This is a genomic window from Neoluteolibacter marinus (assembly GCF_014904755.1).
GTDB lineage: Bacteria > Verrucomicrobiota > Verrucomicrobiia > Verrucomicrobiales > Akkermansiaceae > Haloferula > Haloferula marina.
Genome location: NZ_JACZFQ010000076.1, coordinates 1 through 57671, shown reverse-complemented (window position 1 = coordinate 57671; position 57671 = coordinate 1). Strand labels below are relative to the sequence as shown.

Annotated in this window: 46 protein-coding genes (1 of these 46 running past the window's edge); 16 read left to right on the top strand and 30 right to left on the bottom strand. The window is 66.0% G+C overall.

Annotated features, from left to right (window positions below; all coding sequences use genetic code 11):
- On the top strand, positions 1-140 hold the 3' portion of the coding sequence (locus IG178_RS15075; RefSeq protein ID WP_343225987.1) for a peptidase U32 family protein. 2326 nt of this gene lie to the left of the window's left edge; 140 of the gene's 2466 nt are visible here — the last part of the coding sequence; its start codon lies beyond the left edge, outside the window; it ends in the stop codon at positions 138-140.
- Between the two features lie 32 nt (positions 141-172).
- On the opposite strand, the gene IG178_RS15070 is transcribed toward IG178_RS15075, so the two are convergent.
- Entirely contained in the window at positions 173-541 is a 369-nt protein-coding gene (locus IG178_RS15070; RefSeq protein WP_193213395.1) for a VOC family protein, read from the bottom strand.
- A 144-nt stretch (positions 542-685) separates the two neighbouring features.
- On the opposite strand from IG178_RS15070, the gene IG178_RS15065 reads away from it, so the two are divergent.
- Together IG178_RS15065 and IG178_RS15060 are read left to right on the top strand one after the other, a co-directional pair.
- Positions 686-1450 (top strand): trypsin-like peptidase domain-containing protein, encoded by a 765-nt coding sequence (locus tag IG178_RS15065; protein WP_193213394.1) that lies wholly within the window; start codon positions 686-688, stop codon positions 1448-1450.
- A gap of 308 nt (positions 1451-1758) precedes the next feature.
- Positions 1759-2112 carry an MmcQ/YjbR family DNA-binding protein gene (locus IG178_RS15060; RefSeq protein WP_193213393.1) on the top strand — a complete coding sequence of 118 codons (354 nt, stop codon included), beginning with the start codon at positions 1759-1761 and terminating at the stop codon, positions 2110-2112.
- Positions 2113-2122: 10 nt separating this feature from the next.
- Here IG178_RS15060 and IG178_RS15055 read toward each other — a convergent pair whose 3' ends face one another.
- Positions 2123-3529 (bottom strand): aspartyl protease family protein, encoded by a 1407-nt coding sequence (locus tag IG178_RS15055; protein ID WP_193213392.1) that lies wholly within the window; start codon positions 3527-3529, stop codon positions 2123-2125.
- A 19-nt stretch (positions 3530-3548) separates the two neighbouring features.
- On the bottom strand, positions 3549-4796 hold the full coding sequence (locus IG178_RS15050) for a hypothetical protein (protein ID WP_193213391.1): 1248 nt from the start codon (positions 4794-4796) through the stop codon (positions 3549-3551).
- A gap of 160 nt (positions 4797-4956) precedes the next feature.
- On the opposite strand from IG178_RS15050, the gene IG178_RS15045 reads away from it, so the two are divergent.
- Entirely contained in the window at positions 4957-6234 is a 1278-nt protein-coding gene (locus IG178_RS15045; RefSeq protein WP_193213390.1) for an O-acetylhomoserine aminocarboxypropyltransferase/cysteine synthase family protein, read from the top strand.
- 209 nt (positions 6235-6443) lie between these two features.
- Here IG178_RS15045 and IG178_RS15040 read toward each other — a convergent pair whose 3' ends face one another.
- The 4 genes from IG178_RS15040 to IG178_RS15025 form a co-directional block, all read right to left on the bottom strand.
- Positions 6444-7235 (bottom strand): ATP-binding cassette domain-containing protein, encoded by a 792-nt coding sequence (locus tag IG178_RS15040; protein WP_193213389.1) that lies wholly within the window; start codon positions 7233-7235, stop codon positions 6444-6446.
- A gap of 54 nt (positions 7236-7289) precedes the next feature.
- Positions 7290-7652, bottom strand: coding sequence for an RNA recognition motif domain-containing protein (locus IG178_RS15035; RefSeq protein ID WP_226895467.1), 363 nt, complete (start codon positions 7650-7652; stop codon positions 7290-7292).
- A gap of 175 nt (positions 7653-7827) precedes the next feature.
- Positions 7828-8415 carry a hypothetical protein gene (locus tag IG178_RS15030; RefSeq protein WP_193213387.1) on the bottom strand — a complete coding sequence of 196 codons (588 nt, stop codon included), beginning with the start codon at positions 8413-8415 and terminating at the stop codon, positions 7828-7830.
- An 89-nt stretch (positions 8416-8504) separates the two neighbouring features.
- Positions 8505-9071 carry a TFIIB-type zinc ribbon-containing protein gene (locus tag IG178_RS15025; RefSeq protein WP_193213386.1) on the bottom strand — a complete coding sequence of 189 codons (567 nt, stop codon included), beginning with the start codon at positions 9069-9071 and terminating at the stop codon, positions 8505-8507.
- Between the two features lie 152 nt (positions 9072-9223).
- On the opposite strand from IG178_RS15025, the gene IG178_RS15020 reads away from it, so the two are divergent.
- Positions 9224-10600: a Gfo/Idh/MocA family protein gene (locus tag IG178_RS15020; protein ID WP_226895466.1), complete on the top strand. Its 1377-nt coding sequence runs from the start codon at positions 9224-9226 to the stop codon at positions 10598-10600.
- A gap of 94 nt (positions 10601-10694) precedes the next feature.
- On the opposite strand, the gene cobA is transcribed toward IG178_RS15020, so the two are convergent.
- From cobA to IG178_RS14995, 5 genes are all read right to left on the bottom strand, one after another.
- Positions 10695-12203 (bottom strand): uroporphyrinogen-III C-methyltransferase, encoded by a 1509-nt coding sequence (gene cobA, locus IG178_RS15015; protein WP_193213384.1) that lies wholly within the window; start codon positions 12201-12203, stop codon positions 10695-10697.
- On the bottom strand, positions 12200-13132 hold the full coding sequence (gene hemC / locus IG178_RS15010) for a hydroxymethylbilane synthase (protein ID WP_343225986.1): 933 nt from the start codon (positions 13130-13132) through the stop codon (positions 12200-12202). Before hemC ends, cobA begins: the two co-directional genes overlap by 4 nt.
- Positions 13129-14133: a glutamyl-tRNA reductase gene (gene hemA / locus IG178_RS15005; RefSeq protein ID WP_193213382.1), complete on the bottom strand. Its 1005-nt coding sequence runs from the start codon at positions 14131-14133 to the stop codon at positions 13129-13131. Before hemA ends, hemC begins: the two co-directional genes overlap by 4 nt.
- Complete coding sequence (locus IG178_RS15000) at positions 14133-14897, bottom strand: cytochrome c biogenesis protein CcsA (protein WP_193213381.1); 765 nt, start codon at positions 14895-14897, stop codon at positions 14133-14135. Before IG178_RS15000 ends, hemA begins: the two co-directional genes overlap by 1 nt.
- Positions 14898-14979: 82 nt before the next feature.
- Positions 14980-16278, bottom strand: a complete 1299-nt coding sequence (locus IG178_RS14995) for an ammonium transporter (RefSeq protein ID WP_193213380.1) — start codon at positions 16276-16278, stop codon at positions 14980-14982.
- 111 nt (positions 16279-16389) lie between these two features.
- Between IG178_RS14995 and IG178_RS14990 the strand changes: the two genes are divergently transcribed.
- Both IG178_RS14990 and IG178_RS14985 read left to right on the top strand, forming a co-directional pair.
- Positions 16390-16917, top strand: coding sequence for an adenine phosphoribosyltransferase (locus IG178_RS14990; RefSeq protein ID WP_193213379.1), 528 nt, complete (start codon positions 16390-16392; stop codon positions 16915-16917).
- Positions 16918-17049: 132 nt separating this feature from the next.
- Positions 17050-18600, top strand: coding sequence for a glucose-6-phosphate isomerase (locus tag IG178_RS14985; protein ID WP_193213378.1), 1551 nt, complete (start codon positions 17050-17052; stop codon positions 18598-18600).
- A gap of 75 nt (positions 18601-18675) precedes the next feature.
- On the opposite strand, the gene IG178_RS14980 is transcribed toward IG178_RS14985, so the two are convergent.
- The 3 genes from IG178_RS14980 to IG178_RS14970 form a co-directional block, all read right to left on the bottom strand.
- On the bottom strand, positions 18676-20154 hold the full coding sequence (locus tag IG178_RS14980) for a twin-arginine translocation signal domain-containing protein (RefSeq protein ID WP_193213377.1): 1479 nt from the start codon (positions 20152-20154) through the stop codon (positions 18676-18678).
- A 57-nt stretch (positions 20155-20211) separates the two neighbouring features.
- Positions 20212-22251 (bottom strand): vanadium-dependent haloperoxidase, encoded by a 2040-nt coding sequence (locus tag IG178_RS14975; protein ID WP_193213376.1) that lies wholly within the window; start codon positions 22249-22251, stop codon positions 20212-20214.
- 117 nt (positions 22252-22368) lie between these two features.
- Positions 22369-22725 carry an arsenate reductase family protein gene (locus IG178_RS14970; RefSeq protein ID WP_193213375.1) on the bottom strand — a complete coding sequence of 119 codons (357 nt, stop codon included), beginning with the start codon at positions 22723-22725 and terminating at the stop codon, positions 22369-22371.
- Between the two features lie 51 nt (positions 22726-22776).
- Here IG178_RS14970 and IG178_RS14965 point away from each other — a divergent pair, with 51 nt between their 5' ends.
- Complete coding sequence (locus IG178_RS14965) at positions 22777-23235, top strand: transcription elongation factor GreAB (RefSeq protein WP_193213374.1); 459 nt, start codon at positions 22777-22779, stop codon at positions 23233-23235.
- Positions 23236-23239: 4 nt separating this feature from the next.
- On the opposite strand, the gene IG178_RS14960 is transcribed toward IG178_RS14965, so the two are convergent.
- The 6 genes from IG178_RS14960 to IG178_RS14935 form a co-directional block, all read right to left on the bottom strand.
- Complete coding sequence (locus IG178_RS14960; protein ID WP_193213373.1) at positions 23240-24526, bottom strand: Gfo/Idh/MocA family protein; 1287 nt, start codon at positions 24524-24526, stop codon at positions 23240-23242.
- Between the two features lie 51 nt (positions 24527-24577).
- Positions 24578-25243, bottom strand: a complete 666-nt coding sequence (locus tag IG178_RS14955; RefSeq protein ID WP_193213372.1) for a hypothetical protein — start codon at positions 25241-25243, stop codon at positions 24578-24580.
- Between the two features lie 7 nt (positions 25244-25250).
- A complete protein-coding gene (locus tag IG178_RS14950) occupies positions 25251-28736 on the bottom strand; it encodes a hypothetical protein (RefSeq protein ID WP_193213371.1) in 3486 nt (1161 codons plus the stop codon).
- Positions 28737-28828: 92 nt separating this feature from the next.
- Complete coding sequence (gene asnS / locus IG178_RS14945; RefSeq protein WP_193213370.1) at positions 28829-30196, bottom strand: asparagine--tRNA ligase; 1368 nt, start codon at positions 30194-30196, stop codon at positions 28829-28831.
- A gap of 48 nt (positions 30197-30244) precedes the next feature.
- Complete coding sequence (locus tag IG178_RS14940; RefSeq protein WP_193213369.1) at positions 30245-33316, bottom strand: hypothetical protein; 3072 nt, start codon at positions 33314-33316, stop codon at positions 30245-30247.
- Positions 33317-33364: 48 nt separating this feature from the next.
- Positions 33365-33682 (bottom strand): winged helix-turn-helix transcriptional regulator, encoded by a 318-nt coding sequence (locus tag IG178_RS14935; RefSeq protein WP_343225985.1) that lies wholly within the window; start codon positions 33680-33682, stop codon positions 33365-33367.
- Between the two features lie 114 nt (positions 33683-33796).
- Here IG178_RS14935 and IG178_RS14930 point away from each other — a divergent pair, with 114 nt between their 5' ends.
- From IG178_RS14930 to mutM, 3 genes are all read left to right on the top strand, one after another.
- Positions 33797-34384, top strand: coding sequence for a DinB family protein (locus tag IG178_RS14930; protein WP_193213367.1), 588 nt, complete (start codon positions 33797-33799; stop codon positions 34382-34384).
- Between the two features lie 69 nt (positions 34385-34453).
- Positions 34454-35113, top strand: coding sequence for a PAQR family membrane homeostasis protein TrhA (gene trhA, locus IG178_RS14925; RefSeq protein ID WP_193213366.1), 660 nt, complete (start codon positions 34454-34456; stop codon positions 35111-35113).
- 25 nt (positions 35114-35138) lie between these two features.
- Positions 35139-35957: a bifunctional DNA-formamidopyrimidine glycosylase/DNA-(apurinic or apyrimidinic site) lyase gene (gene mutM, locus IG178_RS14920; protein WP_193213365.1), complete on the top strand. Its 819-nt coding sequence runs from the start codon at positions 35139-35141 to the stop codon at positions 35955-35957.
- A gap of 10 nt (positions 35958-35967) precedes the next feature.
- Here the strand turns inward: mutM and IG178_RS14915 are convergent, their stop codons facing one another.
- From IG178_RS14915 to IG178_RS14885, 7 genes are all read right to left on the bottom strand, one after another.
- Complete coding sequence (locus tag IG178_RS14915) at positions 35968-38979, bottom strand: hypothetical protein (RefSeq protein ID WP_193213364.1); 3012 nt, start codon at positions 38977-38979, stop codon at positions 35968-35970.
- Between the two features lie 75 nt (positions 38980-39054).
- The gene (locus tag IG178_RS14910; protein ID WP_193213363.1) at positions 39055-39777 is read right to left on the bottom strand and encodes a 16S rRNA (uracil(1498)-N(3))-methyltransferase; all 723 of its coding nucleotides are present in this window, start codon (positions 39775-39777) and stop codon (positions 39055-39057) included.
- Between the two features lie 11 nt (positions 39778-39788).
- Positions 39789-40919 carry a molecular chaperone DnaJ gene (gene dnaJ, locus IG178_RS14905; protein WP_193213362.1) on the bottom strand — a complete coding sequence of 377 codons (1131 nt, stop codon included), beginning with the start codon at positions 40917-40919 and terminating at the stop codon, positions 39789-39791.
- Between the two features lie 2 nt (positions 40920-40921).
- Entirely contained in the window at positions 40922-41479 is a 558-nt protein-coding gene (grpE, locus tag IG178_RS14900; protein WP_193213361.1) for a nucleotide exchange factor GrpE, read from the bottom strand.
- Positions 41480-41535: 56 nt separating this feature from the next.
- Positions 41536-42972: a PP2C family protein-serine/threonine phosphatase gene (locus IG178_RS14895; RefSeq protein WP_193213360.1), complete on the bottom strand. Its 1437-nt coding sequence runs from the start codon at positions 42970-42972 to the stop codon at positions 41536-41538.
- 16 nt (positions 42973-42988) lie between these two features.
- Positions 42989-43525: an STAS domain-containing protein gene (locus tag IG178_RS14890; protein ID WP_343225983.1), complete on the bottom strand. Its 537-nt coding sequence runs from the start codon at positions 43523-43525 to the stop codon at positions 42989-42991.
- A gap of 86 nt (positions 43526-43611) precedes the next feature.
- Positions 43612-44076 carry a hypothetical protein gene (locus tag IG178_RS14885; RefSeq protein ID WP_193213358.1) on the bottom strand — a complete coding sequence of 155 codons (465 nt, stop codon included), beginning with the start codon at positions 44074-44076 and terminating at the stop codon, positions 43612-43614.
- 101 nt (positions 44077-44177) lie between these two features.
- Here IG178_RS14885 and IG178_RS14880 point away from each other — a divergent pair, with 101 nt between their 5' ends.
- From IG178_RS14880 to IG178_RS14865, 4 genes are all read left to right on the top strand, one after another.
- Complete coding sequence (locus tag IG178_RS14880; RefSeq protein WP_193213357.1) at positions 44178-44678, top strand: transcriptional repressor; 501 nt, start codon at positions 44178-44180, stop codon at positions 44676-44678.
- A gap of 4 nt (positions 44679-44682) precedes the next feature.
- The gene (locus IG178_RS14875; protein ID WP_193213356.1) at positions 44683-44937 is read left to right on the top strand and encodes a hypothetical protein; all 255 of its coding nucleotides are present in this window, start codon (positions 44683-44685) and stop codon (positions 44935-44937) included.
- A gap of 56 nt (positions 44938-44993) precedes the next feature.
- Entirely contained in the window at positions 44994-46343 is a 1350-nt protein-coding gene (gene argH, locus IG178_RS14870) for an argininosuccinate lyase (RefSeq protein WP_193213355.1), read from the top strand.
- 72 nt (positions 46344-46415) lie between these two features.
- The gene (locus tag IG178_RS14865; RefSeq protein ID WP_193213354.1) at positions 46416-47147 is read left to right on the top strand and encodes a hypothetical protein; all 732 of its coding nucleotides are present in this window, start codon (positions 46416-46418) and stop codon (positions 47145-47147) included.
- A 73-nt stretch (positions 47148-47220) separates the two neighbouring features.
- Here the strand turns inward: IG178_RS14865 and IG178_RS14860 are convergent, their stop codons facing one another.
- Entirely contained in the window at positions 47221-53952 is a 6732-nt protein-coding gene (locus tag IG178_RS14860) for a PIN domain-containing protein (protein ID WP_193213353.1), read from the bottom strand.
- 218 nt (positions 53953-54170) lie between these two features.
- Positions 54171-57260, bottom strand: coding sequence for a YfbK domain-containing protein (locus tag IG178_RS14855; RefSeq protein ID WP_193213352.1), 3090 nt, complete (start codon positions 57258-57260; stop codon positions 54171-54173).
- A gap of 4 nt (positions 57261-57264) precedes the next feature.
- Between IG178_RS14855 and IG178_RS14850 the strand changes: the two genes are divergently transcribed.
- Complete coding sequence (locus IG178_RS14850) at positions 57265-57477, top strand: hypothetical protein (RefSeq protein ID WP_193213351.1); 213 nt, start codon at positions 57265-57267, stop codon at positions 57475-57477.
- Positions 57478-57671 lie beyond the last annotated feature (194 nt).

The window sequence follows — 57671 nt, the reverse complement described above, 5'->3', positions numbered from 1 at the left end:
TCGACGAGGACGACCTCGGCGCGCTGCGCACCATCACCGCCTACCAGGATTTCATCGCCGGCAAGACCGACGCGGTCACCTTGCTCGACAACGTCAAGGCGCTCGAAAAACTCGGCGTCACCGAGGGCACCCTGGCCTGACCGGCTTCAGGCCGTCGTCAAACGCCACCCGCTCAATGCCCCGGCTTGCGCCGGTGGATGCCCACGGAATTGCCGTCCGGGTCGCGGACAAAGGCCATGTGGCACACGGGCGTCTCGATCGGGCCGAAGTTGAACTCCACCCCCGCGGCTTTCAGCTCGGCGATGGCGCCGTCGAAGTCCTCCACTTCCAAGGCGACGCTGCACCCGTCGCGGCTCGGGTTCATGCCCGGCGCCACGCCGATCGCGAGCGTCCCGGCGCCGATGTCGTACTCCACCCAATGGCCGCCCTCCATTTCGTGATCCATGGTCGCGGTCAGCCCGAGCACCCCCTCGTAGAACAGGCGGGCGCGCGCCATGTCGGTGACCGGATAGCAGGAGAAGGAGATTTCTTGGATGTTCATCGTTCGACGGGGTTCAACAAGTTGATGGCCCCGGGACTCCGGGAATCCAAGAAAGATATCTTCCCGCCCGGGCGCCCGTCATGCTGCGGGAACAGGCGGATCATTGGGCTTCCCGGGAAGGGGGCCGGATTCCATGGTTCCCGGGTGAAGAATCTCCTCCTGGCCACCGCCGCCTTCCTGACCCTTGCCCTGCCCGCGGCCCGCGCCGCCGCCTACGCCGAGGCGATGATGCACGCGACCTTCAAGCTCTTCAACAAGGACTCGACCGCCACCTGTTTCCTGCTGCGCGACCAGGACCAGGTCTTCCTCGTCACCGCGGCCCACACCCTCGAGAAGGCCAGCGGGGAAACGTCGATCATCGTGCTGCGGGAACCGGGGGAGAATGGAACCACGGTGCGCAAGGACGTCACGATCCCGATCCGCGAGGGCGAGCGGGCGCTGTGGACGAAGCATCCTGCCCGCGACCTCGCGGTTCTCGCGGTGAACCTGAAACTCGCTGCCGACGCCACCCTGCCGCTTGCCGCGGTCCAGGCCGGGGCAATGCCCGGATTGGGCGATCCGGTGATGGTCCTGACCTACCCGGCCCGGGTGGAAGCCAATGGCGCCGGCTTTCCGATCGCCCGCCACGGGGTCGTCGCCAGCTTCCCGGCAGCCCCGGTCGCCGACGACCCGGTCTTCGTCCTCGACATCAACTCATGGGACGGCGACAGCGGGGGGCCCGTCTTCCGCGACGATGGCACGGGCAAGCCGCGGATCGTCGGCCTCGTGATCGAGCGGATCAATCACGTCGAAACCATCAAGAGCGAACGCGAGTCGCGGAAGATCGAAACCCCGATGGGCCTGAGCAAGGCGCTGCACGCCCCCCTGATCCTGGAAACGATCGAAAAAGCACGCGCCGCCGAACGTTGAGCCTCCGGGCGTTGCATTGAGGCTTCCGGACCGGGCATTTTGCACCGAACAGGGGACCTAACAGCCCGCGGATGCGATAAAACCGTTTGGCACCGGGACTGCGAGAACGTGTTCCGTCCGGCGAGGCGATCCTGCCGACCCGGGCGAAAATCCCTAACACGTTCCATGAATCACTCCATCTTCTACATCATCGGTGTCATTGTCGTCATTGTCGTCGTGCTCAAGGTCCTTGGACTCTTCTGACCGACACCCTGCCAGCGCCGCGACAACGCTTGGCGAGGCAGCCGGCATCGGGAAGACTCCGCGACATGGACCTCCCCGATGCCATCGCCCGCTGCCTCGCCAAGCCCGGCGTTCAAGAGACCACGCCTTTCGGCCCGGACGTCCTCGTCTACAAGGTCGGAGGCAAGATGTTCGCACTGACATCGCCGGACGACTTCCCGCCGAAGATGAACCTCAAGTGCGAACCCGGGCGCGCGGTGGAGCTGCGCGAGGAGCACGCCGCGATCAACCCCGGCTACCACATGAACAAGCGGCACTGGAACACCGTCACGCTCGACGGAACCTTGCCTCCGCCGCTTGTTCGCGAGCTGATCGACCACTCCTACGACCTCGTGTACGCAAAACTGCCGACCGCAGTGAAAACCGCGATCGGCAGCTGAAGGGGTCAGATCACTTCTTCTCGTCGGGAGCTGCCACCGGCATCTTCCGCTGGATCAGGAAGATCCGGTTTTCGCGGTAGGTGATGACCGCGTCGAGCTCGCGCATGAAGTCGGCACCGAACAAGCCGACGTGGTCGAGATCGCCCTCACGGCCGCGATTGAGATCCGTGGAAAGGATCTTGCGGTTGGTGAGGACGGCGTCGCCCATGGTCAGCTTCGGGATGATGGTCACCGCCGCGGGGGCCTTGCCACCGATGCCGTAGACCCACACGTCAAGATTGCCGACCTGGCAGCCGTATTTCTTGGCCGCCGGCAGGTGCAGGCAGGTGCCGTCCGCTCCAGTGTCGATCATGTAGGTCACGTCATTGTCATTGAGCGTGCCGTCGACGAAAATGTGGGTGCCACGCCGCTCGTATTCGAACGACTGGTATTTCCGCAGCTCGAGCAGCTCCTGGATCGTCAGGCTCTGGCAGTGTTTGAGGAAGAAAGCACCGGCTTCGCTCCAGTCGGAAACGTAGCGTGCATCCGCCTCGATGAGCCTTGAAACCGGCAGCTTGAGCTCCTTGCCGTTGACCAGCTTGAGGGTCACCACCGTCGGGGTCTTCGACGCCACCTCGCCGCGGTAGGTCTTGTTGTCCTTCGTCTTGAAGACGCGGTAGGACATTTCCTTGTCGCCCTCGACGGCATCGGCACCGCCCTCCACCACCTCTTCGTCGGACTTGTCGGGACGCATGAAGATGCGCCGCTCGGGGTACGAGATGACAGCATCGAGCTGGCCCATGATGTCCGCGCCGAGGATCGCGTCCTTGCCCACCTTGACGCCTTCCGGCAAGCCGTTGGCAAGGTCGGTGGCGAGGATCTTGCGGCCCTTGAAGATCGAAGACCCGAAGGAAATGGTCGGGACATCGCACCAGCCGGCCGGGGCGTCACCGGCCACCCCGTGAATGACCTCGTCGAGCGGACCGACCTCGCAGTTCGCGTCATTGGCGAAAGGGATGTGCAGCAGGCTGGTGCCGGCACCCGTGTCGATGAGGAACTTGCCCTGCTTGCCGTTGAGCTTGCCGTCGATGAAGATCGAGTTGTTCTCGAAGCGGAAGACGAAGGACTCGTAACCGCGCAGCTCAAGCAGCTGGCGGATGGTCAGGCGGCTGCAATTTTGCAGGAAAACGGCCTTCTCCTTGTTCCAGGACTTAACGTACGCGGTGTCGTCCTCGTTCAAGCGATCGAGCGGCACGGTGATGCGCTTGCCGGTGCTCAACAGCAGCTTGACCTCCTTGTCGTCCTTGTCGACGAGGACGGCGGGGATCGCCTTGCCGTCGGGACCGGTGAAGTCGCGGTATTCGATGTCGCCGGATTCCAGGCCCGGGCTGAGAGAGGCCAAGGCCAGAAAGGCGGCGGCAAATAGGGATGGTTTCATGATGAGGTGGTGGATTCGGTTACTTGAAGTCGCCTTCCTTGATAAAGTTCGTCCAGTCGGCCTCGAGGGCCTCCACCGATTCGAAACCGAAGAGCCGGGCGATCTCGATCGTGGCGGGAATCTGGTTGGACGACTCGATCCGGCGGACCATGGCGGCAAAGCTGTTGAGACGCTGCGGGTTGCTCTGCATGTAGCAGGCGAAGGAATAGATCAGCACGAGGCGCTCGGGCGTGAGGTCCTCGGTCTTCCATTGGAACATCGGCTCGAGCTCGGTCTTGACCTTGCCCTTCCGGACCAGTCCCTTGAGCGTGCGGCTCCACGAGGTACCGTCCTCGAAGCCCTTCTTCTCCGAGAACTCCTTGGAGGTTTCGGTGACCGCAATCAGTTGGGTCTCGCTCTTGCCCGCCAGCGACATTTCCTTGAAGTAGCCGTGTCCGGTCAGGACCGCGAAATAGCCCTGGGCGCCGAAGCTGCTCACCCCGCCGAGCTGTTTCGAAAGCAGCGACTTCGCGAAGGTGTGGATCACGAACGGTGCCATCGCCTTCTTGAAGAGCTGGGGCTGCGTGATGTTGTAGTACATTGCCGTCGGAAAAACATTGTACTCCTCCGTCATTTCCTCGGAAAGGTTGATCGAGGTTCCCGCCCCCTTGTCCCAGGTCATCCCCACATCGACCGCAATCGCATCCTTGCCCAGCGATTTCAGGTGCTCCTGGTACCAGGATCCCACCGCCGCGTGGGCGGTGCGGTCTTCGGCGAGGATCACCAGCATCTTCTTGTCACCCCAGTCGCGGCGGAAGTTCATGTGCTGGAAGGCCATGCCGTGCCACAAGCGCTCGGCGGTCTCGGCGACCGCCTGGGCGCGTACCTTGCCCGCGCTCGCCAGCAGGAAGTGCTCGCTCTCCATCAGCTCGAACTTCCCTTCCTTGGCGGTGCCGAAATCGAGGGTCTTGTCCTTGATCGACTTGAAGGTCTTCGAGTCGATGCGCACCTGCTTCTCGGGCTCGCCGAGTTCGCCGGTGATCAGGATCTTCGGGTCGGCGCCGCCGACCTCGACCAGGTACTGCCGGTCGGCCAGGCTGAGGTCGTTGACCTTGAGGACGAGTTGCTTCGACTCCGGACCGAGGAGCGTCGCGCTCTCGCCGTCCAAGCTGAGAAACTCCGCCTCGATGGTACTCCCCTTGCGGGAAGTCCAGATTCGGGTGTCACCGGCCTCGGCCGACGAAAGGAGGATGGCGGCCAAACCGCACAGTACTGGGATCGTTTTCACAGCTGACTTGCTAAACGACGGAACCCGAGTCTCCAGTCTAAAAACCGATTGATTTCCCGGGATTCCTGCAGGTTTTGCCGATTCCCTTTCGCGTAGTTTGCGGGGCAATGAACTTTGGAATTCCCATCACCGCATCCCCGGCCTTGATTCATGACCCATCATGAAACTTGAGACCCTTTGCCTCCACGGCGGGCACACGCCCGATTCCGCCACGCACTCGCGGGCCGTCCCGATCTATCGCACTTCCGCCTACGTCTTCGACAGCACCGAACACGCCGCGAATCTTTTCGCCCTCAAGGAACTCGGCAACATCTACACCCGTCTCCAGAACCCGACCACCGATGTGCTGGAGAAGCGCGTGGCCCTTCTCGAGGGCGCACCCGAAATGGGCGGCCTCGGCCACGCTTCCGGCACCGCGGCGATCTTCAATTCCATCGTCAACCTCGCTGCCGCCGGCGACAACATCGTCTCGGCGCGCAACCTCTACGGCGGCACCTACACCCAGTTCAACGACATCCTCCCCGCCCTCGGCATCGAGGTCCGCCTGATCGACTCGAACGACCCGGAAAACTTCGCCAAGGCCACCGACGACAAGACCCGCGCCTACTTCTGCGAAACCGTTTCCAATCCGGCCCTCGAGATCACCGACCTCAAGGCGGTCGCCGACATCGCCCACGGCAAGGGCTTGCCGCTGATCGTCGATGCCACCTGCTCGACGCCCTACCTCACCCGCCCGATCGACCACGGCGCGGACATCGTCGTCCACTCGCTGACCAAGTGGTTCGGCGGCCACGGCGCCGGCATCGGCGGGATCGTCGTCGACTCCGGGAAATTCAACTGGGCCGGCGGCCGCCACCCGCTCTTCGACAACCCCGACCACTCCTACCACGGGCTGCGCTGGGGCCATGACCTGCCCGCGCCGCTCGCCCCGCTCGCCTACATCCTGCGCATGCGCACGGTGCCGCTGCGCAACCTCGGCGCCTGCATCGCCCCGGACAACTCGTGGTTCCTGCTGCAAGGGATCGAAACGCTGCCGCTGCGGATGGACCGCCACTGCGGGAATTCCCTCGCCGTCGCCCGGCACCTCAAGCAACACCCGAAGGTCGACTGGGTGCGCTTCCCCGGGCTCGAGGACGACCCGGAATACGACAAGAATCGTACCTACCTCGCGGGCAAGGGCGGTTCGGTCGTCGTCTTCGGGATCAAGGGTGGCGCCGCGGCCGGCGCGAAGTTCATCGATTCGCTGAAGCTCGTCTCCCACCTCGCCAACCTCGGCGACGCGAAGTCGCTGGCCATCCACCCCGCCAGCACCACCCACAGCCAGCTCACCGAGGAACAACAACGGGCCGGCGGCATCACCCCGGAGCTGGTCCGGCTGTCGATCGGCATCGAGCACATCGACGACATCCTCGCCGATCTCGACCAGGCGCTCGGCTGAACGCGGGAGCAATACCCGCGGGAACATCCCAAGGGAGCGCCGACTTCAGTCGGCTTGGACAGACATGGGGAGCGCCGGCATCCTGAGGAACTGTTCTGCAACGCCTTGGAGAAAATCCCTTGCGGATCGTCTTCCGTCGCCCTGGAAGGGCCGGGGCTTTTTCCTCCGGTCCGTCCAAGCCGGCTGAAGTCGGCGCTCCGTCCTCCACACTACCCCGCGGGCCTCACCTCGCACCATCCGCGGCTCCAGGCCACCCGCAGCGGCAGGCCGAACAGGTCAGAGAGGACGGCGGGCGCAAGCACCTTCCGCTTGTGCCCGTCGGCGCGGATCCGCCCCCGCTCCAGCAGGATCACCCGGCCGATCTCCGGCGGGATCTCGCCGGGGTGGTGGGTCACCAGCACCAGGGTGTGCCCATGGTCCGCGAGTTCACGCATCACCGCGGTGAGCCCCATCCCGGCGGAGAAATCGAGCGCGGTGGAAGGTTCGTCCAGCACCAGCACCGGCGGATCGTGGACCAGCGCGCGGGCGATCAGGAAGCGCCGCCGCTCACCCGAAGACAGCGTGCCGAAATCCCGGCCCGCCAGGCCCAGCACGCCCAGCCGCGCCATCGCCCGGTCCGCCGCGTCCTTTTCCGCCTTGCTGAAGCGCATGTCGCGGGTGCGGCCGAAGGCGCCCCGTAGCGACGACAACACCACGTCGCGGGCAAGCTCCTCCGGATGGAATCTCGCGACGTCCTCCGGCATCACGACCCCGATCCGGTGCCGCAGTTCCTCCAGCGACCACAGGGCTTCGCCGAACAAGCGGCACACGGTCCCCGGGCTGGCCTCGGGCCGGACCTCCCCGGTCAACAGTTTCAGCAGGGTACTCTTGCCCGCACCGTTCGGCCCCAGGATGGCCACGCTCTCGCCATGACGGAGCTGCAGCGAAAAGTCTCGCAGGGCCGGGGTCTCGCCGCGCCACACCGTCGCGCCGCGGATCTCAAGGAAGCAATCCTCTTGCACGCCCCGATGGCGGCGGGAAGGGACGGGAAAGGCCAGCTTTTTCCCTTTCTCCGCTCAGATCGACTTGTAGCGGATCTTCTTGCCGTCGGGCCCCACCGGGCGATCGTCGACCGGACGCATCTTCTCCACCTTCATCGACACCCACTTCGGACGATCCGCGGGATGGCCGCCGCGGCGCTCCTCGGCCTCGTTCACCTTGAGTTCACGGCCGTCGATTTTTTTCCGGTTCAGCGCCTCCATCGCCGCTTCAGCCTCCTCACGTGTTTCGAAGGTCACAAAGGCAAATCCGCGCGGCTTGCCGGTTTGGAAATCTACCGGACGCTGATAGTCGAGGATCGTTCCGAGTCCCTCCAGGGCCTCGCGGATTTGTTCTTCAGTGGTGTCGTAGGAGAGGTTGCCGATAAACAGTTTCATCATGGTGTTTCATTCCGCCCGGGACTCCACCGCGACACAGCGCTTCAACTCGCAACGACCAAAATTTCCTTCAACCGCCAAAGCAAACGACCCATGCCCGGAACGGGCAGCATTTCCGGAGCCTCTCACGGATCGTCCGCCGACCCAAGCATCTTGTGCCGGCCCCGGCCATCCGGAATCAGAACGGCCCCCGAAAGACCGGCAGGGTCTCGAGGAATTCCGGGGAGCAGCCCTTGATCTTGAACCATCCATTGCGATGTCCGGTCACTTTCACCGGATTGGCGACCACCAGGGCGATCAGCCCGAAGATCAATGCCAGAATCCCGCCCAGGATCGCGGCACCCGCTCCCTCAATGCGGTCCGAGTAGGCAATCCCTGCCGACATGAGGACCACCGACGGGACCATGAGCCCGAATCCAAGCAGGCGTTTCTTCACGATTTTCCCCCGCGTCTCCTTGCTCAAGCTGTAGGTGACCTTGGCCTTCTTCTGGAAAATCAACATCAGGACAAGTGCAAGCAACAGGTGCACGATGATCGTGATGAGAATCCAGGTCGGGTACCACGAGATCTTGACCTGCTTTCGCCAGTCTTCCTGTCCGGTGCTCCGGTTGGTCACCAGGCAACACTCGGGAAGCAGCGCCCCGTCGCTCACCATCAGGAACTTCCCGTCGCGGAACGCCGACACCCCCGCGGTCAAGGACGGGAGACTACCGGCCGCGGACGGCGGCGCGTAGGGATTCGGATCGGATGGCGGCAAGGAGGTCATGGAAAATCGGACGGACCACCACTGGCGGCCGTCTCGAAAGCCGTCAACCGCCCAGTCACTCCCCGGGCATTTCGCCCGGGCTCCGCTCTTCACCACCTCGGCCGGTTTCCGCCGGGTGAAGAAATGGCATTGAGATACGCCAGCGCGATCGCCCGGTTGGGATGGTTCTCCAGTTCGTCGCGCAGGGATTGCACCCTCGAGAACAGGTCCTCCCCGAGCCGCCGGACCAACTGCCGGTGGTAGCTCGCGTCCCGTTCCTCGTGGCGGATCGCCCGCTGCCACGGCGAGGTGAAGATCCGATGGATCGAGCGATGGAGGTTCCCGGACCTCAGTGTCTCCCACTCCCCACCGTCCAGCCAGATCCCGCCGGTGTTCGAGCGGTCGACGCGGAAACTCAGGCCATGCCCGACCCGGAACCGGGACATCAAGGTGCCCGACTCGGGGCAGAGTTTCACCGCATCGTCATACTCGCTCACCGGGTATTCAAGCGGCTCCGGCGCGTCCCCGAGCGCCTCCGGCGGGAGCGATCCGCGCCACTTCCAGTAGTTTTCCGCGGGGATCCACAGCCCTCCCGACTCGGGACAGCGCCAGGCGACCAGCCCCTCGTCGAGTTCCACCGCTTCGAGCGGCCGGTGATTCCCCACGGGACTTTGCATGGAACCATCTAGCCGCCTTCACGGGGATCGTCGATGATTTCAGGAAAGTGCATCCAACGAAAGAGCCATCCCCCCGCCCCGGTATGCAGCACTTGCGCGGAGCCCCGGACGAAGGGGCCCGCCGGCATCCGCAACCCAACCGAAAGCACTCCATGTCCACTCTCAAGCGTCGTCACTTCCTCCAGCGAACCGGTCTCGGGGCCGGCGGCATCCTGATGGGCTTCCCCGCCATCGTTCGCGGCCAGAACCTCAACAGCCGGATCAACGTCGCCTGCATCGGCGTCGGCGGCAAGGGCGACAGCGACGTCAACGACGCGGCCAAGTGCGGCGGCAACATTGTCGGCCTGTGCGACGTCGATTCCCGCTTCCTCAACCGCAAGGCGGAGAAATTCCCGGAAGCGAAGAAGTTCGCCGACTACCGCAAGATGCTCTCCGAGCTCGGCTCGTCGATCGACGCCGTGACCATCTCCGGACCCGACCACATGCACGGCCCGGCCGCCGAGATGGCGCTGAAAATGGGCAAGCACATCTACTGCCAGAAGCCGCTCACCCAGACGGTCTTCGAGGCCCGCGAGCTGCGCCGGCTGGCCGCCGAGAAGAAGCTCGCCACCCAGATGGGCAACCAGGGCAGCGCCGCCGACGGCCTGCGGCGGGCGGTCGAGGTGGTTGAAGCCGGCGTGATCGGCAAGCCGCTCGAACTCCACGTCTGGAGCAACCGCCCGATCTGGCCCCAGGGGATGCCCCGGCCCGAAGGCGAGAACAAGGTGCCCGACTACCTCGACTGGAACCTGTGGCTCGGCACCGCGGCGAAGCGGCCCTACCTCGACGGCGTCTACCACGATTTCAAATGGCGCGGCTGGACCGACTTCGGCACCGGCGCGCTCGGCGACATGGCCTGCCACACCGTCAACATGCCGTTCCGGGCCCTGAAGCTCGGCTACCCGACGGTGGTTGAGTGCGAGATGGCCTCGCGCATCTACTCGGAGACCTACCCCCTGTCCTCGCGGATCCGCTTCGAGTTCCCCGAGCGCGAAGGCCTGCCGCCGCTGAAGTTCTGGTGGTATGACGGTTCCCCCGGCGGTGACTTCAAGCCGCTGCGGCCCTACCCCGAGATCGTCAAGGACGTGGTCGCGCTGAACGGGAACATGCCGGCGAGCGGCTGCCTGATCATCGGCGAGAAGGGCAGCCTGTTCTCGCCGGACGACTACGGCTCGCAGTTCTTCCTCCAATTGAAGGGCGAGAAGGGCTTCACCAAGGGCGACGACCACGAGGCCGCCAAGGCGGTGCCGCAGTCGATCCCGCGCTCCCCCGGCCACAACCAGGAGTGGTTCGACATGATGAAGGACGGCACCCCGGCCTACTCGAATTTCGACATCTCGGCCTACCTCACCGAGATCATCCTGCTCGGCTGCATCGCCTTGCGCGTCGGAGAAGGCGTGAAGATGGAATGGGACGGCCCCAACATGAAATCCCCCAACTGCCCGGACGCGGCGCAATTCGTGAAGCGCAACAACCGCGAGGGCTGGTAGTTTTCCCCTCCCGCCCGGGAGGGAGCGCCGACATCAGCCGGCTTGGGACGATCCCCCACCACCAAGCCGGCTGAAGCCGGCGCTCCCTTCCACCTTACTGTCCGGCCCAGACGCGGATGGCCGCGACGAGCCCCGGGATATCGTGCTGCGCGGCTTCGAACGCCGGCTCGACGCCGTGCTTCCTGAGCGCCTCGCTGGTCACCGGGCCGATGCTGCCGGCCGCGCAACCGTCCGGCCACGGGATCCCGAGCTTGAAGAAATTGTCCACGGTGGACGCGGAGGTGAAGGTGACCAGATCCGCGCCTTCCTCCTTCAAGCGGGCCGCGGCTCCGGTCGGATCCTCCGTTTCCGGCACGGTCTTGTAGGCGACACACTCGTCGACGATGCCACCCAGCGCCACGAGCCCGTGGTAGATGACGTCGCGCGCCTCGTCCGCCCGCACCCAGAGGACCGTGAGGTTCTCGATCGACTCGTTGGAAAACGCCTCGACCAGCCCTTCCGCCACGAAGCGCTCGGGGATCAGGTCGACGCCGAAGCGGTACTCGCGCATCTTCCTGGCCGTGCCCTCGCCGATCACCGCGATCCGCGGGTTGCCCAGGCTACGGGCGTCCTCGTAGGTCGCGAAAAAGGCGTCGAAGAACTTCTCCACGCCGTTCGGGCTGGAGAAGACCAGCCAGTCGTATTCGTGGGCATGGGTCACGCCCTCGGCGAAACCGGCCTTGTCGTCGGGCAACTCGATCCGGATCGTCGGCAACTCGACCACGTCGGCGCCGAGCCCTGCCAATTCGCGGCTCAGCCCGCCGGCCTGCGCGCGGGTGCGGGTGACCACGATGCGCTTGCCGAAGAGCGGCAGCTGCTCGAACCAGTTGATCTTCTCCCGCTCGGCGACCACGCCGCCGATCACCGCGACGGCGGGCGAGCCGAAGTTCTCCCGCTCCGCGGTTTCGGCGATGTCGGCCAGGGTGCCGGTGATGGTCTTCTGGGATCCGGTGGTGGCCCAGCGGGTGAGCGCGATCGGCGTCGCCGGATCCGCCCCGCCCTCGACCAGCGACGCCGTGATCTCGCGCAGGCGCGCCACGCCCATCACGAACACCTTGGTGCCCGGGGTCTTGGCGAGGTGCGCGTAGTCGATCGAGCTCCCGCCCTTGGTCGGGTCCTCGTGCCCGGTGAAGATCGTCAGCTGCGAACAATGGTCGCGATGTGTCACGGGAATCCCAGCGTAGGCCGGCCCGCCGATGGTCGAGCTGATGCCGGGCACGATCTCGAACGGCACGCCCGCCGCGGCCAGCTCCGCCGCTTCCTCGCCGCCGCGGCCGAAGATCATCGGGTCCCCGCCCTTCAGGCGCACGACCTTCTTGCCCTCGAGCGTCTTCTCGACGATCAGCGCGTTGATCCCGTCCTGCGACAGCGCGTGGTCCTTCGCCCGCTTGCCGACGTGGATCTTCTCGCAGTCCTTCTTCGCCCAGCGGAGGATCTCCGGGCTACTAAGCGCGTCGTAAACAAGGACGTCGGCCATCTCCACACACTCCTTGGCACGCAGGGTGACGAGGCCGAGGTCGCCGGGACCGGCGCCGACGAGGTAACAGATTCCGGGATTGCTCATGCGAGGGAGTCGAAAAGTTGACGGGCGACCAGCAGCGGGTCGGAGCCGGTGGCGGAGCCGCGGGCAGGTTCGCCGCCCGCGTCGGGGAACACCCGGGCGTTCATTTGCAGGACACCGTCCTCCAGCAGGGTGTAGACGCCGACCGGGGTGCTGCAGCCGCCTTCCAACAGCCGCAGGAATTCGCGTTCGGCACGGACGCGGGTGAAAGTTTCCTCGTCGCGGATCCCCGCCACCAAGGCGGCCGCGGCCTCGTCGCCGGCGCGGATTTCCAGGCCGATCGCACCCTGCCCCGCCGCCGGGAAGAACTCGTCCTCGGCCAGCGGGTCGAAGTGCAGCATGACCCCGCCGACCACCGCCGGACGGAGCATCCGGTGGCCGAGCCGGACCAGGCCGGCCTCCGCCAGCATGATCGCGTCGCAGTTCCCGTCCGCGAGCTTCTGCAAGCGGGTCGGGACGTTGCCGCGCAAATCGACAATCTTGAGATCCGGCCGCAGCCACTCGAGCTGGCGCGCGCGCCGCACGCTGCTGGTGCCGACCACGGCTCCCGCCGGCAGGTCCTTCAGGCCACCGGCGTGACGGGAAACGATCACATCCCGCACCGGCGCGCGTTGCAGGGTCCCGGCGATCTCGAACACGTCGTCGATCACCGTCGGCACGTCCTTGAGCGAATGCACGGCGATGTCGATCTCCCCCGCCGCCAGCGCGATCTCGAGTTCCTTGGTGAAGATCCCCTTGTCGGTCCCCTCCGCCTTCGCCACGTCCGCCAGGGCGACGTCGGTGCGGCGGTCGCCGGTGGTGCGGATCACGTTGCGGCTGATGAGGAGGTCGGGAAAGGCGCGCGATAGCGTGCGCTCCACCGCCGCCGCCTGGACCAGCGCGAGGTCGCTGCCGCGGGTTCCGATGATCGTCTGTCGGGTCTCTTCGTTCACGTGCCGGGTAGATTCAACTTTCTGAGTTCTTCTTCGATGATGCGGTCGCATTCGGCGATCTGCCGCTGCCGCCGCGTGCGCGCCTCGTCGGCGAGTTGCTCGAGGGTGTCGATGTCGTAAAGGTAGACCTCCTCGATGTCGCCGCAGGCCGGATCAATGTCGCGGGGGACGGCGATGTCGATCAGGAACAGCGGGCGGAACTTGCGCACCCGCCGGACCGACTCGATGTGATGCGGCAGGACGACCGGATGCGGCGCGCTGGTCGAGGAAATCACGACGTCGACGCCGGCGAGCACCGGTTGCCATTCGTCGAACTTCACGGCCCGCCCGCCCATCTCCGCCGCCAGCGCCTCCGCCTTGTCGAAGGAGCGGTTGGTGACAAAGACACTGGAGGCGCCCCGCGAAACCAACGCCTGGGCGGTCTGGCGGCTCATTTCGCCGGCGCCGATGACAATCACCCGGCAGCCGGCCAACTTGCCGAAAATCTTCTCCGCGAGTTCCACCGAAGCCCCGGCGACCGAAGTCGCGCCCTCCTGGATGCGGGTGTCAGTGCGGACCTTCTTGCCGACGCCGAAGGCCCGCTGGAACAAGCGGTTGAGCACGCCGGAGGTCGCCCCGGCGTCGAGCGCCTGACGGTAAGCCTCCTTCGCCTGGCCGAAAATCTCGGTCTCGCCGAGCACCATCGAGTCCAGCCCGCAGACCACCCGGCACAGGTGCTTGGCGGCCGACAGCCGGTGGTGCTCGTACCAGTGCGGGTCGGAGTCCGCGCCGTGGGACTCCGCCAGCTTCCGCCGCAGCGTGGCCGCCGCATCCTCGGCATGGTCGCCGGCGAGGTAGAATTCGGTGCGGTTGCAGGTCGAGAGGACGACGCTTTCGCCCAGGCCCTCGATCTCCAGCAGCTGCTTCGCCGATTCGCCGAGTTTGCCCGCCGGCACGGCGAAGCGCTCGCGGACCTCGACGGGCGCGGTGCGGTGATTGAGACCGACACAGACGAGTTCCATCAGACCAACGCGAAAACCGACAGGGAGACCACGAACAACAGCACCGCGACCGTCGCGGTCCGGCGCCCGGTCAGTCCCCTCACCAGGCGCACGGAAAGCAATCCCGCGTAGCCGGTCCACACCGCCAGCGCGGCCACCAGATGACCGCCCCCGCTTTGCCGGGGCATCAGGAAGCCGGCAATGATCCCGATGCTCAGCAGAGCCACCCCGATCCACAACAGCCTCACCATCGATTTCAACAACTCCCTGACCGGCGGCAGGTTACGGAACAAACCGGATTGCAGGTGATGGTCCTTCAACTGGCGGTCCAGCACCAGGAACATGACCCCGGCCACCGCGGCCAGCGCCAGCGAACCGTAGGACAGCACCGACATCGCCGCGTGGGTCTCGCGCCATGGGTCGGACCCCGTGACCCGCTGGGGATCAGGATCGAGCACCCCGGGGAGCAGCGCCACCGCCTGGAACACGACCACCACCGGGGCAGTGAATACGCCCAGCAAGGACAGCCGGTACGTCGGCCCCACCACCAGGTAGAAAAGCGTCAGGGACCAGGCGAGGAAGACCAGGATCTCGCCCAGGCCCACCAGCGGGCAGGCCGCCCGCGCTTCCCCGCGAACGGAGAGGAACCCGAGCTGCGCCGCGAACACCGCGATCATCCAGATCACCGTCCAGCGATTGCGGGTGCCCTTGTGCACCGACCACATGCCGATCACGCCGCCCACGGCTGCGAGGGCGGTTGCGGCGATCAAAAACCAGCGGTCCACCCCCCTCCCTTGCCGCCCAAACGGGAGACGCGCAAGCCCGCAGTCTGCCGCGAACCCGCACGCCTGCCCCGGCCGGGTTCTTTCAGCTTTCGGTGTTGTAAGCCTCTTCCCCGTGGGAACTGCGGTCCAGGCCGCCGGTTTCCTCCTCCTCGGGGACCCGCAGGCCGACCGTGACCTTCGCGATCATCAAGGCCACCACCGATGCCACCGCGCTCCAGGCAATGGTCACGATCACGCTCTTGGTTTGCGCCCAGGTCTGGGTCGCCACCGTCATGCCTTCCGGCAGGGCGTCCGGGCGGATGAAGACCCCGGTCAGGATCGCCCCGACGATGCCGCCCACGCCGTGCACGCCGAAGACATCCAGCGAATCGTCGTAGCCCAGCGCGTTCTTCATCTTGGTCGCGGTGAAATAGCAGACGCCGCTGGAAATGGCGCCGATCACCAGCGCGCCGGCCACCGTGGTGGACCCCGCCGCGGGAGTGATCGCCACCAGGCCGGCCACCGCGCCGGTGGCGATGCCCACGGCGGTCGGTTTGCCGTGGACGAGCCATTCCACGAACATCCACACCAGCGCCGCCATCGCGCAAGCCGCGTGGGTGCTGATCATCGCCATCCCCGCGCTGGCGTTTGCTCCAAGGGCGGAACCGGCATTGAAGCCGAACCAGCCGACCCACAGCAGGCCCGCGCCCATCACCGCGAACGGCACGTTGTGGGGAACCAGGCCGGCCCCGGGGAAGCCGCGGCGCTTGCCCAGCATGATGCAGGCAACCAGGCCGGCGATCCCGGCATTGATGTGGACCACGGTGCCACCGGCGAAATCCAGGACGTTCCAGTGGTGGAACAGCCCGCCGCCCCAGGCCATGTGCCAGATCGGCAGGTAGGAAAGGATCGTCCAGATCGTGGTGAAGATCAGCATCGCGGAGAACTTCATCCGCTCCGCGAAGGCCCCGACGATCAGCGCGGGGGTGATGATGATGAAGGTCATCTGGAAGGTCAGCCAGACGCTCTCCGGGATGGTTCCGTTGAGCAGTTCGGGCGTCAGGTGCTTGAGCATCACCTTCGAGCTGTCGCCGATGAAGGCGTTGTCGGAGCTGCCGGTGGCAAAGCTCGCGCCGAAAACGATCCAGATCACGCTCATCAGCGCCGCCATCGCGAAGCACTGGACCAGGATGCTCAGCACGTTCTTGCCGCGCACCAAGCCCCCGTAGAAGAGGGCCAAGCCCGGCAAGGTCATCAGCAGGACCAGCACCGTGGATGTCAGCATCCATGCGGTATCACCGGTGTCCGGCAGCGCCGGGGCGGATTCTTGCGCGGCGGCAGGGAGCGTCATCGCGGCCAGCACGGCGAGCGCCCGCGGAAGGGAAGCATGAATGGTTTTCATCGCGGGCGTCATTTCAAGTGATTGCCATTCTCCGTCCAGCCCCGCTTGCGTCTGTATCCCGCCGGGACTGCCGCCTTGCGGGAACCCGTGCCCTGGCTTAGCAACGACGCCATGCCTTCCCCAGATTCCCTGCGCGCCGCTGTCCGTGATGTGGTCGATTTCCCGAAAGCCGGCATCGTCTTCAAGGACATCACCCCGATCCTCGCCGACCCGGTCCTGTTCCGCGATTCCATCACGCTGCTCTGCGACACCGCCCAGGGCCAGCCGGTCGACAAGGTTGTCGGCATCGACGCCCGCGGCTTCATTTTCGCCGCCGCGGTGGCCGACCGCTTGGGCGCCGGCTTTGTGCCGGTGCGGAAGAAGGGCAAGCTGCCGTGGAAAACCCGCGAGATGGCCTACGCGCTGGAGTACGGCGAATCGGTGGTGGAACTCCACGAGGATGCCGTCAAGCCGGGCGAGTCCATCCTGCTGGTCGACGACCTGCTCGCCACCGGGGGCACCGCGGGCGCGGCGCTGGAGCTGCTCGACCAGCTCGGGGCGAAAGTCGTGGCGGTCAGCTTCCTGATCGAACTCGGCTTCCTCGGCGGCCGGAAAATGCTCGGCGGCTACCGCATCGAGTCGATCCTCAACTACGATTAGCCCGGCCCATGGCGCGGATGAATCCGCCGCCGGTCCCCTGACAGTCCCACCGCTTGCCCTCCCGCCCGGCAGGCGCTATCGGGAGTTCCCCGTCCGTCATTCGGGAATTCCTCATTCGCCATTCTACCTGCCATGTCCTGGTCCACCTACTCTTCCTCGCTGATCCGCTACCCGAAATTCGGGTTCTCGCTCGACACCTCGCTGATGGACCTCGACGAGGCCTTCCTCGCCGAAATGGCCCCCAAGGTCGAGAAGGCCTTTGCCGCCAACGCCGCCCTCGAGTCCGGCGAGATCGTCAACCCCGACGAAGGCCGCATGGTCGGCCACTACTGGCTGCGCAACGCCGCCCTGGCCCCGACCCAGGAGCTCCGTGACTCCATCACCAAGCCGCTCGCCGCGCTCAAGGAGTTCGCCGAGCAAGTCCACACCGGCCAGGTCAAGCCCCCGGAAGGCGGCATCTTCGAGCGCGTCCTGCTGATCGGCATCGGCGGCTCGGCCCTCGGCCCGCAGCTCGTCGACCAGGCCATCGGCCACGGCGCGCGCCTGCCGATCCATTTCTTCGACAACACCGATCCGGCCGGATTCGACCGGGTGCTCTCCGACATCGGCACCAAGGGCCTCGCCACCACCCTCGTCGTGGTCATTTCGAAGTCCGGCGGCACCGCTGAGACCCGCAATGGCATGATCGAGGCCAAGGCCGCCTACGACGCCGCCGGCCTCGCCTTCGGCAAGCACGCGGTGGCGGTCACCGGCACCGGCTCGAAGCTCGACCAGTTCGCCGAAAAGGAGGGCTTCCTCGTCCGCTTCCCGATGGAAGACTGGGTCGGCGGCCGCACCTCGGTGATGTCCACCGTCGGCCTTGTGCCCGCCGCCCTGCAGGGCATCGACATCGACCAGTTCCTCGCCGGCGCCGCCGCGATGGACGAGGAAACCCGAAAGCCGGGCGCGGACAACGCCGCCATGCGCCTCGCCTTGGCCTGGTACGCCTCCGGCAACGGCAAGGGCGAGAAGGACATGGTCGTCCTGCCTTACAAGGACTCGCTGGTACTGTTCTCGAAGTACCTCCAGCAGCTCGTGATGGAATCCCTCGGCAAGGAGCTCGATCTCGACGGCAAGGTCGTCAACCAGGGCATCGCGGTCTACGGCAACAAGGGCTCGACCGACCAGCACGCCTACGTCCAGCAGCTCCGCGACGGCGTGGCCAATTTCTTCGCGACCTTCATCGAGGTCCGCAAGGGCCGCTGCGGCGACTCGATCGAGGTGGAGCCGGGCAACAGCTCCGCCGACTACCTCCAGGGTTTCCTCCGCGGCACCCGCAAGGCGCTCTACGAATCCGGCCGCAAGTCGATCACCATTTCGATCCCCGAGGTCACGCCGTTCCAGCTCGGCTCGCTGATCGCCCTCTTCGAGCGCACCGTGACCTTCTACGCGTCGCTGGTGAACATCAACGCCTACCACCAGCCCGGAGTGGAAGCCGGCAAGAAGGCCGCCGCGAATTTCCTCGAGCTGCTCGGCGCCGTCCGCAGCCGGATGGTCTCCGAAGCGAAAACGGCGGAACAGATCGCCTTCGAGGTCGATGCCGACGCCGAGGATGTCTACCACTGCCTGATGCACCTGTCCTCGAACCGCGAGGTGCAGGTGGCCCTTGGCAAGACACCGGCCGAGGACAGCTTTTCGCTCTGAGCGAAGCGACCGGAATGGAGCGCCGACTTCCAGTCGGTTTGGACGGACCGGCGCTCCCAACCGCACCGCGGAACCTCATCCCAAGGCAGCCCGGCTCCTCGCCACCAGCGGCGAGTCGGGCGCGGTCGATCCCTTCAGCCAGTAGGTGCTCGCCGCGAGGAAGCGGTGGCGGTAGGCCGGCGACAGCGCGTGCCAGTCCTCGATGATCGCGCTGCTGAACTTGTAGTCGTGCGAGTCGGTGCCCTTGAGGTAGATCAAGCGCTGGGCGGCATCGGTGAAGGTTTTCGGATCCCCGCCGCCGTCGAGGTAGGCCAGCGCTCCACGCGCCGCCTTCATCCGGTCGCCGCCGACGTCGGCGAAGATCTGCTCGAGCTCCGGCCCGCGGTCGAGTGGCTCGAAGCGGTCGATCTCGACGCCGTCACCCGCCGACGCATCGGTGCGGAACATCGGCAGGAAGGAGGCATTCTGGAGCATGAGGAAGCGCCGCGTTTCATCGTCCGCCGCGTGGACGAAGGAGTAGTGGAGCGCGTTGGTGGTGGTGCAGGCATGCAGCGACACGATCCCCGGCCGCCGCATCAGCAACTCCGCCGCCGCCTGGAACATCGCATCCCACAGGGGCTGCGGGCTGCAGCCACCGTTGATGAGCTCGACCACCTTCGCGGCGCAGTCGTCCCAGCTCCCGCCGCGCAGCACCGCCAGCATTTCAGCGACCGCCTCCGGCCGGTTCTCGCCGCCGTTCCAGGTCGCCCGCAGTTCGCGCAGGCGCTCCAGGTTCTTGCGTCCGGGCCGGTCGGCGATCGCGTCGTCTTCCGCGGGATTCTTCCCGTCATAGGCGAGCAGGGCGTAGGAAAGCGAGCGCAGCACCGGCTCCGCGTGATGCCAGCCGATTGTCTGCAGCAAGCGCCAGCTGTTCGCGACATAGATCGCCTTGTGGCCGATATCACGGTAGTCGCGGGCCCCGTAGCGGCAGAAAACATCGAACGCCTCCTGCGCTCCGAGCCCCCGGGCCATGGCCGCGGCCGCCGCATCGGCACACCTGGTGTCCCAGGCATCCATGCCCATCGAGAACGCGGCCTTCGATCGTTCCACCGGCGGCACCGCGGGCTCGTAGACCGCCTCCATCGTCCAGTCGCCCTGCTCCCGGTCGCGGGCCTGGGACGATTTGAATTGGTCCAGCGCCCAGAAAACCGGCAGCCAGCGGTCGGCGTCGGGGGAGTTCAGGCTCGCCAAGTGCGCGGAATTCACCACCAGCACCGCGTGGAATTTGAACCCGACCGGCCGCGGCTGGATGTTGCGGATTCCCGCCAGCAACAAGGCGGCGAGGACCTCCCGGTGCGTCGTACCGCCACGAATGCGCGCCGCAACCTCCTCCAGCAAGCGCTCACGCGACGTGTCCTCCAGCAGGCGCACCAGCGGCTCGATCTCCGGCCGGAAGCGGACCATCTCCGGATCGAGCTTCGCCTCGGCGGCAGACACCCGCGGCAACCCTGCCAGCAGACCGCCGCCCAAGGCAGCCGTGGAGAGGAATTCACGCCGGGACCAATCGCTTTTCACCGCTGGCGAACATGAGCGAGGAATTCCGGCGACGCAAGGACGCGACGCCCGGCGATCTCAGGGCGCGGGTTCCTGGACGATCCGGTAAAAGAGACAGGGCCCCGTCGCCGCGGAGTCCGTCCATCGGCTCGTGGGTTCGGTCGCCTGGATCGGTCCGGCAATCTCTTGCCAACCGTTGAGTCCTTCGCAGCGCTCGATCCGGTACCAAAGTCCCGGCTGCGAGTTCCACTCCAAGACCGCGCGGGTGGCGTCCGGCCGGGAGATGGCGGGGACCATCGCCGAGTCAATGATGCTCGCGTCCCAGTACTTCGGCGCCAGGTCCCAAACCCGCAGGCCCACCTGCGAACCGATGATCCTCCCGGGGAAGTCGTCGACCCACGGGTGGATCCCGCCCCACCGTCTCGATGCCCCGGCTTCATCGGCCGCATCGAAATAGGTCGCCCACTCCAAGTTCACGTCCACCGACGGACCGTATTCAAACTTCAAATAAGTCCCCGCGGGCGCGGTATAGCCGCCAAGTCCGCCCGGGAAAAACTCGCTGCCGGTGAACTTCGCGAGCACCTCGGCGGCCGCCCGGCTGAAGGCGCTGTGCCCGGAGATGTATCCCGGGAAGGCCGGCGAAACGAAGGTCTTGCGTTGGTAGGGAAACCAATCGATGCCCCGGATCCACCTCGGCAAGCTGCGCTCCACGGCCGGAATCGCCGGGCTGCCGGGCCAGGTGAGCACCACCACATCCCCTTCGGCGAAGCCGCTGTCCTCGTGGACGCCACCCGCCTCCAGGGACTCCGCGGTCACCACGTCCGTCAGGCCCGGCACCAGCGGCAAGCCTTCGGGGTGATAGCCGGGCAATGCGGGATCGGAGCATTGCCCCTGCAACGACAGGAAGCGGATCATCGTGATCGGCCGCGGCGACTCATACTTGATCTTGAGCGACCAGGCGGCACAGGCGGCGTCGTGAGTCGCGGCGGCGAGGGCGAAGTAGAGTTTCACATCCCATTCCAGGTCGCTCACCACCGGGCCGGTGCCGCCGATGCGCTTGACCGTGATGGCTTCGCTCACCGCGTTGGCGATCGTGTGCCAGTGCCCGGGCGGCGTTTCCGAATCCGGTCCGTCGGCCCAGAACTCGGCGAGCACCCGTCCGTAGTCTCCCCGTGGCACCCAATGCGGGGCGTAGGGTTCACCGGTGACGGGATTCAGGCTGTGGCCACCTCCGTCCTCCGCTCCCAGCGAGTTGTTGCCCCGGCTGGCCGGGGAAATGTCGATCAGATCCATCGCACCCAGCCCCTGGCTCTTCCACAGGAGTTCGACCGCCAGCGCCCGGAATTCCTCCGCCTGCCCGCCACGCAATCTCGGCGGCCCGCCGGAGTCATACCAAGGCTCAGCGGCATCGGTCCGGCGCAAGTTGAAGGGCCGGGTGTGGATCCAGGTCACCCCGACGAAAGGCTGCAGGAGAATCGGTCCGATCCCGTTCTGGGTGAAGCCTTGGTCGAACGAAAGCGGATGCCAGCGGTCCGGATCCGAGCCTTCGGGATAGCCGCCGAGGGGGACGCCGCTGTCGAGCACCTTGAACTCGGGCTGGTCGTTGACGTAATCCGGATCCGCGTAGCCCTGCGCCTGGCCGGAGCCGTCGTCCAGCCCCCACGCGAGGATCGACGCCGCGATCCGGTTGCCCACCGCCGCCGGACTCGGGCCATCGGTGGTCGTGATCGCCTTGTCATACCCGAGCGCCGCCATCCGGGCTTCGAGTTTGATCCGGGTGGACGTGGCGCTGGCCGAATTGATGAACCGCGACCTCAGGATGCGGAAAGCGGCATAGCTGATCGCTTCGTTGCGCGCTGCATCCACGTCGACCGCCGTCGCCCGCTCGTGGTGGATGTAACCGATCGCCGTCGTGTCGTAGGCCGCCCAGGCGTCGTACATGCCGGCCGCCACGTGGAAGAGGTTGCGCGCGTGCACCGGCGGATGCGGCGTGTCGATCCGGATCGCGGCGAGGTTTTCCTCGTTCCACTGCCGTGCGACACTCGGGTCTCCCGGGGCGACGGCCGTGGCTGCGAGCCAAAGGAACACCACCAACGTGCGTGGTTGGTTCCGGTACATGGGAGGAGGATCATCAGATCACACCCCGCGGCAAAAATCTACAACTGTTCGCTTCCTTCGTCGCTCCGAACCTTCCGCAAGCGGCGAATGCAACGACATGCGAAGCCTACCCGGCACTCAGGGCGAGAGCGCTTTCCGCCACTCGTCTTCCTTGAACCCCACCAGGGTCACCCCGTCGCCGCTCACAAATGGCCGCTTCACCAGGTTCCCGTTGCCGTTCAACAGCGAGATCGCTTCCTCCGGCGTCATCCCGCCGAGCTTGTCCTTGAGCCCCAGCTCGCGGTAGTCGCCTCCCGAGACGTTGAACAGCGGCCGCAGCTCGCCCCCGGACGCGGCCAGCGCGCGCTTCAGTTCCGCCACCGTCGGCGGGGTTTCCCGGATCGCCTTCACCTCGTGTTCGATCCCTTCCGCCGCGAGCCATTTCAGCGCCTTGCGGCAGGTATCGCAGCCCTTGTATGCATACACGGAAATCATGCCCCGATCTTGCCTCCCCCGCCCCATCGCGCAAGGCTGCGGGCCCGCCCGATGAAAGACCGACTGCTTGCAGCCATCCGCTCTGAACTCCGTGCACGCTTCGACCGCCTGACCAAGGCCGCCCGCGAGGCCCACGCCGCCGCAACGGATCCCGGCAGCAAGGCGGAAAGCAAGTACGACACCCGCAGTCTCGAGGCATCCTACCTGGCCGCCGGGCAGGCCAAGCAAGTCGAGGACCTCGCCCGCGACATCGAGATCTTCGAAAGTGCGACCTTGCCGGAAATCGGCATCGAGGACGCCATCGACGCCGGGGCCCTCGTCGAGGTGGATCTCAACGACGAGCCCCAGTGGTTCCTGCTTGCCCCGGCGGCCGGCGGCGTGACGCTTGATCACGAGGGACGCGAGATCACCCTCCTGACCCCGGCCAGTGCCCTCTACCAGAAGCTGCTCGGCCTTCACACCGGCGACAGCCTCGACGACCCGCCGCTGTTCGTGAGCGAGGTGCTGTAGCCGATCACACGTATTTCCCCGCGCCCGCCACCGGACACGGGTACATGCCATCGGCGCCGGCCTTCGGTCCGGGATCGGCATTCCAGGAGAGTTCCGACGGCATCGTGGCGAGGTCCGAGTTCAACGCCTGTTCCCAGCTCACTTCATTGCCGCTGTAGGCGGCCATGCGCCCGAGGATCGAGGTCAGCGTGCTCTCGGCGGTGCGGACCGCGTCGTTGATCGCCTTGTCCTGGCGGATGTGGTCGTAAAGCACGTCGTGCTCCGTCTGGTAGGGATTGTTGTCGTTGCCGCGGAAGCGCCAGACGATCTTCCCCGAGCGATCCTTGATCATGCCGGGAGTGGCGGTTCCGAAGGTGCCCTCGATGGTTTCGCTGACCTTCGTCCAGCCGCCGTCCCAATGGCGGCACTGCGAGTTCATCACGCTGCCGTCGGGGTAGGTGTATTCGACGAAGAAGTGGTCGAAGATCTCGCCGAAGTTGGGGCCGACCCGCTTGGTCCGGCCGCCCATGCCAACCGCCTTCACCGGCAAGGCACCCTTGAACCAGTTGCCGACGTCCAGGTTGTGGACGTGCTGTTCCGTGATGTGGTCGCCGCAGATCCAGTTGAAGTAGTACCAATTCCGCATCTGGTATTCCATCTCGGTCATGCCCGGCTGGCGGTCGCGCACCCAGACGCCGCCGCTGACCCAGTAGACCTGCGACGAGACGAAATCGCCGATGACCCCTTCCCGCACCTGCTCCAGGGTCTCCAGGTAGCTGTTCTGGTAGCGGCGCTGCAGGCCGCAGACCACCTTGAGGTTCTTCTGATCGGCGACCTTGGCGGCCTCGATCACCTTGCGGATGCCGGGACCGTCGACGGCCACCGGCTTCTCCATGAAGACGTGCTTGCCCTGCTGCACCGCATACTCGAAGTGGGCGGGCCGGAAGCCCGGCGGGGTGCAAAGCAGCACCACATCGGCGGAGTCGATGGCGTGCTTGTAGGCGTCGAAGCCCGAAAAGCGGCGCTCCTGCGGGACATCGACGCGGTCGCCGAATTGATCCTTCAGCGCCTTGTGGGCCGCCTCGACATTGTCAGGAAAGGCGTCGGCCATCGCGACCAGCTTGGTTCCCGCGACCTGGAGCGATTGCGAGGCCGCCCCGCTGCCCCGCCCGCCGCAACCGACGAGTGCAATCCTGATCTCCGACTTCCCTTCCACCTGTGCATGCACGATCGAAGGCAAGGTGGAGGCGGCGGCGAGGGTTCCGGCTTTCAGGAAGGCACGGCGGTCGGAAAGAGACGATTTCGGGTTCATGACAAACCCCTTTACGCGGCAATCCTGCGCTCCTTGCAGTCCAAGCTGCGCTCAGGTCGCCGGCTTCTCCGGGGCGACGAATTCATCGACCGCCCGGAAGTCGAGCCGCTTGGTCTTCGGGTTGACGAAGAAGAAGACATAGGAGCGGATCTGGGCATCCACCGGCCAGCGCGTGGTGCTCAGCGCACGGTCGCCTTCCTTCTCGCGCACCCCGAAGCCGACGTCGTAGTAGCCTTCGGGTTTCGCCCCGGCGGGCCGCAAGGTTGTTCCCTTCGCCGGCCCGAGCACGAACTTCGCGGTGCCGACATAGCCGAGCACCGGCCGGTCGGCGTGGTTGTAGAAATAGACGTCGCCCGGTTTGAACTTCGGATCGTTGGCGGAAATCACCACCGGCTTGTAGCCCGACTTCTCCGCCGGGATCAGCAGGACGACGAAGGACTTCCCGTCCTCCGGAAGTTGCACGCTGGCCAGGGTGACGCCCTTCGACTCCGACCGGACCGTGAAGGCGCGGGCAGGTGCCGGCACCGGAACCGACAGGTGGCTCACCGGCAGGTCGAAGGCGACCGACGTCGCCTTCTCCGCCGCAATCATCACCTGGCCGAGTTCGGCCGGGACGCGCTCGGCGAGGAAACGGACATTCACCTTCCCTCCGGATGGCTGCTGGCCCCGGGCAAGGCCGGCGACGGAGAGAAACACTAGGACAAGGATTCGCAACATGGGTGGATCAGATTTCGTCGGGGTGCATCCAGCGGAACGAGACGACCTGATAGCGGCGGCCGAAGGTCTCGTTGACGGGCTTGCTGAGACCGGCAATCGCCGTCTCCGGATTGTCCGCGGGATCGATGAAGTTCTTGTCGCGCTCGACCGTCGCCTCGCACCAGGCGCGGGCGACAACCTTGCCTTCGCGGTCCACCGACTCGCCATAGGCGCGCACGATGAAGCTGTCGGAGCGGACGGAAAGCACCGGCGCGATCGGCGTCAGGATGTCGGCCTGCTTGACGACGCCCGGGCTGCCGAAGCCGGCCGGACCTTCCTCGGCCTCCGGGAAGGCGAAGCGCCCTGCGGTGCCACCCGCGACCGCACGACCACTCGAACGGAACGCGGCGTTGATCGAGACATCGTCGGAATCGAGGGCGGACTGGATGGCACCGGAGCGGGCCAACTCATCGTCGCTGCCGAGCCGCCGGTTGACAAAGTCCGCCAACGAGAGGAAGGGACCGCGTCGCCGGACTTCCTTCACGATCTCCCGCGCGAGTTCGTCGATCTCTTCTTCCGAAAGCGTGCGACGCCCGACCCACTGGCTGGACTCCTTCACGTCGAGATTGCCATCGGCATCGATCACCGCGTTCCGCGGCCCGTGGAGGTTGGCAACCGGCACCTCGCCGTTGCCTTGCTCGAGGGACTCCGCCCCGGTTTCGTCGCGCACGACCACCGGCCGGTCGTTGAGACCGCCGAGCATGGCCTTCCAGGCTTCGACCGAGGTCGAGTTCACGTTGAAGAGGCCGTCGACCCGGATCAGGCTGGCGATGGTGGAGATGCCCTTGTCGTTCGGGGTCGAGCCCGAGAAGAAGCTGGAAAAGATCGAGTCCACTTCGACCCCCGCGGTGTCGGGCAGGTAGCGGACCACCGGCAACTGGCCGCTTCCATCGAGGAACTCCTCGCCGACCTGACGCTGGGCGCGCCGCTTGCCGAAGGTGGTGGCGAGCTGCGGCGCGATGCCGGAGAAAAACCACTCGTCCCACAAGCCCTGGTTCGCGAGGTAGGAGTGGTCGGCCATCGGGCGGCCGCCGGGAAGCGAACCCTCGGTCTGGTTTTTCTCCATCATGGAGGGCGCCATCGAGTTGCCGATCGCATGGGAAATCTGCGGCAGCAGCGGTTCGCGGCCGTTGAGGGTGGCGTAGCCGTAGGTCGGCCTTTGCACCTCGAAGCCGTTGGCACACGAGTGCTGGAACGCCGCGATCGAAACGATCGGCTCGCGCGGGATCGAATGGGTCGACACGAAGCTGTTGCCGAATTCCGCGTTCATCCCGCCGCCGAAGTAGGCGTTGCCATTGGTGCTGACCTCAAGGCTGCGGTTCTTCCAGCTGACGAGCGGCTCGACGGAGAATTCGTAGGGGAGCATGTCGCGCTCGGTTTCCGAGAGGTCGTAGAAGTCGACATGCAGGGCCCGCGGGTTGAAACGGGACAGGTAGCGGGTGCCGAGGTCGGATCCCATCTCGGTCTTCGCGTTGTACGAAACCATCATGAATGGCGCCTTGCGGCCGCCGAGTTCGGCCACGGTGAGCGGCCGCGTGTCCTGGCTGACGATCGGCTTGAAGACCTGGGGATTCCGATCGGCATAAAGACGCTCGCCGCGCGACTTGGTGCCCGGCTGGGTTTCTCCGCGGACCTCGCCGGCCCGCAGGCGGCGGTTGCCGAAGTCCCAGTCGATGTACATCCCGCCGTAGCCGAGGCTGTTGGACCCGCGGTCCTCCCCGACGTAGCACTCGTGGTGGGTGAGCGAGAAATGACGGGTATGGGCGTCCGCACCGGTGACCGAATTGCCGCTGCCGTTCTTTTTCCCGGCGGTCAGGTTGTTGGCCCGGACCTCGTAGGTGATCGTCGAGGTCGGACGCAGGTCGACGTAGCCGCCGGAGGTGTCGCGCACCGGCAGTGAAACCCCGCCGCCGTAGTTGAAGCCGGCCCTCCCCGCCAGCTTGTGTTCTCCCGGATTGCCGACAAAGGCCGTGCCGCTCTGCGACACCTTGATGACTTCACCCGGCTTGAACACCAGCTGCTGCAGGGCTCCGGCCTGGAGACTGAGGTAGTTGCCGTCACCGTTGGAGCCCGAGAAGGCCCCCGACAAGGACGCCGCGAGCGGGTACTTGCGCACGCCGCCGCCATCGATGCCGAGGTAGAGGTCATACGGGATCTGCCAGTACTTGATTGAAAAGAACGTCGAGCGCGGCACCACCACCGGCACGTCGAGCGGGTTCCAGAAGGTCACCACCGGATCGGCGACCACGTGCAGCCGGGGCCTGCCGGACACCACCCGGGTCTCGAACGACAGCACCATCTGGTAGCTGATGATGACCGGTTGCTTGAAAAAGAAATTATCGTCGTTGCGGCACGCCGCGGCCGAGGCCTCGAGCTGGAGGAACGGCGTGTTGGAACCGATCCGCCCGCCGGTCGTGTAGGACGCGCCGCCGCGGCTCTGCAGCTCCTTGTAGAGCTGATAGTAGCCCCGCAGTTCCTGGAAATTGATCCCCGTCTCGCGGTTGACGGTGTAAAGCGCCATGCTGCGGGCGCTCGACACGGGTCGTTCCAGCTGCATCGACAGGTCCTTGCGGAATCCTCCTTCGCGGACGTTGGTCAGCAATCCCGTCGACGAAGCCGCGAGGTCGTGGAACAAGCCACGGGGCGCATCCGGCTCGCTCGCCAGGAAGCCCGACTGTTTCCATCCGGTCACGGCCATCAGCCGCGGTTCCGCCGTGTCCAGGTCGGCAAACGGCTGTCCGTTGTCGCTTTGGGCGAACTCGATGGCATTTCGTGGTGCCGATTGGAGGCCGGCGCGGACCGCGGCCAGCGAATCGTCTTCCGGCACCGTCGGCGTGGCGATGGCCGCCTTGACCCCTTGGTCGCCGGTCCACCACGCAAGCCGCGCCGGTTCGCCCCCGGGCTGCTCGATCTCGATGACCGGAACTTTCACCGCGCCGTCCGCGAGATCCCCGACGGTCCCGGCGCCAACCAGCTCGATCTCCTCGCCGGTGCTCGTCTTGGCCGTGGAGATTCCCGAAAGGTCCGTGGTTTCACCCGAAACCAGCCAGGTCCGGAAATCCGGCGACGGCCGCGACTCCGCCGTGCTCGCCCAAGCGTCGTAGACGCCGGTCCAGTGCTTGCGACCCTCCGCTGCCGAGGAATCCCCGCCATCCGCGCCGCTCGACAGCTGGTCCGCGGTCACGGTGATCCGTTGGTCCGGGCCGGTCTGCTTCTGGAGCTGTGCGATCGCCAGCGACAAGGCCAGCCGGGCATTCGCCCGCGCTTCCGCCAGCTCCGACTGCCGGCCGGAAATCGAGAGGGACTTGCTGGCCAGCGACAAAAGCCCGACGCCGAGCATCACCAGCAGGACCATCAGCGACAGCGTGATCACGAGGGCAAATCCGTGACGCCGACGCCACTTCGACATCAGCTGCGGGGTTTTCGCCGGAAAACGGCCAATCGGGTTTTTCATTCGGACAACTTGGGTTTCCAAATGTAAATACAACACCCGAAAGCTGTCCTACAACTCCCTTTTCGGGGTAGGAGCAAAAAAGATGCCTGGTGTCAGAATTCGCAGTGCCCCGGCGTCCGTGCGAAGGGGATCACGTCCCGGATATTCTGCATTCCGGTGACAAACATCAGCATCCGCTCAAAGCCCATCCCGAAGCCGGCATGCGGGACGCTGCCGTATTTCCGGGTGTCGATGTACCAGCTGTAGTCTTCGGTCGACAGGCCGTGCCGCTCCATGTTGGCCAACAGCACGTCGAGCCGTTCCTCGCGCTGGCTGCCGCCAACGATCTCCCCGATCCCCGGCACCAGCAGGTCCATCGCGGTCACCGTCTTGTCGTCGTCATTGAGCCGCATGTAGAACGGTTTGATCTCCTTCGGGTAGTTGAAGACCGTGGTCGGTTTCTTGAAATGCTCCTCGGTCAGCCAGCGCTCGTGCTCGCTCTGCAGGTTCAATCCATACTCGACCGGATACTCGAAGCCCTTGCCGGACTTCTTCAGGATCTCCACCGCCTCGGTGTACGAGACCCGCTCAAAAGGATTGTTGGCGACAAACTCAAGGCGCTCGCGCAGGCCCTTGTCGACGAACTTGGCGAAAATCTCGAGATCGCCGTCCTGGCCCTCGAGGGCCTCGCGGACAAGGAACTTCACCATCGCCTCGGCCAGGTCCATGTCGCCCTGCAGGTCGCAGAAGGCCATCTCCGGCTCGATCATCCAGAACTCCGCCGCGTGGCGGGTGGTGTTCGAGTTCTCGGCCCGGAAAGTCGGCCCGAAGGTGTAGATGTTGCCGAGCGCACAGGCGAAGGTTTCGCCCTCGAGCTGCCCGGAAACCGTCAGGTGGGTCGCCTTCTCGAAAAAGTCACGATCGAAGGACTGCGGCTTGCCCGAGGTCGGATCGAGCGTCGTCACCCGGAACATCTCCCCCGCGCCCTCGCAGTCGCTGGCGGTGATGATCGGGGTGTGGACGTGATAGAAATCACGCTCCGCGAAGAAGCGGTGCACGGCCTGGCTCATCCGGCTGCGCAGCCGGAACATCGCACCGTAGAGATTCGTCCGCGGCCGCAGGTGGGCGATGCTGCGCAGGAATTCCGGCGAGTGCCCCTTCTTCTGCAGCGGAAAGTCCTCGGGCGCCTCGCCGAGCAAGCGGATCGAGCTCGCCTGGATCTCCCACGCCTGGTTGCCACCCTGGGAAGCGACCAGTTTCCCCTCCACGGCGACCGAGGCCCCGGTGCTCATCTTCTGGAGTTTCTCCGTACCCGGAATCCCGGCGTCCGCGATGATCTGGAGATTGCCGAGGCAGGACCCGTCGTTGATTTCAAGGAACGAGAAGGCCTTCGAATCCCGGCGTGTCCTCACCCAGCCGGCGGCGTGGACGAGGTCGGCGGGAGCGGTCGAACGAAGCAGGTCACGGACGAGGGTACGCATGGGCGACTTCTAGCAGCCGGAGGAATGGCTGCAAGCGGTCCATGTGGCTCAGGGCAACTCCACGGCGATCCTTCCGAAAAGCCGCGGCGTGACGGAAAGGTCGACTGACTCCTCGATCACCACCCGCTCCCAAAAGTCGTCGATCCCCGTCACAATCTCCAGACCTGTCATCGGGCCGAAGGATTCCGCGGCAAGGCTCGGCGAAATCATCGGCTGATAGATCAATCCGCTGTCACTCCGCCGAAGATACTCCAATCGAAACAGCGGTCCATCTTCCCCTTCGACCAGCGCGAAGCACGGGAGTCCCGCCAGGCCGGCGCCGGGGACGAGCACCCTCACATCGGGGCCCGTCGCGCTCAGGTTGAAGGCGTATTTGAGGAGATTCGCGATCCCGTCGTCGAACGGAACGCTCGAGGGGAGTGCCGACTCTCCCGTCAGATTCGCGGCGGTGGCCCAGCGTTCATATTTCTCGGCAGGCGAGAAGACTTCGCCGTCGGAATAGAGACTCACGACATTGGAATAAGGGCGCCCGGCGACCATGCGACAACGACTTTCATCGAAGCCGAACGAGTGGCTGCTGCCCCGCGTCGCAACCACTCCCAGAACACCGGCAGCGGCGGATATTTCCCCGCCCACGATCCCTCCCCCGGGAGGGAGCAGCATCACCGACCCGGCATCGGACAGCTCGCCGTGATTCCACTTCGGGCTGGAGAAGAGATACGCGCCGTCCGCCGTGGCGAGATCCGGCCCTTCGCCGACGCGGTCATTGGCCACCGTGCCGACCAAAGAATTCGCGGCGGAAACGATGCCGCTCACACCTGCGGCAGCGCTCCCGCGGGTGACCGCCCCGGCATTGGTGGCCGGCCCATTGTCCCACAGGTAGCTGCGGACCACGTAGTCACCGCTCGGCAAGACCACGAGACCGCCGTAGCCGATCTGATCGCTGGCGGAGCTGCCGACCAGTGAATTGGCCGCGGAAATCACTCCCGTCGTTCCGCCCTCGCCATCTCCCCAAGTGACGGCCCCGGCATCGGCGGCGGCCCCGTTGTCCCAGTACCACGACGGCACCACGTAGTGCCCATTCGGCAGAGCGATCACGCCAGGATATCCGGCATTGTCACCGGCAGTCGCGCCCGTCAGCGAGTTCGCCGCGGTGACGGTGCCGGAAGTCCCGCTGACCCCGTTGCCCCACGTGACCGCTCCCACAGAGGCTCCCGATGGATTCTTCCAAGTGCCGCTCTGGACGACGTAGTGGCCGTTCGCGAGCGGCGTCACCCCGCCGACGCCGACCCGGTCGCCCGCCGTGCCGCCCATCAGCGAATTCGCAAGCGAGATGGCCCCCGCCCGGCCGGTCGCCCCGGGACACCAGGTCACCGCGCCGGCCGTGGTGAGCGCCCCGTTGCGGGCATAGAAGCTGGTGACCACGTAGTTGCCATTCGTGAGCACGACCGCACCGTCCAGGCCGACCTGGTCGCCGGCCTGCGCCCCCACCAGGGAATTGGCGGCGGAAATCGTGCCGGTCCGGCCGCTCGTGCCGTCGCACCAGGTGGCGGCACCCGCCTGGCCGAGCGAGCCGACCTGGGCGTAGGGACTGCACACGACATAGTGGCCGTTTGGCAAGGCGACCACACCGCCGGAGCCGATGTTGTTCGACGACCCGGTGCCGACCAGCGAGTTCGACGTGGAGACGACACCCGTGCGACCCGTGCTGCCATCGCACCAGGTCACCGCGCCCGCGTTGACCGCCGCGCCATTATGCCAATAGGTACTGGCGACCACGTAGTTGCCGTTCGCCAGCGGCGTCACCGCACCCTCTTTGTAGGCGACCAACGCATTGGCGGCATTGCCGACCAAGGCATTCGCGGATGACACAGCGCCGCTGCGGCCGAGCGCACCGTCGCACCACATCGCCGCGCCGGCATTCACCGCGCCACCGTTGTCCCAACCCGGCAGCGCGAGCACGAAGTTCCCGTTCGCCAATTCGGTCACCTCGACCCACGACAAGAAATCCTCCGCCGTCATTCCGACCACGGAGTTCGCGGCAGAAATCACTCCCGAGCGGCCGGTCGTGCCGTCGCCCCAAGTCACCGCCCCCGCATCGGCAGCACCGCTGTTGTCCCAAAAGGGCGACCACACCACATAGCTGCCATTTCCAAGCAAGGTAACGCCGCCGCGGTAGTCATCGTCGAAACCGACCTGATCGCCCGCACTTCCCCCGACCAGAGAGATCGACGGCCCGACGATCCCCACCGTGCCGCCGTTGCCACTTCCCCAAGTCACCGCACCCGCATCCGCGAGTGCGCCATGGTCCCACTGCGGGCTCCGGACGACGTAGTTGCCGTTCTTCAACGACTCCACCCGGTAGCGGCCGATCTGGTCATTGAGGGTGCTTCCAACCAGCGAATTCGCGGCGGAGACTTCGCCGGTCACGCCGGAATCTCCGCTGCCCCAAGTGACCGCCCCCACCCTGTCGGCGCTGCCATTTCCCCAGTTGTGGCTGCTGACGACATAGTTGCCGTTGGCGAGAACCGTGATCCCGCCCATCGAAGTTCCCGCAGAGCCGACCTGGTCATTGGCCTTGCTGCCGACCAGCGAGTTCGCCACGGAAACGACCCCGGACAGACCTGTGCTGCCGCTGACCCATGTCACCGCTCCGGCATCGTGTTTGCCAGACCCCGCGGACCAGTCCGGGCTGCGGATCACAAAGTTTCCCGAGCCGACCAAAAAGATCCCGCCCGAGCCAACCGCGTCCGAATTCGTCGTCCCGGTAAGGCTGCTGATCCGGTTGCCATTGGGATCGTATAGATAGACCGCGCCGACATTGGACGCGCCACCGGGGAGATCGTAGCCGGGATCCGTCACCACGAAATTCCCGTTCGGCAAGACGGTCACCGCCGTCCCGAAAGCCCCGCTGCCCGCGGGGCCGGCGAGATCCACCTGGGCACCGCGTGACGGCGAAAGCAGCGCGAAAACCGCCAACGTGACGACCGTGATCTGGAGATTCCCCCCACGTAACCCTCCACTGATTTCCAAAAACGAAAACGCCCTCGAATCCCGGAGCGTCCTCACCCGGCCGTCGGGAGCGGTCGAACAAAGCAGGTCACGGACGAGGGTACGCATGGGCAACTTCTAGCAAGGTCGCCGGCCCCCGCAAGCCGCAGGACGGCATCAGGCATCCCCCGGCTTCATCAAAACCCGCGTCCCCGGCTCCCACGCCAAGCCCCAGTCGCGGACCGACTCCAACACCGGACGCAGGGCCCGGCCCTTGTCGGTCAGCCGGTAGCCGAACCGCTTCGCGCCATCCGCAAGCGGCACCTGTTCGGCGATCCCGTTCGTCACCAGCCGCTCGAGGCGATCGCTGAGAATGTTTGTCGGGATGCCTTCCGGGGACGCCACGAAATCCTTGAAACGGGAGCGCCCGAGCATCAGGTCGCGCACCACCAGCAAGGTCCAGCGATCCCCCAGGATGTCGAGGGAACACGACACCGGGCAGGGCGAGCGACGGTCGGCGGGCTTCACCCCGCAAGACTGCCCCTCCCATCACTTGCATTCCACAAGTATTTTGCTTTCATTTTGCAAGCGATGATTCATGGTTCCGCCATGGATCGGCCCTCCGAACCCCAACTCGCCGCGCCGGGTGCCGGCCTGCCGCTGCCGGAACTTTACGCCGCGAGACTCCTGTTCCGCCTCCAGCGATGGGCAGGGAGCCGGGAAAGGTTCAATGACCGCTTTGCCCGCGAGCGCGAGAGGATCCGCGGCCTCGTGACCTCCTGCGAGGACTCCCGGTTGGCCGCACGGGTGCTGATCCCGCGACCGATCGGCTTGGAAGACAGCAGCCGCTACTGGTCGGTCTGGATGACCCTGGATCACCTGCGGATCATCCACCAGGCGTTCGCCCGCGTCATCACGGCGCTCGGCCAGGGAACCAAGCCACCCGGCCAGGCCAGCACGGCGGCGGTGAAACCCAGCCCCGGGGCAGATGCCAGCGCGGTCGCCGACTATGAGGCCTCCTGCGATGCCCTGCTGCAAGCAGTCGCCTCGGTGGCTGAACTCAAGACGAAGACGACCTTCCGCCATCCGTGGTTCGGCGAACTTGATGCCTACGGCTGGCACGGCATCGCGGCGCTGCACCTCGGCATCCACCGGGTGCAGATCGAACGGATCCTCGCCGGCTTGCATCGAAGCTGAAATTGCATCCGGCGCACCGCACCCACTTGTGTCATTGCGCCGGCCCGCCGGAGCGGCGAAACTCCCGGCATGGACGCACCCGTTGCAAAACCGCGCTCACCGCTCTGCGAAAGCCACGCGGAAGAGATGGCCAGCATGGCGACCCACGCCGTGGGCACCGCCCTGGCCATCGCCGCGCTGGTCATGATGGTGGTCCTCGCCGGGGGCGACGCCTTCCGGGTCGTTTCCGCCAGCGTGTTCGGCGGTTCGCTGGTGATGCTCTACCTTTCCTCGACGCTCTACCACGCGACCTCCTGCCCGAGGCGCAAGCCGATGATGCAGGCCTTCGATCACGCCTGCATCTACCTGCTGATCGCCGGTTCCTACACCCCGCTGTCGCTGGTCGCCCTGCGCGGTCCTTGGGGCTGGTCGCTGTTCGGCGCGGTGTGGTCGTTGGCCCTCGGCGGCGTGCTGCTGAAGACCCTCTGCCGCGGCAAACGCGACACCTGGTGGTCGACCGCCCTCTACATCGTGATGGGATGGCTGGCCGTGTTCGCTTTCGGCCCCATGCTCCGCGCGCTGTCGCCGGCCGGCGTCGCCTGGATGGTGGCGGGCGGCCTTTGCTACACGCTGGGGGTGATCTTCTTCGCTTGGCGGTCGCTGCGTTTCAACCACGCGATCTGGCACCTGTTCGTGCTGGCCGGCAGCGCCTGCCATGTCGTCGCGACCGCGGTCTACATCCTTCCTTGAGCGGGCCGGCCACCGTTGATTCGCCATGCCCGAACTGCCGGAAGTCGAAACCACCCGCCGCGGGATCGAACCTCATCTGCTTGGCAGGCAGGTCCGCGAGGTGATCGTCCGGCACCGCGGCCTCAGACTACCGGTCCCGGAGTCGCTGGAGTCCATCACCGGTGACCGCTTCACCCGCATCGACCGGCGCTCGAAGTACCTCATCATGGCGCTGGAACGAAACGGCCACCTGCTGGTTCACCTCGGGATGTCCGGGAGCCTCCGCATCGCCGAGCCATCCGCCGCATTCAAGAAGCACGACCACATCGCCCTGGCCCTCGACAGCGGCAAGCAGCTCCGTTTTCACGACCCGCGGCGCTTCGGGATCTTCCTGCATTTGCCGGAGGGCGATCCCTTGCAGCACCCCTTGCTCCGCGACCTGGGGCCCGAACCCTTGGGCGAGGGCTTCACCCCCGCCCATCTCGCCACCGGATGCGCGGGCCGCAAGGCGGCCATCAAGAGCGTCATCATGGACGCCAAGCTGGTCGTCGGGGTCGGCAACATCTACGCCAGCGAGGCGCTGTTCCGCGCCGGCATCCGCCCGTCGATGCCCGCCTGCCGGATTTCAAAACCCCGTCTCGCCAAGCTCGTGGACGCCATTCGCCGCGTGCTCACCGAATCCATCGAGCAAGGTGGCACGACCCTGCGCGACTTCACCAACTCCGACGGCGAGCCCGGCTACTTCCGCCAGCGCTTGTTCGTCTACGATCGCAAGGGCGAACCGTGCCGCATCTGCGGCAGCCCCATCCGCCACGCGGTGATGGGCCAGCGGTCCACCTACTGGTGCCCGAAGTGCCAGAAGTAACCGCCCGCCTTCAGTTCGCGGTGACCGTCCATCGCATGAACCGCGCCGGCGTTCCCTTCGGTGCGCTGGCGGTGATCCGACCCGCCGCGATGACGATCTCGACCCCGGCACCGGACCAGGAGTCCAGGTCGTCCGACCACTCCGCGCCATGGATCACGTCCGCACGCAGGACCGGCAGCTCGCGGGAGATTTCCATCCGGCCGGGAGGGAATGCCAGGTCATCCGGAACTCCGCGCCCGTCGCGGGGATCCAGCGAAAAGGCGTATTCGATCCCATTCGCAAATCCGTCGCCATCGGCGTCTTCCTCGAAGCCGAGCGGGGATCCGGGGTGGTCGTAGGCTTGCCAGGCCGCGAAGCCCGTCAGCGGCACCGCGGTGGTCGTCACGAAGAGGTCCGGGCCCCACTCGCCGGGGATGGCTCCGCTCACCGCACGCAAGCGCAGCCGATACATCGTTCCCGGCGCCAAGGCCTGTCCGGCGGAGCTGCCGTCGAGACGGGCATATCTGGCCCCGGCGTCCACCGCTGTCACATTCGCCGCGCCGGCTTCAACCGCGGAACTCACGGCAATGTCGTCGATCCAGACACCCGACTTGGTGGTGTTCCAGGTCGTGTTGGAACCCCCCTCCGCCTTGCGGATGGCGAAGCGGAATTTCACCGTCTGATCTGCCCAGGCCGCGAGCGGGATCTCATAAGGCAGGATGTCGCTGTCGGTGCTGAGATTCCCCTTGCCCTCGATGCTCCACAGCGAGGTCCAGTGCGCCCCGTCGTCGGCGGAAATCTCGGCGTGCAGGAGATTCGTTTTGCTCATCTTCCCACGGCGGGCCCAGAAGCTGAGCGTGCTCGCGGCGGACGGGATCACGGCCCGCTCGATCACGAAAGCATCCTCGTTATCCGCGGCGTTGGAAAGCCCGAGCCGGAATGCCAGCAGACCGCTTTTCACATAGCCGGGCAGCGCATCACCCAGCGCATAGGATGCGTCGGAAAGATCGGTGATCGTGACCGATGGCAGGACCTCCGCGCCTTCCTGCCAGGCTGCAGCTTCCATCCTCATCACCTCGAACTCATGGCGATCCGAGCCGGGCTCCGGGATAAACGCATAGTTCGCCCCGCTGACCGGAGGTTCCGCGGTGCCGATCAACTGCAGCACCCCGACCGGCTTCACCACCAACGGAGGACCAAACGGAAAGGCGTGCCCGCCGAACACCGCCCGGGCGCGCAGCCACCACTCCTGGCCGCCTGCGATCTCCTCGCCGGCCGTGCTCGAATCGAAGGTGAATGACTCCAGTCCCGCGTCACGGATCGAGCCTCCGGGTTCAAGCCAATCGCAGCCGCTCGCGGAGATCGCATCGATGTAGATGCCCGTGGCATGCGACGGGTAGTCCTCGTCGGAGTATATCCGCGCGCCGGGAGTTGCCAGGTAGTAGTAGCGGAAGCGCACGCGCAGTGGCGAGTTTCCTGCAGTCAGGGGAAACGACGCCGCCTTAAATGTAGAGTCGCCTCCAGCGCCCGCTCCTTCGATTTCGTCACCATCCAGAGCCACCCATGAACGCCCGTTGTCCACGGAACTCTCGACCACCAGCTTGGATGCCGAAGTCATCGGACCACGCCGGTAAACGAAATCCAGGGAACCTCCCTCCCCTGGAATGATTTCCCGAAGAAGCTCGAACGACTGCTCGGGAACACCTCCAATCAAAGGATCATAGACGGTGGGAAAGGTCAGGCGAAAGGATCTCTCCCCGGAGTGAACATAACCCGGAGTGCTGGCCAGGAACTCGTAGCTGCCTCCGGTGTTTGCGACCACTTGCGGTACCGGGCTGGGTTCCGCGCCCTCGGTCCACGGCGACGAGCGGCGCAGGAACATGCCCGCTTCCATCTCGTCCGCCCCGGAAACCCCGGCGACCTCGTAAACCCCGCCTGCTTCCGTCGGCGAGGAATCGCCACTGACAACCGGCTCCTCGTTCAAGCGCAGGGGGTCGATCAGGCGCACCTGATAGGAATATTCGGAAGGAACCCCGGCGCCCTGGATGTTCGACACCGTCACATTCCAGATCTGGTCTTCCTCCACCGAAGTATCGCTGGCCCCCTCCGGCACCTGCCAAACCAAGCTGTTGTTGCCGTATCCGACCTGGCGCGAAACGATGCTGACCGGCACCACTTCCTGAGCGGCATCGCGGAGGGTGACCGTGGCAGCCGAAAAGTCCCCACCGGGAAAAGACAAGGACCAGAGGGGCGAGTTCAGCCCCGCCGGAAAATACCCCGCCGGAGGATAGGCCGCGAACACCCGTGGTCGGGAGAAATCCAACTCCTCGTTCCTCGGCACCACGTACATCACGTTGGTCGGCGGTTGCGGTGTGCCACCGGCGAAACTACCTGGCGTGTCTCCCGTCGCGAAATCGGTCGATGACTGGCACAGCAACCAGCGGCGGTGACCAACGTTCACGTTCCAACCGGAAACCCCGTCCACGTCTTCCTTGAAATAGACATCCATCGCGCCGGGACCGAAGAACCCTCTGGCCAGGTTTCCGTTGTGGCAGGCATTCCAGGCCGCTATGGTCCAAGCGAATGTCGATTCCGCGGGATTGTGGCTAGGAGCTCCCTTTTGGAACATCAGCGCCGCGCGCTGGGCCGCCTCCGCCTTGGTGGTCGTCGCTTCCGGCTTGTGAGTGTCCCCGGAATCGATCCGGACCACCGCTCCGGAGTTCACGCTCACATCGGCCGCCACCCCGCACATCGCGCGGTAGTAGTTGAGGCGGCGTTCGACATCGGCCACGAACTCCGCGGAGACGGTACCTTCGGCACCCGCCGCCGTGGAATTGTAGACCCCGGTCCAATCGATCCGGTCCTGGTAGCCCTCCGACGCCATGTAGACGGCGTGATAAAAGGAGACCACCTCCCCGCGGTCCGCGGTATTCACCACGAACCCACGCGTCGGCGACGGGGCGGCGATTCCCGGGAGCCAGGCGCTGCAGGTTGCGGGGAGAAGCGACAGCAGCCAGAAGCCTCTGGAGCGAAGGGGGAACACGCGCCCCCGATATTTCATAAAACCTAACAATTAAAGGTTATTTTTTACAAACAACCTCGTCAAATCGACACCCCTTCACGAAAACTCATATCTCGTCGCCGAAATTGCAAAAAACGCCGCGGTCTCGGCCCGCAGCACGATGGAGCCGAGGCTCGCCGGCTGAAATCCCGCCGCGAGGGCCGCTTCGCCCTCCGCACCGGTGAAATCCCCTTCAGGCCCGACCAGGAGCGTGATTTCCTCCACGTTCCCGGCATTCCGCAAGATGTCCCGCAAGGGCCGGGCGCCGGGAAACAGCGACGCGATCACCTTCAACCCGCCCCCGGAATCGCCGATCCAGCGATCGAAATCCTTCACCTCCGCGACTTCCGGCAGCACATCCTGACCGCACTGTTTGCAGGCTTCGAGCGCCACCCTCTGCCACTTCCCCGACTTCCGCGCCGCGTCGTCCCCGTCGATCTGCACGACCGTGTTGCGGGTGATCAAAGGCTGGATCGCGGTGGCCCCGAGCTCGACCGCCTTTTGAACGATCAGGTCCATCGTCTTGCCCTTCGGCACCGCTTGCGCCAGCCGGATCCTCGGCGACGGAGGCGGACGACGGACGATCTCGCCGAGCGCGAGCCGGATCTCCGACCGCGAGACCTCGAGAATCTCCGCCGGCGCGGAGCGACCCCGGCCGTCGAAGACCACGATCCGCTCGCCCTTGCGGACGCGCATCACCTGGGCGGCGTGCTTCGCCTCGTCACCGGTCAGGACGGCATTTCCGTCCCAAGCCTCCGGACCCAGGAAGAAGCGCGCCATGGCCTTGGGAATCAGAGATCGAAGAAGCGCCGGGCCTTCTGGAAGAAGGACTCCTGCATCGGCGAGTTGTGGTCGCCGATCGATTCGGCGAAAGTCCTCAACTTCTCCTCCTGGTCGGAATTGAGACGCGTCGGAACTTCCACCTGCACGCGGACATGCAGGTCGCCCTTGCGCCCGCCCGAAAGCGTCGGAACCCCGCGCTCGCGCAGGCGGAACATCGTGCCGCCCTGGGTTCCCGCCGGGATCTTGATCGACGCGCGGCCGTCAAGGGTCGGCACCTCCAGCTCGCCGCCGAGGGTGGCCACGCTGAACGGCATCGGCACCTCGCAGAAGAGGTTGCTGCCCTCGCGCTCGAAAACGTCGTGTTCCTTGACGTGGAGGAAGACGTAGAGATCGCCCGCCGCGCCGCCGCGGACCCCGGCATCGCCGTTGCCCGTGGACCTCAGCCGGGTGCCGTCCTCGACGCCCGCCGGGATGCGGATCTTGATCCGGCTGGTCTTGTGCATCCGGCCGTCGCCCCCGCAGGAGGAACACGGGTCGCTGACCACCTCCCCGGCGCCGCGGCACTCGGGGCAGGTCGTTTGCTGGATGAAGATCCCGGCCTGGCGGGCCACCACGCCGCGGCCGCCGCAGCTGCTGCACGACTTGGTGCCGCCGCTGCTTTTCGAGCCGGATGAATTGCAGGTCCCGCAGGGACCGAAGTGCTCGATCTCCAGTTCCTTCTCGGAACCGCGGGCAGCCTCCTCGAGGGTGATTTCCAGATCGTAGCGCAGGTCGCTGCCCCGCTGCTTGCCGCTGCGCTGGCGGCGGCCACCGCCGAAAAACTCCTCGAATCCGCCACCGAAGGCGCCGCCGAAGACCTGGGAAAACAGATCCATCGGATCGTGGAACCCGCCACCGCCGCCACCACCGCCGGCGAATGCCTGGTGGCCGTAGCGGTCATAGGCCGCACGCTTGTCGGGATCGCTCAAGGCCTCGTAGGCCTCGCCGAGCTCCTTGAACTTGTCCTCCGCCTCGTGGTCACCCGGGTTTTTGTCCGGGTGAAACTTCACCGCGAGCTTGCGGTAGGACTTCTTGATCTCTTCCTGCGTCGCCTCGCGGGAGACGCCGAGAATCTCGTAATAGTCGCGCTTCGCCGCCATCATTACCCTTCCTCCCCGTCGTTGCCGTCCGCCGCCTTGGCCACCACCACCGTGGCAGGCCGGAGCAGCCGGTCGCGCAGCATGAAGCCGCGGCGATGAACCCGCAGCACGCGCCCTTCGTCGGCCCCGGCGCTCTCTTCCTGGGAGACCGCCTCGTGGACGTTGGGGTCGAACATCTGGCCGTCCGCGGCGATTTCGGTGACGCCTTGCGAACCGAGAAAGTCATTCAACTGGCGGCGGACCATGTCCATGCCGACATAGATCATCGAGCTCTTGTCCTGGGACGCCGCCTGCATGCCCATCTCGAAGTTATCGATCACCGGCAGCAGTTCTTCCAGCAAGCTCTGGTTCGCGTAGCGGATCGCATCCTCGCGCTCGCGGGCGGAGCGCTTGCGGAAATTGTCGAGGTCGGCCGCGGTCCGGACCGCCAGCTCACGCCACTTCATCACGTCGGCCTCGAGATCCGCCAGCGGATCAGCCTCGGTTTCCACGGCATCGGGGCTCACCTGATCCATGGTCTCGACGGCGTCCGCCGGATCCTTTTCGTCCTCGGGATTCATGCGCGGCTTACTGCCACTCCCCGCCGCCCGCGTCAACCCCCGCGGTCCCGGTTGACTTACCTCTTCTCGATCGCGACCAGCGTCACGTCGTCCATCTGCGGCGCCTCGCCGGCAAATCTCGCCAGCTCCCGCTCGACCGCCAGGATCGTCGCCTCGGCCCCGAGCGGGGCCCCGTCGCGGAAGGTATCGCGCAGGCGGTCCATCCCGAATTCCGTGCCGTCGGCATCGATCGCTTCCTTCACCCCGTCGGTGTGGAACAGCAGGCAGTCGCCCGGACTCATGAAGATCTCGTGGACCTTGGTCACCCGCTCGAAGACATCGCCGTCATCGATCCCCAGCGCCAAGCCCGGCGGCTTGACCAGCGAGACCGTGCGCTCCTTCGCACGATAGAGCAGGGCCGCGTCGTGCCCGGCCCGCGCCACCTTGACCACGCCGCCCCCGCCCTCGATGACCGCGTAAAACAAGCTGATGAACATGTCCTCGCGGATGTCCGGGAACAGCTGGCGGTTGACCAACGCCAGCGCCACCGAGGGGTCGTGGTGCTCCTCGGCCATCGAGCGCAACACGCTGCGGCACATCGCCATCAGCAGTCCCGCCGCCACGCCCTTCCCTGAAACGTCGGCGATGACCACGCCGTGACGCCCTTCGCCGAGGTCGAAGTAGTCGTAATAGTCGCCGCTGATGATCCGGGCGGGGACGTTGGTGCCGCTGACCCGGTAGCCCGGGATCACCGGTTCCCCCTGGGGCAACAGCACGCGCTGGACTTCCCGGGCATTGCGCAACTCGCCTTCGATCTGGCGCTTTTCGCTCGCCTCGCGGTGGACCAGCGCGTTGCCGATCGCGAACGCCGACTGCTCGGCGATGGTGCGGAAGACGGCGAAGTCGTTGGCGGTGAAAGGCCCGTCCTCCTTGATGCGCGCCACCGCGAGGATCCCCAGATCCTTCCCGCCGTGACGGAGCGGCGCCACCAGCGCCGAGGCATCCGTACCGAAATGGGTGAAACCGTCGCGGAATGCCTCGTGCCCCTTGACCTCCTGAACGGCCTGGGCCTCACCGGACGACAGGATCGCGCCGAGCATTCCCTCGTCGACCGGCACCTGGGCCAGCCGCAGGTGGCTCTCCAGCGCCCGCGGGTCCCGCTCGGCCTTCTTCTTGACCTCGGTCGGCACCCCGACCAGCGGCGGACATTCCTCGGACAAGTACTTCGGCTGCAGGTTCGCCCCGGCGTCGTCCAACAGGTAAAGCGCCCCGCCGCGGGCGGCGACCACCCGGTTCACCCCGTCGACGATCAAGCGGTAGAGCCCGATCATCGTGGTGTCGCTGCCGATCGCCGACCCCAACTCGTGCAGGAAGGCGAACATCCGCTGCTCCTCGCCCTCGACCGCGAAGAACTCCGCCGACTTCGAACTCAGTTCCCGCCTCAACCGGATGAAGGCGACCCCGAGACCGACGACCACGATGACCAGCAGGGAGTAGGGGACCAGATGTTCCATTCGACTCGCCGACCGCTCAGTCGGCTTTGCGTTCGTTCTCGGCCACCTCTTTCTCGAGAATCCCCACCACCCCGGCAAACTTCCGGGCATTCTCCTCGCTCGCGCCGGCCAAGGTCTTGTGCGCCTCCAGGATGTGCTTCGCGCGCTCCTTGACGTCCGGCTGATGCCCCGGCTGATACGGCTCCAGGCCGGACCGAATCTCGGCCTCGCGCCCCCGCCACACCGCCTCGGGCGGATCGATCTCTAGCAGGCAATCCAGCCCCAGATCCTCGAGCGACGCGCGATTCCGCTCGCCCGCCCCGGCGACCTGCATGCCGTCGGGCGCACCCAGCTTCGACAAGCGGGTCGAAAAACTCGCCAGTTGGCCCATGAAGGTGGAGTCCATCCCGCTGCAGGCCTCGAGGTCCACCACCAGGCAACGCTCGCCCGCCGAGATCCGCGACTCCGCGCATTCCTTCATGATCGGACTGATCACGAATGATCCTTTCCCCTCGCAGCGAATCCAAGTGAACCCGTCGAAGACTCCGACCAAAATAGCGTTTTCCGAACTCACACGGTGAAATCGATGTTCCTCGCGACCGCGTAACCTTAGATTCCACTAACGCCGCCGGTCAACCGCGCATCGCCGCGAAATCGGCACTATTGCCACAAATACGAGTGCCTGCTGGCCACCTCGCGCCCGTCGCGGATCAAGCGGCAACGCCATGCCAGGACCCGGTCCGGCTTGCCGTCCCGCAGGTACTCGCCGCCGGTCACCGAGAATTCCGCACGCCCGGACGACTGGCCGGCCTCGATCCGGTGACTCAGCTTCTTGACCCTGCTGCCCGTGGAACCCTGCTGGTACTCGAACACGATCTCCCCGGGACCACTTCCGGAGTCGTCCCACAGCACGGTGTAATAGTATCCGAGCTTTTGTGCCTGCTCGTTGACCCCGATCGCGCCGTGAAGGCGTCGCCGCTGCTCGCCGACGATCATCGGGTCCTCCCCGTCCTCCGCCGTTATCTCGCGCAAGTGGAAGGGGCGCACGTCCAGCACCTGCGGCGAACTGCAGGAAAGCAAGGACGTCAGAGGCAGGAACAAGGCGCACGCCTTCGAAAGCTTCATCAGCCGCATTCAATCAAGCCGCCGCCCCTTGCCAACCCGTAAAATCCGACATCATCGCTTCGTTCTTCCCCGAGCGCCCTCCGGGCCGTTAGTTTCGCCGCGTGGATCAGGCCATTCTCGACAAACTCGACGCGTTCATCCGCAAAAAAGGCCTGCGGCGCACCCCCCAGCGCGACGCCATCGTGCGTACCGCCTTCGCCAGCGACGAGCACTTCACGTCCGAGGAACTCTTCGAGCGCGCGCGCAAGGCCAACGCCGGAGTCTCCCGCGCCACCGTTTACCGCACCATCTCGCTGCTGGTCGAAGCCGGGCTGCTGCACGAGATCGACCTCGGCGGCGACCTCAAGACCTACGACCCGAACTTCTTCGACAAGCCGAGCCACAACCATTTGGTCTGCATCGACTGCGGCAAGGTCGTCGAGTTCTCCGACTCCCATCTCGAGCTGCTCAACGACTGCCTCAGCCGCCGCATGGGCTTCCGCCCGGTCCGCCAGTCGATCAAGATCGAGGCCTGCTGTGAACAACTCCGCACCAAGGGCGTCTGCCCGAACCTGATCAAGGCCCGGGTCACCGGCAAGCGGCTGCCCGCCCGCAAGCGCTAGCCCCATGGCCACCCCGCCTCCCCTCCCCGCGGTCTCCGGCATCCGCCACGCGATCTTCATCGGCCAGTTCGCCGGCGGGATCCGCCTCGCCGGCCCGAAACTGCTGCTCGAGCAGATCGAGGATGCCCATCGCAAGGCCGAAGCCTGGATGAACAGCCACCCGGGCATCGAGATTGTCTCGATCAGCAACGGCTCGGCCTCCTCCGGCGACAACGCCAGCGCCGTCTTCGTTACCGTCTGGTACCCCGAAAGCCTGTGATCCGGCGCACCCTTTTCCCTTGCTAGCCGGGCCCGCCCGCCGCTAGCTCCGCCGTCATGTGGAAAGGCCGCTTTGCCCAGGAAACCTCGTCCCTCGTCCAACAGTTCGGTGAGTCGATCAGCTACGACTGGCGCCTCTTCCCGCACGACATCGCCGGCTCGATCGCCCACGCCCGGGCGCAGCTGAACGCCGGCCTGCTGACCGCCGACGAATTCTCGGCCATCGAGAAGGGCCTGCTCGAAATCAAAGGCGACATCGAGGCCGGCCGCTTCGAGTTCAAAACCTCGCTCGAGGACATCCACATGAACATCGAGGCCGAGCTCACCAAGCGCATCGGCGCCGCCGGGGCCAAGCTCCACACCGCCCGCTCCCGCAACGACCAGGTCGCCACCGACACCCGCCTCTACTGCCGCACCGAGATCGACGGCCTGATCGCCGACCTCTCCGGCCTTCAGGCCGCCCTCCTCGACCGCGCTGAAAAGTACGCCGGCACCGTGATCCCCGGCTACACCCACCTCCAGCGCGGCCAGCCGGTCACCGTCGGCCACCACCTGCTCGCCTACGTCGAGATGCTGGAGCGCGACAAGGGCCGTCTCGCCGACGCCCGCAAGCGCCTCAACGTCTCCCCGCTCGGCTCCGGTGCCCTCGCCGGATCGACCATCAACCTCGACCGCCGCGCCATCGCCGCGGAACTCGGCTTCGACGGCGTCACCACCAACTCGATGGACGCCATCGCCGACCGCGACTACATCGCCGAGACCCTCTTCGCCACCGGCCTCTGCGGCGTCCACCTGTCGCGCCTCAGCGAGGATCTCATCCTCTGGTGCAGCGCCGAGTTCGGCTTCGTCGTCTTTTCCGACGCCCACACCACCGGCTCCTCGCTGATGCCGCAGAAGAAGAACCCCGACGTCTGCGAGCTCACCCGCGGCAAGACCGGCCGCCTGGTCGGCAACCTGATGAACCTGCTGGTCGCCGTGAAGGGCCTGCCGCTCACCTACAACCGCGACCTGCAGGAGGACAAGCCGCCGCTGTTCGACTCGATCGACACCCTCAAGCTGGTGCTCGCCGTCAACACCGAGATGATCGCCGCCATGGAGGTCCGCGAGGATCGTTGCCTCGCCGCCGCCTCGGACCCGATGCTGCTCGCCACCGACCTCGCCGACTGGCTGGTCAAGCAGGGCGTTCCCTTCCGCCACGCCCACGAGCTCGTCGGCAAGGCCGTCGCCGAATCCGTGAAGACCGGCACCCCGCTCGACCAGCTCGACCTGCCTGCCATCGACCCGGCCTACACCGCCGATGCCGCCAGCGTCTTCGACCTGCAGCGCGCCCTCGCCGCCCGCACCAACCCCGGCGCGCCGTCGGTCGAAAATGTCACCGCGGAGATCGGCCGCTGGAAACGCGGCTGATACGTCCGCTTCCAATCGGACGTCCATTTTGCACTTCTTCCTGTCGACATTCTGAGATAGGGGAATGCCGCAATGAAAAGTCCGTTCCATGTCCTCTCCCTTGGATTGCTTTCCACATGTGCCCTGCTTGCCGGACCCACCTTCGAGGTGAAGAACGAGCAGGGCCGCGCCTTGCACATTGAACTTCTCGAAGTCGCCGACGACGTGGTCACCTTCGCCACCACCGGTGAAAAAGGCGGCAAGGAGCACAGCCTGGCGATCGGCAAGTTCGACGCCGACTCCCAGGCCAAGATCCTCGAGGAGGCAAAGGACCTGAAGCCCCGGCCGCCGAAGCTCGACGTCACCGTGTCCGTCTCGAAGAAGCGCGACAAGAAGGGCTACTACATGGTCGACCAGACCGTCTCGACCAAGGTCTCCATCCGCAATCTCGGGATGCGCGATCTTCCCAAGTCGAAGGGTTACATGACCTACTTCGGCCGCGACCGCAGCAGCCCGGACGAATACAAGGTGATGGCCCGGAAAACCTTCGACTGCCAGATCGCCGCCCGCGGTTTGTTTGAAGTGGCCGTGGCCGGATTCAAGACAAGCTTCGACTCCGACAAGAAGGGTTCCGGCAACATCGGCGGATTCCAATACGATGGTTATCTGTTGGTACTCATGGATGAAGCGGGCAATGTGCTCCACGCCAAGACCTCCGATCCCGCCCTCCGCTCGATGCTCGAAAACGAACCCGCCAAGGCCGAGCGCCTGACCAAGGTCGATCTCAACAAGGTCCTCAACAAGGAGCTCGAACCCTACGAATAGCCGGGCGGATCGCCCCGGCGCACCGCGACTTGAACGGTGCGCTCCGGGACGATTGCAAGGCGAGCGGATCGGTTCAGGCCGCCCGCACCCGGAACAGTTGCGACAACAGCCCCGCCAGCAGGAGGCTGACGATCAGCCCGAAGATCCAGCCCTTCGGCTGCTCGGGCTCGATTTCCAGCACCAAACGCATCGGCTTGTCGCCGTCGACCTGCACGCTGCGCTTGAAATTCAGCACGGTGCCGCGCTCCGCCAGCGTCACGTCCAGTGCGGCAGGGGCGGGATCCGCGGCCAGCTGCTGGCTGACGATCCGGTTCGCGATGGCTTTCATCGCCGCGTTCTCGTCGATGCTGTTGCCTTCGAGCAGCCGGTCGAACTGCTTCGGATCGTAGTTCAGGTTCCCCTGAAGCAGGGGATTTTCCTCCGCCGCTTGTTCCAGCTGGGCATTGCCTCCCGGCAACTCGAAGCGGTTGTCCAGGTAGAGTCTCTGGCGCCGAGTGTTCAGCGCCAGTGTCGCCTGCTGGGTCTTCAGGTTGCGCAGTTGCACCCGCGCGTCTTCGTTCGACGCCTCGTCGAGCAAGCCGTTGCGGGCGGCCTTGCTCAGCGCCTGGCCCGCCTTGTCCTGCTCGCCGGCGCTCAACCACTTGTTCGCCTGGTCGAGCAATGCGACCGCCTCCTGCTTGCCAGCTGCCCGCTTCCGGGAGACGAAGCTGCTGTAGTCCTCGACGGCGGCGCCGGCCTCCTGCTCCTCCAGCTCGAAGTCGCCGCGGTGGTCGGCCAGCTTCCATCCCTCCGGAAGGATCACATGCCACGAGAGGTTCTCCAGCGGAACATCCAGCATCGGCCCGTCGAGGACGGTGTCGCTGGCCGCGCCGGTCGCATAGACGAAACGCACCGAGGCCGGCCGGTCGCCCTCGGGGGCCGGGTGGACATGAAACAACCAGTCCTCGCCCTCGCGCACCAGCGCCACCCCGTCCTCGTTGACGATCACGTTGTAGAGCGAAGCCCCGGCCGGCAGGGTCAGGCGCAGCGTGCCCTTCTCAACCACCCGGACCTTCAGGTCCACCGCCGTCAGCGCCGCGCCGTCCGGTGACACCAGGGTCGTCAGCGTCCCCTCCTCGACCCGCAGTTGCAGGGCGTTGGCCAGGTCGTGGCGCTTCAACTCCACCCCGAGCGGTCCCTCGGCCTCCGCCACCCGGAACACCGCGGCCGGTGCCTGCGCCGAAGGCGACTCGCGGAGAGCCTGCGGAACCACGCCCCAGTCGCTGCGCTGCCAGCCACGCGGCAAGTCGCTCGCACCGATCTCCAGCCGTCCGCCGGTCCGCAGCGTGACGAAATACGAAGCCTGCCGTACTTCCACCGGTTCGAGCGGGGTCACCTGGACCTTCGACTCGGCCGCCTGCTGGAACTCGACGTCGACCGTCGTCGCCCCCGCGATGCCACGTTGGAAGCGGATCTCCCAGAGGCCCTCCTCGCCGGTGACCGGCACGAAGTCGCCGACCGCCGGACCACTGGCCCGCAGCGTGCCCGCGGCTGCCTCGTCGAGTCCAGGGATCCTGACCCTCAGGGTCTTCATCGCCGCGTTCTCGATCCGGTAGGCGAGCCGCACCCGGCTCAGGGTCTGCCCTTCGCGCAAGGTCACCTCGTGCAGGACCTGGGCCGTCACCCACGGGTCCAGCTTCGCGATCGCCAGCGCCAGCGACCAGTCGGACTGCAACAGCTTGAACGCGAGCGCCCCGGGCCGAGGCACCCCCGCCTCGCGGGGATCGAGCTGAGAAACCTTCGCCCGCGACACCGAGCGCACCTGCAAGCCGCGGTCGGGAACCACCGTCAGGGTGCCGGTCTGGCGGGTCGCGCCGCGCAGCAGCACCCGCGGAACCGACCACGATGCCTGGGCACCCGGCGCGGGAGCGGCGAGGGTGATCGCGAACGCTTGCTCGCCCAGGGTCTTGCCGTTGAGGTGCAGGTTCAGCAGCCGCACACCCTCTTCCGTGGACTCCGCCCAGTGCGCCAGCGCGGGACCGGTGACCGATTCGATCTCGAAATCCGCCGGGACCTCGAGCGCCAGCTTGAACAAGCCCGCCCGGGTGATCGACGCGGTCAGGTCCACCGCCAGCACCATCCGGTCGTCGCCGAGGGACAAGGTTTGCTTGGTTTCCGCCCGCAATTCCGCGGCGACCGGTGCCACCTTGAGGCTCAGCGAAGCCTCTCCGTCGCCATGACGGTAGGCCCGGTGCAGCACCGCCAGCGGCCTGCCCTCGCGATCGCGGGGCAGCAGCTTCGCGGTGAAGTCGTCGAGGTTGACCACGCTCATGCCGGCTGCCGTCACCGCCTCCGCCTGGGCCTCGTCGCCGAATGCCAGCCCCAGCAGCCCCACCGATCCCGCCGCGCCCCGGACCACCAGCGGCGACAGCTTCAGATCCACCGGCAAGGTCGCGGTCCCGCGCTGGGTGCCGATCGAAAATGCAAACGGCTGCTCCTGGGCGGGCTCGACCGCGACCTTCAGCTCGCGCGTCTCGGGATTGAAACGCCAGCTTCCGACCGGCCCGTCTCCGACCTCGCCGACGGTGAAGCCCTCCGGGATCGCCACCACCAGTTCCCGCACCACCCCGCGCGACGGCCGGACCGACACGAGATGACGGCCGCCGACCACGCCGGGACCCGGCAGGTAGAGATCCGAGGTCTCGACGTAGAACTGGGTCTCCTCGTCCGAGGCATCGCGTCGCATCGGCCGCGCCTGAAGCTGGATTCGGTCGGCGGGCCCGAGCACCAGCTCGGCACCGCTGCCGCCCTGCACCAGCACCGGGGTGATCTTCGCCGCCCGCGGCGAGACGAACTCCCATCCTTCCTGGTTCCAGGTCACCCGCACCCGCTGGACGGCGGCCGGGCCCGAGGGCAACTCCCAGCCGTTCTGGGGTGCCGGCAGCGGCATTTCGAACGTGGCATGCCCCGACTTCGGCCCCGGCTCCGTCGCCACCAGATAATACGCCTCCTGGTCACCGAAGGGCGCCTTCACCACCTTCCATCCGTCGCCATGGAACGAGCTCAGCACCCCGGGCGCGGTCAACAGCAGCACGCGGTCGTCCACCTCACCCCGAGCCTGGATTTCCAGCTCCCCGTTGAGCCGCCCGTCGGCAATCCGCCAGCTATGGACCATCGACTCCGCCGGCAGGATCTCGCCGCGCGCCATTCCCGCCGCCGCCAGGAAAACCAGCGCGGTGGCCGCCACCGGAGCGGACTTGCGGGAAAGCGCCACGATACCCGGCAAGGCCCGGCCTAACAAAACCACCCCGAGGGCACCGAAGAACACCACCGCGCCCATGCGCTGGGCCAGGATGCCGACCGACAGCAGGGCCACGCCGGCCACCCCGGCATACTTGAGGTAGGGGCCGACACCATCGGGCAACTTCGACGGCCCGCGCTGCAAACGCGTGACGGCTCGGGTCACCAGCAACGCTCCTCCCGCCACCATCAGGAACACGCCGAAACCATTCACCATCGCCTGCCACGGCGCGACGTTGCCGATTTCCAGCACCACCTTCTCCCCCGGCGGCACCACCGGCGTGTTGTATTCCAGCGTCGCGATGTTCACCCGTCGGTTTTCCATCGCCTTGAGCGCCATCACACAGGCACCGCACCCGGCTGCCAGGAAGAGCAGCACGGAAAGCCCCCGCAGCTTGGCAAATCGCCCGACAAATGCGCCCAGCGCCACCCCCAGCAGCAACAGCAGGGTGACCACCCGCCCCCGCGACGAGATCCACTCGAGCCCGGTTTCGGTCATCACCGGGCGCACCGGTTTCGCGGCACCGCGCGGCACCAGACGCCGCCCCTCGTCGCCCCGCACGGTCCATTCGCCGATGACGGTCGGTGCCGCCAGCACCGGCGCCGCCAGCTCGGGCGAGTTCGCCTTGCCGCCTTGCATCCCGTACCGCAGGACCACCTCGACCGGCTCATTGGGATCCGCCTTCGCCGGCAGCGGGACCAGTGTCTGATTGCCATCCTGGCGGGCATTCGCGGACTCACCGCCCACCTTCGTCTCCCACAAGACCGCCCCCTCCGGCAGGTCGAGGCGGAGCACCGACCGCCCGCGCGACTTCACGAAGAAGCGGGCGTCGGTCACCACCTGGCCGTCGCGGGAGATGCGGCTCGCCAGCTTGGCGAAATCCACCACCTGCCCGACCGTCTCGCCGGGCTCATACCAGTCGATCTTCATCCCGATCGAGACGTCGCCGGCGGTGTACTGCCAGGCCGCCAGCGTCGGCGCGCTGCTTAGCAGGCGGTATTCGGTGGGAAGTTCGGAGGCGTCCAGTTTCAGCACCGCGCCCTCGCTACGGGTGACCTCGTAGTTCACCTGCAGCGGGCTGATCACCTGGACGTGGCCGCGCTCCGACTGGACGTCGAGCGGCCGGACCTCCCCCGGCGAAAGCTCGCCGCCGCGGGCGCTCATCGGTTGCTCGAAGGTGACCAGCACCGTCCCCGCCCCCAGCACCGGACGCGCCAGCGGGATGATCAGGACATCACCCTCGCGGCGCCAGTCGCGACCGACGCTCTGACCGGTCACCTCGACGTTGCCGAGCGTCTCCGGCACCCGGATCCGCCACTGGCTGGCAGGCGCTCCCACCACGAAATAGTTCACCAGCACGCTGCCGGTCACTGCGCCTTCCTTGAGCGAATAGAGGTGAAAGACGTCGGCCTGCACGCTCTGCCCGAGAGCCTCGACCTTCATCGTCGCGCTCCATTTCCCGTCGCGGATCCGGAATGCCTGCTGCAGGCCCGGCTGCTTCTTCGGGAAGTAGTCTGGCGGTGTCTCCGCCAAGCCCTCGGTCGCGCCGGGAACGGCCCGGAAGCCCGGCGCCACGACCACGCCGACGAAGCCCCGCGACGACTTCGCTTCCGGATGGCCCAGCACCGGCAGTTCCCAATCCCCGGCCGCGGCCGCGAGATTCTTTTCCAGCTTCAGGCTGATCAGTCGGCGGCCGATCATGGCCTGGTCGAACAAGACCTTGAGCTCGCGCGCGCCATTTGCCGCGTCGCTGGCGAGGCTGTAGTCGGCCACTCCCTGACCCTCCACCGAGGCCACCGCAAAGTCGGCGGGGACCAGCACGCTCCACTCGCGCAACGGGGCCTCGCGGATGTCGAGCTCGAGGTCGGCGAGGATCCGCCGGTCGGTCTCACCCAGTTCATGGATCGTCACCTCGTTGACCGAAACCTCCGGCAGCACCTGGTCCGCGGCGATCTCGTAGGCGTGCTCCGCCGAGGGGAAGCGATAGACGAACACCTGGCGGAAGCTGTCCTCTTTCTTCACCCAGGGGAATTGCGCCGGCGACAGCTGCATCAAGCCCTCGGTGGCTCCCACCTCGATTCGCACCGCCCCGTCGTTGGCGACCCTCAGGTAACCGCTGTGGCGCAAGGTGCCTTGCGGCGAAAAACGCGGCGGGCTGAGCTTCGCGGGAAAGGACCCCAAGGCGGCCTGCGCCTCGATCTCGATCTCGCCGTCGCCTTCGATCGGCCGGCTCAGCCGCACGTCCAGCATCCTCGCGCCGTTGTCTTCCGATACGCTCCAGGCCAGCACCTGCGGTCCCTTGACCGCGAGAATCTCGCCGTCACCGTCGACCCGGATCTTCAGGTCCTCCAGTTTCCCCTGCAGCACCCGGAAGCCGATCTTCGAATAGCGCCGGGCCAGTCCGGCGCCGACCCTCAGCTCCGCGACCTCGCTGCTGGAAAAGAACAGCGCGCCATCGCCCTCCTTGCGGCCGCTCTTCCAGGCAAGGCTCGCCCGGCCGGTCGCGGGAAGGAATCCCGTCCAGCCGTCGCCCCGCCGCTCCGGCACCACCGCTTCGTCGGCCTTGAACGAAACCGAGCCGTCGAGCCCCGCGAGGGTGACCGGCACCACCGCGCCACCATGAAGCCTGAAGTCGACCCGCCGCCAGTCGCCCTGGCGGCCGAGCGGGGCCTCGAACGCGAGAGCGATCGGGAAGTAGCCCTCCCGCTCGCCGACCAGCTCGTGGACGTACTGATCACCGACCTTCTTCAGCCGCGTGAACCAACCGTCGCCGGAGGCCTCGCCGCTGAGCGCCACTCCCTCCAACAGGTCCACCGCCTCGCCTGCCTTCACGACCTGGACCTCGCCCTTGAGGACAAATGAAATGCTGTTCCCGTCTTCGAAGACACGGCCTTCCAGCTCTGCCTTGCCCAGATCCACCGCCCGCGGCGAGGCGCCCTTGAGCTCGACCTTCACGTTGAGGCGCGCCGTGCCGCTGCCATTGAAGCGATCCGATCCTTGCGTCCCTTTCACCGCGGCCAGGCCCTCGGCGGCCAGCACCCGTGCCACCGCATCGCCGATGCCCTCGAGGGTGATGTCGGACGAGAATCCGACGGCATCCCCGGGAGCCGGCAGGAGCAGGTCGAGGGCTTGCTCCGGCTCCTCGATGAGGCCGGTGATGGTGAAGGTGAATTCCTTCGGCACCTCGGCCTTCAGGTCCTCCGGCAGCGCCGGTTTCAGGTCGAGGAAACGGCGGCCATCCGCCTCGCGGCGCACCGTCCAGGTCTTGAGCCCCTCGCCCGTGACGCCGGTGACCTCGCCCTCGCCGGTCAGCCCCAGGCTCATCACCTCCGGCCGTCCCTGGTGCACCCGCAATTTTGCGGTGATGGTTTCATCGACCCGCCCTGTGCCGGCCTGGATGACCGTGCCGGTTTCCGCCGAGAAGAACAGCGGCACCGGCTTCTCCTTGTCGACCGGGACCAGCACGATCTTCTCGTCCTGGGCGGGGCACAGCCCGAGCAGCGCGGCGGCGGCGAAGTAGCGCAACTTTGCAAGTTGCGAACATGCCCGTGACCTCAATCCAGAGACTTCCCCGATCTCCTGCTTCGGGCACACCCCTTTCGCAACTTGCAAAGTTGCGCTACTTCCCGCGGCGCGGGATCGGCTCGAAGCGGGCTCGGTCGTCATGGTTTTAATGGGAAGGTTCACGGGATGTCTAACGCCGCCGTCCGGGCGGAACTCGGTAAAGGGTCGGTAAATTGGCGCTACTTCAGCTTGCCCATCATCGTCGCCAGGTCGGCGACCGGCCGGCTGTTCGGATAGCGGGCTTTCACCTTGGCCAGGCTCTCGCCGAGTTGTTGGAAATCCACCGCGTCCGCCATCGGCGCTCCGCGCAGCTTTTCGGCCGCGAAGGCCGCGAGCCCGGCGAGCTGGATCGACGGCGCCGCCTGGTCGAAAGCCGGAGCCTGCGCCTCGTAGGGGATCGTCCAGGTCCGCTCGACCATTTGACCGCTGGCGACGTCGCGGAAGCGTACGCTGACCTCGCCGACCTCGCCCTCGCCGTCGGGCAGGACCTCGATCTGATAGAGCGCGTTGCCCGCTTCCTCCGCCGCCATCTCGGCGGCATCCACGGCATCATTGCGGAAATCCTCCTTGTTGAGCCGGTGCTCCTCGAAGCCGATCAGCTTGTACTTGCCGACCCGTGCCGGGTTGAAGCGCACCTGCACCTTCACGTTCTCGGCCGCCGGGCGGAACGCGCCGGCCAGCTGCTTGGCGAAGTTGGCGTCGGCGTCGCCGGGTTGGTCGACGACGTAGTAGCGGCCGTTGCCGTTGCGGGTCAGCCGTTCCAGCAGGCGGTCGTTCAAGCCGTCCGCCCCGAAGCCCGCGGCGTCGAAGGCGACACCCTGCTGGCGCAGTTCCTCGATCTTCTTCTGCAGGGTCTCCGGTTCGGCATCGCCGAGGTTCGCGGCCCCGTCGGTGAACAGCACCACGCGGTTCTGTGCCGCCGGATCGAACTGCCGCAGGGCAAGTTCGCCGCCGAGCTTCAGGCCCTCCTCAAGGTTGGTGCCACCTTCCGATGGCGTTTGCGCGACCAGCCGGTTCAACTCCTGCGCCCGGTCGCCGGGCAGCCGGTCGACCAGCAGGTGCGGTTGCCGCGAGAAACCGACGACGCTGACGGTGTCGCCCGCCTGCAGCAGGCCGGAAAGCTGCTGCACCGCCATCGTCAGGCCGGCCTGGCGATCGTCGCGCTCCATCGAGCCCGAGTTATCTAACAAAAGCGTCAGGTTGAGCGGCGTCGACTGCCCGCGCCCCTGCGAGCCGGTGCGCACGCCGATTCGCAGCAGGTTGCGCCGGGGAAAGGCCGGATGGGCCGACTGCTCGACCGCGCAAACCACCGGTTCGCCGTTCGCCGGGGCCGCGTCGCCGTAGTCGAAGGCATTGTAGAATTCCTCCGGCCGGATGCTTTCCGCCGCCGGCACCTCGCCGCGCTCCATTGCCGCCGTGGCCAGCTTGAAGGATGCGTCGCTGACGTGGAGCGAGAAGGTCGAGAAGGGTTCGGTGGCGGTTTCGGTTTCGGCCATCGGCTCAACCACAACCTCCTTTTCTGGTGCCCACTCCTGGCCCTTCGCCTTCCACTTCGACGATAGTTCCTTTTCTCCGAGTCGTTCGGCTTTGATGGACAAGGCCTCGGAGGCATCCTTGAGGGACAACTTCATGAACTCGCGCCGGTCATCGAGTGCTTCGGTCTCGGGTAGCAATTGAATCGCCTCGACATACCTCCGGTAAGCTTCGGGATACTTCCCGTCCGCATACGCCGCGCGGCCTTCATCACGGAGCCGGTCAGACTCCGCGACGGCATTCTGCCGTCTCAAGGATTCCTTCTGCGCCGAACCCGAATCGCCCTGTTGCTCTGTCTCAGGCGAAGCCCCGGTGAAATCGAGCAGTGCCGCAAGTTCGGTCGGTGGTGTGACGCCCTCAGCCGTCATCGGGCTGGACGAGTCCTTCCCTTCGTCCACAAGAGGCGGAACGCTCAGTTCCCAGGCTTTATCCACCTGTGCCAGCAACTCCGCCCGGGTATGGTCGTAAGCGGCACGGTAATAGTCGGCCCTTGCAGTCTCCACCTTCTCCAATCCGCGGCGCGCGGCCTTGTTGTAAGGATCGATCTGAAGGGTCTCCTGATATGCCTTGTGCGCTTCGTCGAACTTGCCGAGATCGTAGTTGCCCTCGGCGAGGTAGAGCTTTCGCCTTACTTCATCCACCTGATTTTCAACCGGATAAACAACGGCAGGGTTGTTGCGGATCTGATCTTCCTTCTCTTGCTGAAGAGGCGGTGCGCCCGAGCCGGATGAACCCGCAGTGGCGTCGAGAATTCTGCCGGTTGGATTGATGGCAAATGCCGTTTCACCCACCGAATCGATGCTGGCCCCCCACGGAAGTGCAACATGATCCGGCACGACCAATCCTGATTCTACAGGCACATCCATGACCTGTGGAACTCGGAGATCGCTTTCATTTTCCGTCGCAGCGGACTCATTGGAGAATCCATCGAGTGTCGATTTCATTCCGAATTGGCTCGCCTCACCTGCTTGACGACCGAACCATGAACGATCCTTCGACCCTTCAAATGCGTCGCTAGCCTGACTCAATTCAGCCACCCCTCTCCCATTCAACATGCGTATCCCGTTCGAGTCGCTCGTAGCCGAATCGGTAGATTCAGAAGTATATCCATAGTCGGCAAACCATCTCGGCCCGCCTGCCATGACGACAGAATCATCCCCAAACCGCGAATCTCCGAGATCCTTTGCCACCTCACCCATTTCCAGGAATTCGCCAGATCGGCTCTCATTCCTGGGTTGGTGGTAGCCCCCCCCGCCTGAATTCACTCGCAACATGGCTGGTCCGGGATCCCTGGGACCTCTTTTAAGGCCCTCGTCTTGGAAAAAGACTCCAGTAAATGATGAGATCCCGTCTTTCGCCTTCAGCTCCGGTCTCCGATCCGGGTTATTCAGGATCGCATCGATATCATTCCTCGTAATCGCGCCGTCCCCGCTGCGGAGACCTCCGGTCACGATTGTCGAGGCATCCACGTCCCCGGCCACCCCGCCCTCTCCGGGCGAGATGAAATCTCCGCTCGTCCGCTTGGCCAGGGATGACAGGCCGTCCGCGGCTTCCGCGGGCGATTCGGCCGGCGGCTGCAAGCCCAAATCCAGCGACATATCCTTCCGCCGGATCGCCGAGCGCGAGCGGATGGCGGGCTCATCGGCCGCAGCCAGCGCGTCCGGTGCCAACTGTTTCGCGGCGGGTGCCGCCGTGACGGGCGGCTGCTGAGCCGCGATTTCCGGTCGTTGCTCCAAGGCGATGCCGCGACCCGCCCTGAGGCGGGATTCCGCCTCCGGTCCGGCAGCCGCGGCAGCCGGCGGGGGCTTCGAGGTCATCGGAGAATCCGTCCAGAGGTTGGAATACGAATTCACGTTCTTCTTCGCCGGCACGGCACCCTTCGACTTTTCGTTCATCGCGAGGCTCTCGTCGGGAGCCTTCCCCGACACTTCCTGCCGGACACCTCCGGAATAGCGCCGGCTTTCAAGGGACCTCCCGAGAGACTCGGATTCGCGGTCCTGCTGAACCTTGAATTCGGATGCGACCGGGGTGGACGCCGGAATCTGATAGGCGACCACCCCGCCTCCACCCATCGGCCCGTCGTACATCACCGCCCAGGTGGCCACGCCGATGACGGTGCAGGCCGCCAGCGCGAGCAAGGCCCGGCG

Excerpts from the sequence above, each read along its gene's own strand:
- IG178_RS15070 (WP_193213395.1), bottom strand. The coding sequence starts at position 541 with ATGAACATCCAAGAAATCTCCTTCTCCTGCTATCCGGTCACCGACATG.
- IG178_RS15060 (WP_193213393.1), top strand. The coding sequence starts at position 1,759 with ATGGACCTCCCCGATGCCATCGCCCGCTGCCTCGCCAAGCCCGGCGTT.
- IG178_RS15055 (WP_193213392.1), bottom strand. The coding sequence starts at position 3,529 with ATGAAACCATCCCTATTTGCCGCCGCCTTTCTGGCCTTGGCCTCTCTC.
- IG178_RS15045 (WP_193213390.1), top strand. The coding sequence starts at position 4,957 with ATGAAACTTGAGACCCTTTGCCTCCACGGCGGGCACACGCCCGATTCC.
- IG178_RS15035 (WP_226895467.1), bottom strand. The coding sequence starts at position 7,652 with ATGATGAAACTGTTTATCGGCAACCTCTCCTACGACACCACTGAAGAA.
- IG178_RS15030 (WP_193213387.1), bottom strand. The coding sequence starts at position 8,415 with ATGACCTCCTTGCCGCCATCCGATCCGAATCCCTACGCGCCGCCGTCC.
- IG178_RS15025 (WP_193213386.1), bottom strand. The coding sequence starts at position 9,071 with ATGCAAAGTCCCGTGGGGAATCACCGGCCGCTCGAAGCGGTGGAACTC.
- IG178_RS15020 (WP_226895466.1), top strand. The coding sequence starts at position 9,224 with ATGTCCACTCTCAAGCGTCGTCACTTCCTCCAGCGAACCGGTCTCGGG.
- cobA (WP_193213384.1), bottom strand. The coding sequence starts at position 12,203 with ATGAGCAATCCCGGAATCTGTTACCTCGTCGGCGCCGGTCCCGGCGAC.
- hemA (WP_193213382.1), bottom strand. The coding sequence starts at position 14,133 with ATGGAACTCGTCTGTGTCGGTCTCAATCACCGCACCGCGCCCGTCGAG.
- IG178_RS14995 (WP_193213380.1), bottom strand. The coding sequence starts at position 16,278 with ATGAAAACCATTCATGCTTCCCTTCCGCGGGCGCTCGCCGTGCTGGCC.
- IG178_RS14990 (WP_193213379.1), top strand. The coding sequence starts at position 16,390 with ATGCCTTCCCCAGATTCCCTGCGCGCCGCTGTCCGTGATGTGGTCGAT.
- IG178_RS14985 (WP_193213378.1), top strand. The coding sequence starts at position 17,050 with ATGTCCTGGTCCACCTACTCTTCCTCGCTGATCCGCTACCCGAAATTC.
- IG178_RS14975 (WP_193213376.1), bottom strand. The coding sequence starts at position 22,251 with ATGTACCGGAACCAACCACGCACGTTGGTGGTGTTCCTTTGGCTCGCA.
- IG178_RS14970 (WP_193213375.1), bottom strand. The coding sequence starts at position 22,725 with ATGATTTCCGTGTATGCATACAAGGGCTGCGATACCTGCCGCAAGGCG.
- IG178_RS14965 (WP_193213374.1), top strand. The coding sequence starts at position 22,777 with ATGAAAGACCGACTGCTTGCAGCCATCCGCTCTGAACTCCGTGCACGC.
- IG178_RS14960 (WP_193213373.1), bottom strand. The coding sequence starts at position 24,526 with ATGAACCCGAAATCGTCTCTTTCCGACCGCCGTGCCTTCCTGAAAGCC.
- IG178_RS14955 (WP_193213372.1), bottom strand. The coding sequence starts at position 25,243 with ATGTTGCGAATCCTTGTCCTAGTGTTTCTCTCCGTCGCCGGCCTTGCC.
- IG178_RS14950 (WP_193213371.1), bottom strand. The coding sequence starts at position 28,736 with ATGAAAAACCCGATTGGCCGTTTTCCGGCGAAAACCCCGCAGCTGATG.
- asnS (WP_193213370.1), bottom strand. The coding sequence starts at position 30,196 with ATGCGTACCCTCGTCCGTGACCTGCTTCGTTCGACCGCTCCCGCCGAC.
- IG178_RS14940 (WP_193213369.1), bottom strand. The coding sequence starts at position 33,316 with ATGCGTACCCTCGTCCGTGACCTGCTTTGTTCGACCGCTCCCGACGGC.
- IG178_RS14930 (WP_193213367.1), top strand. The coding sequence starts at position 33,797 with ATGGATCGGCCCTCCGAACCCCAACTCGCCGCGCCGGGTGCCGGCCTG.
- trhA (WP_193213366.1), top strand. The coding sequence starts at position 34,454 with ATGGACGCACCCGTTGCAAAACCGCGCTCACCGCTCTGCGAAAGCCAC.
- mutM (WP_193213365.1), top strand. The coding sequence starts at position 35,139 with ATGCCCGAACTGCCGGAAGTCGAAACCACCCGCCGCGGGATCGAACCT.
- IG178_RS14910 (WP_193213363.1), bottom strand. The coding sequence starts at position 39,777 with ATGGCGCGCTTCTTCCTGGGTCCGGAGGCTTGGGACGGAAATGCCGTC.
- dnaJ (WP_193213362.1), bottom strand. The coding sequence starts at position 40,919 with ATGGCGGCGAAGCGCGACTATTACGAGATTCTCGGCGTCTCCCGCGAG.
- grpE (WP_193213361.1), bottom strand. The coding sequence starts at position 41,479 with ATGAATCCCGAGGACGAAAAGGATCCGGCGGACGCCGTCGAGACCATG.
- IG178_RS14895 (WP_193213360.1), bottom strand. The coding sequence starts at position 42,972 with ATGGAACATCTGGTCCCCTACTCCCTGCTGGTCATCGTGGTCGTCGGT.
- IG178_RS14885 (WP_193213358.1), bottom strand. The coding sequence starts at position 44,076 with ATGAAGCTTTCGAAGGCGTGCGCCTTGTTCCTGCCTCTGACGTCCTTG.
- IG178_RS14875 (WP_193213356.1), top strand. The coding sequence starts at position 44,683 with ATGGCCACCCCGCCTCCCCTCCCCGCGGTCTCCGGCATCCGCCACGCG.
- argH (WP_193213355.1), top strand. The coding sequence starts at position 44,994 with ATGTGGAAAGGCCGCTTTGCCCAGGAAACCTCGTCCCTCGTCCAACAG.
- IG178_RS14865 (WP_193213354.1), top strand. The coding sequence starts at position 46,416 with ATGAAAAGTCCGTTCCATGTCCTCTCCCTTGGATTGCTTTCCACATGT.
- IG178_RS14850 (WP_193213351.1), top strand. The coding sequence starts at position 57,265 with ATGCCGCGACCCGCCCTGAGGCGGGATTCCGCCTCCGGTCCGGCAGCC.